The organism is Ancylobacter pratisalsi, assembly GCF_010669125.1.
Lineage (GTDB): Bacteria > Pseudomonadota > Alphaproteobacteria > Rhizobiales > Xanthobacteraceae > Ancylobacter > Ancylobacter pratisalsi.
The window spans coordinates 4,304,252-4,360,693 of sequence record NZ_CP048630.1; the positions used below are offsets into that span (position 1 = coordinate 4,304,252).

53 protein-coding genes (2 of these 53 only partly in view) are annotated in these 56,442 nt (G+C 64.4%); 34 read left to right on the forward strand and 19 right to left on the reverse strand.

The annotated features are described in order from the left end of the window. Positions 1–1,357, reverse strand: partial view of a methanol/ethanol family PQQ-dependent dehydrogenase gene (locus G3A50_RS20050; protein ID WP_163076884.1) — the 5' portion only. Its footprint begins 464 nt before the window's first position; 1,357 of the gene's 1,821 nt are visible here — the first part of the coding sequence; it begins with the start codon at positions 1,355–1,357; its stop codon lies off the left edge, out of view. Positions 1,358–1,582: 225 nt separating this feature from the next. On the opposite strand from G3A50_RS20050, the gene G3A50_RS20055 reads away from it, so the two are divergent. Together G3A50_RS20055 and G3A50_RS20060 are read left to right on the forward strand one after the other, a co-directional pair. Beyond that, positions 1,583–2,092, forward strand: coding sequence for a peroxiredoxin (locus G3A50_RS20055; protein ID WP_246251919.1), 510 nt, complete (start codon positions 1,583–1,585; stop codon positions 2,090–2,092). Further along, entirely contained in the window at positions 2,089–2,619 is a 531-nt protein-coding gene (locus G3A50_RS20060) for a DsbA family protein (RefSeq protein ID WP_163076886.1), read from the forward strand. Before G3A50_RS20055 ends, G3A50_RS20060 begins: the two co-directional genes overlap by 4 nt. Here G3A50_RS20060 and G3A50_RS20065 read toward each other — a convergent pair. Next, positions 2,537–3,484, reverse strand: a complete 948-nt coding sequence (locus tag G3A50_RS20065) for a LysR family transcriptional regulator (protein ID WP_163076887.1) — start codon at positions 3,482–3,484, stop codon at positions 2,537–2,539. The two genes, G3A50_RS20060 and G3A50_RS20065, sit on opposite strands and share 83 nt — an antisense overlap. 124 nt (positions 3,485–3,608) lie before the next feature. Here G3A50_RS20065 and G3A50_RS20070 point away from each other — a divergent pair, with 124 nt between their 5' ends. Both G3A50_RS20070 and G3A50_RS20075 read left to right on the forward strand, forming a co-directional pair. Next, a complete protein-coding gene (locus tag G3A50_RS20070) occupies positions 3,609–4,805 on the forward strand; it encodes an MFS transporter (protein WP_210255179.1) in 1,197 nt (398 codons plus the stop codon). Positions 4,806–4,898: 93 nt separating this feature from the next. Beyond that, complete coding sequence (locus G3A50_RS20075; protein ID WP_163076888.1) at positions 4,899–6,020, forward strand: FAD binding domain-containing protein; 1,122 nt, start codon at positions 4,899–4,901, stop codon at positions 6,018–6,020. A gap of 34 nt (positions 6,021–6,054) precedes the next feature. Here G3A50_RS20075 and G3A50_RS20080 read toward each other — a convergent pair whose 3' ends face one another. After that, a complete protein-coding gene (locus G3A50_RS20080) occupies positions 6,055–6,831 on the reverse strand; it encodes an SDR family NAD(P)-dependent oxidoreductase (RefSeq protein ID WP_163076889.1) in 777 nt (258 codons plus the stop codon). Positions 6,832–7,077: 246 nt separating this feature from the next. Between G3A50_RS20080 and G3A50_RS20085 the strand changes: the two genes are divergently transcribed. The 6 genes from G3A50_RS20085 to arsH all read left to right on the forward strand — a co-directional run bounded on the left by G3A50_RS20085 (position 7,078) and on the right by arsH (position 12,135). After that, on the forward strand, positions 7,078–8,703 hold the full coding sequence (locus G3A50_RS20085) for an alpha-amylase family glycosyl hydrolase (protein WP_163076890.1): 1,626 nt from the start codon (positions 7,078–7,080) through the stop codon (positions 8,701–8,703). Between the two features lie 322 nt (positions 8,704–9,025). Continuing rightward, a complete protein-coding gene (locus G3A50_RS20090; RefSeq protein WP_425483424.1) occupies positions 9,026–9,391 on the forward strand; it encodes an ArsR/SmtB family transcription factor in 366 nt (121 codons plus the stop codon). Next, positions 9,384–9,926: an arsenate reductase ArsC gene (locus G3A50_RS20095; RefSeq protein ID WP_163076891.1), complete on the forward strand. Its 543-nt coding sequence runs from the start codon at positions 9,384–9,386 to the stop codon at positions 9,924–9,926. Before G3A50_RS20090 ends, G3A50_RS20095 begins: the two co-directional genes overlap by 8 nt. A gap of 8 nt (positions 9,927–9,934) precedes the next feature. Beyond that, positions 9,935–10,360 (forward strand): arsenate reductase (glutaredoxin), encoded by a 426-nt coding sequence (gene arsC / locus G3A50_RS20100; RefSeq protein WP_163076892.1) that lies wholly within the window; start codon positions 9,935–9,937, stop codon positions 10,358–10,360. Positions 10,361–10,369: 9 nt separating this feature from the next. After that, the gene (gene arsB / locus G3A50_RS20105) at positions 10,370–11,425 is read left to right on the forward strand and encodes an ACR3 family arsenite efflux transporter (RefSeq protein ID WP_163076893.1); all 1,056 of its coding nucleotides are present in this window, start codon (positions 10,370–10,372) and stop codon (positions 11,423–11,425) included. Beyond that, the gene (gene arsH / locus G3A50_RS20110) at positions 11,425–12,135 is read left to right on the forward strand and encodes an arsenical resistance protein ArsH (RefSeq protein ID WP_163076894.1); all 711 of its coding nucleotides are present in this window, start codon (positions 11,425–11,427) and stop codon (positions 12,133–12,135) included. Before arsB ends, arsH begins: the two co-directional genes overlap by 1 nt. A 12-nt stretch (positions 12,136–12,147) precedes the next feature. On the opposite strand, the gene G3A50_RS20115 is transcribed toward arsH, so the two are convergent. From G3A50_RS20115 to G3A50_RS20125, 3 genes are read right to left on the reverse strand one after another with little or no spacing between them, the layout of a single operon-like run. Then, on the reverse strand, positions 12,148–12,801 hold the full coding sequence (locus tag G3A50_RS20115) for a response regulator transcription factor (RefSeq protein WP_163076895.1): 654 nt from the start codon (positions 12,799–12,801) through the stop codon (positions 12,148–12,150). Further along, positions 12,798–14,231: an ATP-binding protein gene (locus G3A50_RS20120; RefSeq protein ID WP_163076896.1), complete on the reverse strand. Its 1,434-nt coding sequence runs from the start codon at positions 14,229–14,231 to the stop codon at positions 12,798–12,800. Before G3A50_RS20120 ends, G3A50_RS20115 begins: the two co-directional genes overlap by 4 nt. Beyond that, positions 14,228–14,746, reverse strand: a complete 519-nt coding sequence (locus G3A50_RS20125; protein ID WP_163076897.1) for a hypothetical protein — start codon at positions 14,744–14,746, stop codon at positions 14,228–14,230. Before G3A50_RS20125 ends, G3A50_RS20120 begins: the two co-directional genes overlap by 4 nt. A 467-nt stretch (positions 14,747–15,213) precedes the next feature. On the opposite strand from G3A50_RS20125, the gene G3A50_RS20130 reads away from it, so the two are divergent. The 13 genes from G3A50_RS20130 to G3A50_RS20190 all read left to right on the forward strand — a co-directional run bounded on the left by G3A50_RS20130 (position 15,214) and on the right by G3A50_RS20190 (position 26,676). Continuing rightward, a complete protein-coding gene (locus G3A50_RS20130) occupies positions 15,214–17,118 on the forward strand; it encodes a methanol/ethanol family PQQ-dependent dehydrogenase (RefSeq protein WP_163076898.1) in 1,905 nt (634 codons plus the stop codon). Positions 17,119–17,265: 147 nt separating this feature from the next. Continuing rightward, complete coding sequence (gene moxJ, locus G3A50_RS20135) at positions 17,266–18,159, forward strand: methanol oxidation system protein MoxJ (protein ID WP_343037821.1); 894 nt, start codon at positions 17,266–17,268, stop codon at positions 18,157–18,159. A 61-nt stretch (positions 18,160–18,220) separates the two neighbouring features. Next, entirely contained in the window at positions 18,221–18,799 is a 579-nt protein-coding gene (gene moxG / locus G3A50_RS20140; protein ID WP_163076899.1) for a cytochrome c(L), periplasmic, read from the forward strand. Between the two features lie 43 nt (positions 18,800–18,842). After that, a complete protein-coding gene (locus G3A50_RS20145; RefSeq protein WP_163076900.1) occupies positions 18,843–19,160 on the forward strand; it encodes a methanol dehydrogenase [cytochrome c] subunit in 318 nt (105 codons plus the stop codon). Between the two features lie 205 nt (positions 19,161–19,365). Then, positions 19,366–20,397 (forward strand): AAA family ATPase, encoded by a 1,032-nt coding sequence (locus G3A50_RS20150; protein ID WP_163076901.1) that lies wholly within the window; start codon positions 19,366–19,368, stop codon positions 20,395–20,397. Next, positions 20,394–21,260: a DUF58 domain-containing protein gene (locus G3A50_RS20155; RefSeq protein ID WP_246251922.1), complete on the forward strand. Its 867-nt coding sequence runs from the start codon at positions 20,394–20,396 to the stop codon at positions 21,258–21,260. The genes G3A50_RS20150 and G3A50_RS20155 overlap by 4 nt, the downstream gene beginning before the upstream one ends. 4 nt (positions 21,261–21,264) lie before the next feature. Next, positions 21,265–22,173, forward strand: a complete 909-nt coding sequence (locus G3A50_RS20160; RefSeq protein WP_163076902.1) for a nonribosomal peptide synthetase MxaA — start codon at positions 21,265–21,267, stop codon at positions 22,171–22,173. Then, entirely contained in the window at positions 22,170–23,234 is a 1,065-nt protein-coding gene (locus G3A50_RS20165) for a vWA domain-containing protein (RefSeq protein ID WP_163076903.1), read from the forward strand. The genes G3A50_RS20160 and G3A50_RS20165 overlap by 4 nt, the downstream gene beginning before the upstream one ends. Beyond that, positions 23,231–23,806 (forward strand): hypothetical protein, encoded by a 576-nt coding sequence (locus G3A50_RS20170; RefSeq protein ID WP_163076904.1) that lies wholly within the window; start codon positions 23,231–23,233, stop codon positions 23,804–23,806. The genes G3A50_RS20165 and G3A50_RS20170 overlap by 4 nt, the downstream gene beginning before the upstream one ends. Next, entirely contained in the window at positions 23,803–24,825 is a 1,023-nt protein-coding gene (locus G3A50_RS20175) for a vWA domain-containing protein (RefSeq protein ID WP_163076905.1), read from the forward strand. Before G3A50_RS20170 ends, G3A50_RS20175 begins: the two co-directional genes overlap by 4 nt. Then, positions 24,822–25,370, forward strand: coding sequence for an SRPBCC family protein (locus tag G3A50_RS20180; protein ID WP_163076906.1), 549 nt, complete (start codon positions 24,822–24,824; stop codon positions 25,368–25,370). The genes G3A50_RS20175 and G3A50_RS20180 overlap by 4 nt, the downstream gene beginning before the upstream one ends. Then, positions 25,367–26,401: a YncE family protein gene (locus tag G3A50_RS20185; RefSeq protein ID WP_163076907.1), complete on the forward strand. Its 1,035-nt coding sequence runs from the start codon at positions 25,367–25,369 to the stop codon at positions 26,399–26,401. The genes G3A50_RS20180 and G3A50_RS20185 overlap by 4 nt, the downstream gene beginning before the upstream one ends. A gap of 95 nt (positions 26,402–26,496) precedes the next feature. Next, positions 26,497–26,676: a hypothetical protein gene (locus G3A50_RS20190; protein ID WP_163076908.1), complete on the forward strand. Its 180-nt coding sequence runs from the start codon at positions 26,497–26,499 to the stop codon at positions 26,674–26,676. Positions 26,677–26,877: 201 nt separating this feature from the next. Here the strand turns inward: G3A50_RS20190 and G3A50_RS20195 are convergent, their stop codons facing one another. The 5 genes from G3A50_RS20195 to G3A50_RS20215 form a co-directional block, all read right to left on the reverse strand. Further along, entirely contained in the window at positions 26,878–27,891 is a 1,014-nt protein-coding gene (locus G3A50_RS20195) for a proline racemase family protein (RefSeq protein WP_163076909.1), read from the reverse strand. A gap of 19 nt (positions 27,892–27,910) precedes the next feature. Beyond that, positions 27,911–28,702 (reverse strand): ABC transporter permease, encoded by a 792-nt coding sequence (locus tag G3A50_RS20200; RefSeq protein WP_163076910.1) that lies wholly within the window; start codon positions 28,700–28,702, stop codon positions 27,911–27,913. Next, positions 28,699–29,538, reverse strand: coding sequence for an ABC transporter permease (locus tag G3A50_RS20205; RefSeq protein WP_246251925.1), 840 nt, complete (start codon positions 29,536–29,538; stop codon positions 28,699–28,701). The genes G3A50_RS20200 and G3A50_RS20205 overlap by 4 nt, the downstream gene beginning before the upstream one ends. A gap of 5 nt (positions 29,539–29,543) precedes the next feature. Beyond that, positions 29,544–30,587 carry an ABC transporter ATP-binding protein gene (locus G3A50_RS20210; RefSeq protein ID WP_163076912.1) on the reverse strand — a complete coding sequence of 348 codons (1,044 nt, stop codon included), beginning with the start codon at positions 30,585–30,587 and terminating at the stop codon, positions 29,544–29,546. 194 nt (positions 30,588–30,781) lie between these two features. Continuing rightward, on the reverse strand, positions 30,782–31,822 hold the full coding sequence (locus G3A50_RS20215) for an ABC transporter substrate-binding protein (RefSeq protein WP_163076913.1): 1,041 nt from the start codon (positions 31,820–31,822) through the stop codon (positions 30,782–30,784). A gap of 86 nt (positions 31,823–31,908) precedes the next feature. On the opposite strand from G3A50_RS20215, the gene G3A50_RS20220 reads away from it, so the two are divergent. The 3 genes from G3A50_RS20220 to G3A50_RS20230 all read left to right on the forward strand — a co-directional run bounded on the left by G3A50_RS20220 (position 31,909) and on the right by G3A50_RS20230 (position 35,107). Next, positions 31,909–32,988, forward strand: a complete 1,080-nt coding sequence (locus G3A50_RS20220; protein WP_163076914.1) for a GlxA family transcriptional regulator — start codon at positions 31,909–31,911, stop codon at positions 32,986–32,988. A 260-nt stretch (positions 32,989–33,248) separates the two neighbouring features. Beyond that, the gene (locus tag G3A50_RS20225; protein WP_246251928.1) at positions 33,249–34,217 is read left to right on the forward strand and encodes an AraC family transcriptional regulator; all 969 of its coding nucleotides are present in this window, start codon (positions 33,249–33,251) and stop codon (positions 34,215–34,217) included. Positions 34,218–34,357: 140 nt separating this feature from the next. After that, positions 34,358–35,107, forward strand: coding sequence for an SDR family oxidoreductase (locus tag G3A50_RS20230; protein ID WP_163076915.1), 750 nt, complete (start codon positions 34,358–34,360; stop codon positions 35,105–35,107). A gap of 290 nt (positions 35,108–35,397) precedes the next feature. Here the strand turns inward: G3A50_RS20230 and G3A50_RS20235 are convergent, their stop codons facing one another. From G3A50_RS20235 to G3A50_RS20250, 4 genes are all read right to left on the reverse strand, one after another. Next, the gene (locus G3A50_RS20235) at positions 35,398–38,472 is read right to left on the reverse strand and encodes an efflux RND transporter permease subunit (RefSeq protein WP_163076916.1); all 3,075 of its coding nucleotides are present in this window, start codon (positions 38,470–38,472) and stop codon (positions 35,398–35,400) included. Next, positions 38,469–39,575 carry an efflux RND transporter periplasmic adaptor subunit gene (locus G3A50_RS20240; protein ID WP_163076917.1) on the reverse strand — a complete coding sequence of 369 codons (1,107 nt, stop codon included), beginning with the start codon at positions 39,573–39,575 and terminating at the stop codon, positions 38,469–38,471. Before G3A50_RS20240 ends, G3A50_RS20235 begins: the two co-directional genes overlap by 4 nt. 202 nt (positions 39,576–39,777) lie before the next feature. Further along, complete coding sequence (locus G3A50_RS20245) at positions 39,778–41,016, reverse strand: ATP-binding protein (RefSeq protein ID WP_163076918.1); 1,239 nt, start codon at positions 41,014–41,016, stop codon at positions 39,778–39,780. A 2-nt stretch (positions 41,017–41,018) separates the two neighbouring features. Beyond that, positions 41,019–41,741 (reverse strand): response regulator, encoded by a 723-nt coding sequence (locus G3A50_RS20250; protein WP_163076919.1) that lies wholly within the window; start codon positions 41,739–41,741, stop codon positions 41,019–41,021. A 540-nt stretch (positions 41,742–42,281) separates the two neighbouring features. Here G3A50_RS20250 and G3A50_RS20255 point away from each other — a divergent pair. Continuing rightward, a complete protein-coding gene (locus G3A50_RS20255) occupies positions 42,282–43,127 on the forward strand; it encodes a DUF3313 domain-containing protein (RefSeq protein WP_163076920.1) in 846 nt (281 codons plus the stop codon). A gap of 223 nt (positions 43,128–43,350) precedes the next feature. After that, entirely contained in the window at positions 43,351–44,385 is a 1,035-nt protein-coding gene (lpxD, locus tag G3A50_RS20260) for a UDP-3-O-(3-hydroxymyristoyl)glucosamine N-acyltransferase (protein ID WP_163076921.1), read from the forward strand. Positions 44,386–44,886: 501 nt separating this feature from the next. Here the strand turns inward: lpxD and G3A50_RS22465 are convergent. The 4 genes from G3A50_RS22465 to G3A50_RS20280 all read right to left on the reverse strand — a co-directional run bounded on the left by G3A50_RS22465 (position 44,887) and on the right by G3A50_RS20280 (position 48,916). Then, entirely contained in the window at positions 44,887–45,642 is a 756-nt protein-coding gene (locus G3A50_RS22465; protein ID WP_210255181.1) for a hypothetical protein, read from the reverse strand. After that, the gene (locus G3A50_RS20270) at positions 45,639–46,238 is read right to left on the reverse strand and encodes a hypothetical protein (protein WP_163076922.1); all 600 of its coding nucleotides are present in this window, start codon (positions 46,236–46,238) and stop codon (positions 45,639–45,641) included. Before G3A50_RS20270 ends, G3A50_RS22465 begins: the two co-directional genes overlap by 4 nt. A gap of 286 nt (positions 46,239–46,524) precedes the next feature. Continuing rightward, positions 46,525–47,973 (reverse strand): phospholipase effector Tle1 domain-containing protein, encoded by a 1,449-nt coding sequence (locus tag G3A50_RS20275; RefSeq protein WP_163076923.1) that lies wholly within the window; start codon positions 47,971–47,973, stop codon positions 46,525–46,527. 280 nt (positions 47,974–48,253) lie between these two features. Beyond that, the gene (locus tag G3A50_RS20280; RefSeq protein ID WP_163076924.1) at positions 48,254–48,916 is read right to left on the reverse strand and encodes a hypothetical protein; all 663 of its coding nucleotides are present in this window, start codon (positions 48,914–48,916) and stop codon (positions 48,254–48,256) included. A gap of 119 nt (positions 48,917–49,035) precedes the next feature. Between G3A50_RS20280 and G3A50_RS20285 the strand changes: the two genes are divergently transcribed. The 6 genes from G3A50_RS20285 to darT all read left to right on the forward strand — a co-directional run. Further along, the gene (locus tag G3A50_RS20285) at positions 49,036–49,281 is read left to right on the forward strand and encodes a helix-turn-helix transcriptional regulator (protein ID WP_163076925.1); all 246 of its coding nucleotides are present in this window, start codon (positions 49,036–49,038) and stop codon (positions 49,279–49,281) included. 634 nt (positions 49,282–49,915) lie between these two features. Then, on the forward strand, positions 49,916–52,201 hold the full coding sequence (locus tag G3A50_RS20290) for a hypothetical protein (RefSeq protein ID WP_246251931.1): 2,286 nt from the start codon (positions 49,916–49,918) through the stop codon (positions 52,199–52,201). Between the two features lie 380 nt (positions 52,202–52,581). Next, positions 52,582–52,800 (forward strand): type II toxin-antitoxin system prevent-host-death family antitoxin, encoded by a 219-nt coding sequence (locus tag G3A50_RS20295; protein ID WP_163076926.1) that lies wholly within the window; start codon positions 52,582–52,584, stop codon positions 52,798–52,800. Next, a complete protein-coding gene (locus G3A50_RS20300; RefSeq protein ID WP_163076927.1) occupies positions 52,797–54,779 on the forward strand; it encodes a type I restriction-modification system subunit M in 1,983 nt (660 codons plus the stop codon). The genes G3A50_RS20295 and G3A50_RS20300 overlap by 4 nt, the downstream gene beginning before the upstream one ends. Further along, entirely contained in the window at positions 54,776–56,206 is a 1,431-nt protein-coding gene (locus tag G3A50_RS20305) for a restriction endonuclease subunit S (RefSeq protein ID WP_163076928.1), read from the forward strand. The genes G3A50_RS20300 and G3A50_RS20305 overlap by 4 nt, the downstream gene beginning before the upstream one ends. Before the next feature lie 2 nt (positions 56,207–56,208). Further along, a protein-coding gene (gene darT, locus G3A50_RS20310; protein ID WP_163076929.1) for a type II toxin-antitoxin system toxin DNA ADP-ribosyl transferase DarT crosses the window boundary here: on the forward strand, positions 56,209–56,442 show its 5' portion. The gene runs 423 nt beyond the window's last position; only the first 234 of its 657 coding nucleotides appear in the window; its start codon is at positions 56,209–56,211; its stop codon lies beyond the right edge, outside the window.

Genomic DNA, 56,442 nt, shown 5'->3' on the forward strand with positions numbered 1-56,442 from the left:
GGCCGACCGCGTAGTCGACGAAGAACGGCTCGTAATCCATGCACATGTGGCTTGTGGGCACGTAGAACAGGTGGGTCTGCGGCGAATAGGCCGCCGGCTGCTGGTTCTTGGTGCCGAGCGCCGCCGGACAGATGCCGGAATAGGTGACGTCCTCGCCTTCCGCCTCGGTGCCATGGGCGGGATCAAGGATCGGGCGGCCATAGGTCGGGCTGGCCTTGTCCATATCGATCCCGCTCGCCCAGTTCACGCTGGGGTCGAACTTCTCGGCCACCAGCAGTTCCCCGCTCGCGCGGTCGAGCGTGTAGGCAAAGCCGTTGCGGTCGAAATGGGTGAGCAGCGGCCGGGATCGTCCGGCGATGACCTGATCGGTCAGGATCATCTCGTTGACGCCGTCATAGTCCCACTGGTCGTGTGGCGTCATCTGGTAGACCCAGCGGGCAACCCCGGTGTCGGCGTCGCGGGCGAAGATGGTCATCGCCCATTTGTTGTCGCCGGGGCGCTGGGAAGGATTCCACGTGCCCGGATTGGCGCTGCCGTAATAGACGAGGTTCAGCGTGGGATCATAGGCGAACCAGCCCCACGGGGCGCCGCCGCCGATCTTCCACTGCTCGCCTTCCCAACTCTTGAGCGAGGAGTCCCGACCGACCGGCCTGCCCAGCTCGGTGGTCGTTTCCGGGTCGAACAGCATGTCGACGTCCGGGCCGGTCGAGTAGGCGCGCCAGGCCAGGGTGCCGTCCTTGAGGTTGTAGGCGCTGATATGGCCGCGCGCGCCGAACTCAGCGCCGGCGATGCCGACAATGAGCTTGTCCTTCACCGGCATGACGGTGGCGGTGTTGGATTCGCCCTTCTTCGGGTCGCCGTTCCTGGCGGTCCAGCGCACCGCGCCGGTCTTCGCGTCGAGCGCGACGATGGTGGTGTCGGCCTGGTGCAGGAAGATCATGCCCTCGGCATAGGCAAGGCCGCGATAGACCAGATCGCAGCACATGATGGCCGCGACATCCTGATCCTGCTTCGGCTCATATTTCCACAGGATACGCCCGTCATGGTCGAGATCGAGCGCGTAGACGATGTTGGGAAACGGGGTGTGGACATACATCACCCCGTCGACGACGAGGGGGCTGCCCTCATGGCCCCGGAGGACGCCGGTGGAGAAGGTCCAGGCGACCTGGAGCTTGCCGACATTGGCGGCGGTGATCTGGTCGAGCCGGGAATAGCGGGTGTTGGCGTAATCCAGCGTCTGGATGACCTGAACGGCCGGGTTCTTGATGTGGTCCAGCACATCGTCATTGGCCTGCGCCGCGCCTGCCGCGACCAAAAGCGCCGCGCCCGCGATGGCCGCCCGTGCGATCGCCCTCATGTCCCTCTCCCGTCCTTCGGGTCGCGCCGGATTCTCCGCGCCGTTTCCTCGGGCGTCTGGATATCACGCCACCGCAGCGTAAGCGCAACCAAGGGGAATGGAGGAAACAAAGGTATGGTCGGGGCAACCGAACATCCGATTTCGGCGCCCTCCTCCGCTTCGTAGCATCACCATCGACAAGGCGCGGCTGGCGCGCCGGCTGGTCGAACCATGCGGAGACAGATCATGGATGGGATGCATTCGGAAACGGTGCTGAAGCCGGGCGAGAAGGCACCGGACTTCACGCTTCCCGCAACGCCCGACCAGGAGCTTTCGCTGTCGGACCTCAAGGGCGGGCCGGTGATCCTGGCCTTCTACCCGGCGGACTGGAGCCCGGTGTGCGGCGACCAGATGGTGCTCTACAACCAGATTCTGCCGGAATTTCATCGTCTTGGCGCGCAGCTGGTCGGTCTTTCGACCGATGGCGTGTGGTGCCATGCCGCCTTTGCGCAGGCGCGCGGGCTGCATTTTCCCCTGCTCTCGGATTTCGAGCCGAAGGGGGCCGTGGCGCGCAGCTTCGGCGTCTATCGCCCGGCCGAGGGAACCTCCGAGCGGGCGCTGTTCGTGATCGACGCGGACGGCATCATCCGCTGGAGCTACGTCTCGCCGCTTGGCCTCAATCCGGGCGCCGACGGCATTCTCGCCGCGCTGGAAGGGCTGGGCGCGCCGGCGCACCATGAAGGAGCTGTGTCATGAGCCACCTTACCCCCGAAGTCGGCCCCGGCGACCATGTCCTGGGCCCTGCCGACGCACCGGTCACGCTGGTGGAATATGGCGACTACGAATGCCCCTATTGCGGTCAGGAATACCCCATACTGAAGGAAGTGCTGCGGCGCCTCGGCGGGCAGGTGCGCCTTGTATTCCGCAACTTTCCGATCACTGAATCGCATCCCCACGCAGCCCATGCTGCCGCGTTCGCGGAAGCGGTGGCGGCCATCGGCCGGTTCTGGGAGGCGCATGATCTGCTCTATGAGCATCAGGCGACGCTCGACGACGCCAGTCTCGCCGGTTTCGCCCGTGTCATCGGTCTTCCCCGGGCGGATCTCGACGATGCGCTGAATGGCCGGCATGACGCGAAGATCCGGCAGGACTTCATCGGCGGTATTCGCAGCGGGGTGAACGGGACACCGACGCTGTTCATCAACGGCCTGCGCTATGACGGGCCACGCGACCTTGCGAGCCTGCTCGATGTGGTCCAGCAGGTGGCGCTGAGGGCGGCTTGAGGCGTTCTGCGAGCGTCTCGATGAAGAACCGGACCTTGGCCGGCATCAGCCGCCGGCTGGCATAGACGGCCCAGATGTCCAGCCGCTCCGAGGTGGCGTCCTCCAGGACGATCTCCCTCAGCACACCGCGTTGGAGGTCCTCGGCGATGTCCCAGTCGGACAGATTGGCGATGCCGAGACCACCGAGGCAAGCCTCGTGGATGGCGTCGACGGAATTGGCGGTGAAGCGCCCCGCCGCCCGGATGGTGCGGGCCTCCTTCGCCGTTCGGAAGGTCCAGTGCGGGCGTGTCGCGCTGTTGAGGCACTCATGCTGCTTGAGCTCGTCCAGCCGCGCCGGCGCGCCGAAGCGCTCGATATAGGCCGGAGACGCGACCAGGCGGCGGGGATTCTCGGCCAGGCGACGGGCAATCAGGTTGCTGTCGGTCAACTCCGCGATGCGGATGGCGAGATCGATGCCCTCGGTCACCAGATCGACCACGCTGTCCGACAGCAGAAGGTCCACCTGCACCTGCGGATGGGCCTGCATGAAATCAACCACCATCGGCGCCACGACCTTGCGCCCGAAGGCCAGCGAGGCACTGACGCGCAGGAGGCCGGTGGGACCGGCCATCGCGCCCTGCACGCTTGAGAGTGCCGCCGCGCGCTCTTCCACCAATGTCCGGGCGTGGGGAAGGAACACCATTCCCTCATCGGTGAGCGAGAGCGCGCGCGTGGTGCGGTGAAGCAGGCGAACGCCGAGTTCGTCCTCCAGCGCCGCGATCAGGCGGGTGGCCTTCATTGGCGGCAGGCGCAGGCGGCGCGCGGCCTCGGCGAAGCTGCCGGCGGACGAGGTTTCGATCAGCAGCGCGAGTGCGGTGAAGTCCATTGTAACAAAACCTGAGATGATCGTGCATCAGAATAAGACACTATATCGTTTCTGATGATGGTCTATCTCTCACCCAACAGAATTCATGCGGCCCTGCCTCGCTGGCGGGGCGGGAGATAGGCACATGTCTGTACAGGAAACGATTGCTGACGCCCCGGCGTCGCAGGCGGCTCTCGGGCCGGTCTCGACCTTCGCCATGGCGGTGGGGGCGGGCGTCGCGGTCGCCAACATCTACTACAACCAGCCCATGCTCGCGATCATCGAGCAGGATCTGCCGGGAAGGGTCGCCGCCGCCATACCGACCGCGACCCAGCTCGGCTATGCGTTCGGTCTGTTTCTGCTGGTGCCGCTCGGCGATCTGGTGGAGCGGCGGAGGCTTATCATCCTCCAGTTCACCCTGCTTGCCGCCGCGCTTGCGTTTGCTGCGGTGTCGCCGAGCGCGGCGATGATCGTCATTGCCTCGCTGCTGATCGGGCTGCTGGCCACGGTGGCCCAGCAGATCGTGCCGCTCGCCGCCCATCTTGCTGCGCCTGAGCGGCGGGGAGCGACGGTCGGCACGGTGATGGCCGGGCTGCTGACCGGCATCTTGCTCAGCCGCACGCTGGCTGGCTTCGTGGCGACCCATGGCGGATGGCGCGAGATGTTCTGGCTCGCCGTGCCGATGGCACTGGGCGCCGCCGGGATGATGGCGCTGGTGCTTCCGCGCAGCGCGCCGGACGAGAAGCTGAGCTATGGACGGCTGCTGCGCACCATCGGCCATCTGTGGGTGGAGTTCCCGGCGCTGCGCCTTGCCGCGCTGACGCAAGCGGCCCTATTCGCGGCCTTCACCGTGTTCTGGACCATCCTCGCCTTCCGTCTGGAACAGCCGGAATTCGGCTTCGGTGCCGAGGTGGCGGGCCTGTTCGGCCTGGTCGGGGCGGTCGGCATTCTTGCAGCGCCGCTCGCCGGGCGCTTCGCCGACCGGCACGGCGCGACGCAGGCGGTGATCATGGGCGCGGTGGTGACGCTGGCGTCGTGGCTCGTGTTCGGCCTGTGGGGCTCGCTCGCCGGGCTGGTGGCGGGCGTGATCCTGCTCGATTTCGGGGTGCAGAGCGCCCTCATCTCCAACCAGCATATCGTCTTCGCCCTGCGTCCCGCGGCACGGGCCCGGCTCAACACGGTGTTGATGGGCGGAATGTTCCTTGGCGGCGCGCTGGGTTCGGCACTGGTGATGCCGGTCTGGGACGCGGCGGGTTGGACCGGAGTGAGCCTGCTCGGGGGCGGCTTCGCGGCCATCGGCGCCGGCCTCCAGCTCCACGCGGCCCTTCGCCGGAGAGGCTGACCACGGGCGGCCCGAAGTCGGGCCGCTCCTCCACGCCATGCGCCCGCCGGCACGGGCGGGCGCCGATATGCCCAGCAAATGGAAGACATCGCCATGAAGGCCAAGCGCATCGTCATTGTCGGAGGTTCCATCGGCGGGCTTTTCGCCGCCGTGCTTCTGCATCGGGCCGGCTTCGACGTGCAGGTTTATGAGCGCTCGGTGCATGGGCTTGAAGGGCGCGGCGCCGGCCTGGTGGCGCAGCGCGAGGTGTTCGAGATCATGCGAGAGGTCGGGATCGAGCATATCGCCCGGATCGGGGTGGTTGCCCGGCAGCGCATCTATCTCGACCGCGAGGGCGAGGTGATCCACAGCCAGGAGACGCCGCAGGAGCAGCTCTCATGGGACGTTCTGTTCCGCAGCTTCCGGGAACGGCTGCCGCCGGAACGCTATTTCGGCGGCCGCGCGATCACTGGGGTGACGCAGGACGGGGAAGAGGCGGTGGTGCATTTCGCCGATGGCGGCACGGTGCGGGCGGACATGGTCATCGGCGCCGACGGCATCGGGTCGGTGGTGAGGCGCGCGGTCGCGGGGGTGGATTCGCGTCCTTCCTATGTCGGCTATGCAACCTGGCGCGGGCTGGTGGCGGAGGGCGATGTCCCCGCCCCCGCCGCCCGGCAGCTTTTCGAGCGGTTCGCCTTCTATGAAATGCCGGGCTCGCACATACTCGGCTATCTCGTCGCCGGTCCGGATGGCGCGATCGCGAAGGGACGGCGGCGCTACAACTGGGTCTGGTACCGGCGCTACGACGATACGGCTCTCAATGACGTGCTGACGGGAGCCGACGGTGTCCGGCGTCCGTTCTCGCTGGCGCCGGGGCAGGTGCGGCCCGAGATCGTCGCCGGGCTGCGCGAGGATGCCGCGCGGCTGCTTCCGCCCTCGTTCCGCGCGGCTGTCGAGGCTGAAACACGCCCGTTCGTGCACGCCATCTTCGACTATGCGACGCCGCGCATGACCTCGGGCCGGATCGCGCTGATGGGGGATGCGGCTTTCGTCGCCCGGCCGCACACGGCCATGGGTGTCGCCAAGGCGGCAGGGGATGCCTTCGCGCTGCGCAAGGCATTGGTCGAGCACGAGGATCTCGCCGTCGCGCTCGCGGCCTATGCGGCCGACCGCGCGCCGAGGGATGAGGCCATCGTCGCTTATGGCAGGAGGCTCGGCCGCTCGCTCGTGGCCTGAGGCGGGTCGCGCCCGCCTCATCTTCCGCCATTGATCAGACGATGAACTCGACCACCCCACCATCGACGCGCAGCGCCGCGCCGGTGGTGGCGGAAGAGAGCGGCGAGGCGATGTAGACCGCCATGTTGGCGACCTCCTCCACCGTCGCCGGCCGGCCGATGATGGAGCTGGGACGGTGGGCCTTGACGAAATCGATGCCGGCCTGTTCCAGCGTCTTGCCGCCGGCGATCTCGTCCTTGAGCATCTCCTTTACGCCTTCCGAAAGCGTGGGGCCGGGCAGGATGGAATTTACCGTCACGCCGGTGCCGGCCATGCGCTTGGCGAGGCCGCGGGCCAGCGCCACATCGGCGGTCTTGCTGACGCCATAGTGGATCATGTCGGCCGGGATGTTGTAGCCGGATTCCGAACCGAGGAAGAGGAAGCGACCCCACCCCCTGTCCTTCATGGGCGGCAGATAGGCCCGGGCGAGGCGGACGCCCGCCATGACGTTGATCTGCCAGTGGCGTTCCCACAGCGCGTCGTCGGCCTCGAAGAAGTCGGCGGGCTGGAAGATACCGAGGTTGCTCACCACGATGTCGAAGGCCGGCTCGGCCGCGACAAGTTCGGCGACGCCTTCCGGCGTCGACAGGTCAATGTCGCGTCCGCTGGCGCTGCCTCCCAGCCGGGACACGGCGGTGGCGACCGAGTCCGCCGTGCGGCCGTTCACCACAACCCGCGCACCCGCTTCATGCAGCCCCTTGGCAATGGCGAATCCGATGCCCGCCGCCGAGCCCGTGACGAGAGCACTTTTCCCCGAAAGATCGATTTTCATGACCTGCTCCTGAGTTCTCTATCGGTAACGGGACCGACGCCGCGCCGGCGACGCGAGGCGGGTTGCCGTGCAGTCTGAGAGATAGGACCAATCTGGTGGATGTCCTTGCAATTTGCACCTGCGGATTGCTCAGCGGCGGGCTTCTGGGGCCGGGGCCTGGGAAGGCGGCAGTTTGGGAAGGTGGTGCCGGAAATCGGGCCGTGCGTGGGTTGCCACCGGGATAGGGAACACTAGACTTCCTTAGCCATGACACATCGACATCCCTGGTGGCACGGCGCGGTCATCTATCAGATCTATCCTCGCTCCTTCAAAGACACGTCGGCCGACGGTGTCGGCGACCTCAAGGGCATCACCGAAGAACTCGACTATGTCGCGCAGCTCGGTGTGGACGCCATCTGGATATCGCCGTTCCAGAAGTCGCCGATGAAGGACTACGGTTACGATGTCGAAGACTATGTGGCCGTCGATCCGCTGTTCGGCACGCTGGACGATGTCGTCCGCCTGATCGGGGAAGCGCACCGGCGCGGCCTGAAGGTGCTGATGGACCAGGTACTGAGCCACACCTCGGACCAGCACGCCTGGTTCAGGGAAAGCCGGGCCTCGCGTACCAATGCCAGAGCCGACTGGTATGTCTGGGCAGATCCGCGCCCCGATGGAACGCCGCCCAACAACTGGCTGTCGGTTTTCGGCGGCCCGTCCTGGCAGTGGGAGCCACGCCGGAACCAGTATTACCTGCACAATTTCCTGACCACGCAGCCGGACCTGAACTACCACAATCGCGCGGTTCAGGATGCGGTGCTCGAAGCCTGCCGGTTCTGGCTGGACCTCGGGGTCGACGGTTTCCGGCTCGACGTGTGCGCGTTCTATTTTCATGACGCGCAGCTGCGCGACAACCCGCCGGCCGACACCGCGCCGCGCGGCAGTGCCTTCAACTTCAACCCCTACTCCTTCCAGAAACACGTTCGCGACATTGGACAGCCGGAAAATCTGGGGTTTCTGGAGCGCCTGCGTGCGCTGGCCGATGCCTATGGCGACCGCGTCCTGCTCGGCGAACTCAATGAGAGTGAGGGCGTGCAGCTGCACAAGCAGTACACCGCCCCTGCCCGTCTGCACCTTGCCTATGGCTACTGGCTGCTGGGCGCCGAACAGGTGAACGGGACCATGATCCGCGAGCTGGTGGAACAACTGGGATGCCGGCCCACGGACGGCCTGCCCTGCTGGGCGCTCGACAATCACGACTTCATGCGCGCGCCGACACGCCTGAGGCAAGGGCGCGACCATCCCGATTTCACGCTCACCGTGCTGGCGGCGCTGTCCTGCCTGAGGGGCGCGCTCTGCCTCTATCAGGGAAGCGAACTGGGGTTGCCGGAGGCCGACATTCCCTTCGAGCAGCTTCTCGATCCCTATGGGCGCGAGTTCTATCCCTCGTTCAAGGGGCGCGATGGCGCGCGTACGCCCATGCCCTGGCGCGAAGACGAGGACCATTGCGGATTCAGCACGGTCGAGCCCTGGTTGCCGATTCCGCCCGAGCATCACCACCGGTCCGTCGACACGCAGAAGCGCGAGCCCGGATCCGCGCTCAACCGGATGCGGCGCTTTCTGAACTGGCGCCGCCAGCAGCCCACCCTTCTGGGCAACGACATCACCTTTCATCCGGCGCCGGACGATCTACTGGTTTTTCAACGCGGCGGAGACGCGGACGGGGTCGTGTGCGTGTTCAACCTGAGCGATGCGGTATGCGAGGTGGCACTGTCCGCGATACCGCTCGGCGACGACCTGACCGGCCATGGTTTCGGGGCGACGCGGCGCGGCGACGCGCTGCGCCTTGAGCCATGGGCCGCGCATTTCGGCAGGGTCAGCGTGCGCCATTGACGAACAGGCTGATGCACTGGCGGACATGGCCGCGGCGACGCCATCGCTGACCGCGAATGGGTGGCGGCGGGACAACCTTCCCGTGTTTCAGGCGGACCATCGACGGACCCTGCACCAAGCAGTCTTCCGGCATCGGCCTGTGTTCTTGCCGGATCGCGGCCGTACTCGCGCGCGCGCGCGTTCTGCTAGTCCGGCTCCAGCGCCTTCCTCGACGTGCTCGATGCCGAGCGCGCGTTTTTTCTTCCTCGCATGAGATCTGGAAGGCTGGCGTTCGCCCGGATCTTCATGTATTTAATAATTCAATGAAGCTTGATATATTGAGATGATTGATGAAGCGCAGGCGCTTGGCGCCTTTGCCGCCCTTTCGCAGGAAACCCGGCTGCGGATCGTGCGTCTTCTGGTGACCGCCGGCCCCGAGGGGTTGGCGGCCGGGATGATCGGCGAGGCGATGGACGGAGCGTCATCCTCGCGCATGTCGTTCCATCTGAACCAGCTGGAACAGGCGGGGCTCGTGGCGTCCCGCCGCGAGGGGCGCTCCATCATCTACAGCGCGGCCTATCCGGCGCTGTCCAGCCTGGTCGAATTCCTGATGCGCGATTGCTGCCAGGGCCATCCGGAGGTGTGCACGCCGGCGCTGGAAGCGCTGTCCTGCAACTGTCCGCCCACCGAGGAGAAAACCCATGCCTGAGACGCTTCAAACCGGACGTGTCTTCAACGTCCTGTTCCTCTGCACCGGCAATTCGGCCCGCTCGATTCTGGCCGAGAGTATTCTCGCCAAGGACGGCGCCGGCCGCTTCCGGGCGTTCTCGGCCGGCAGCCAGCCGAAGGGTACGGTCAATCCCTTCGCGCTGAAGATCCTGCGCAGCTTCGACTATCCCGTCGATGGCCTGCGCTCCAAGAGCTGGGCCGAGTTCACGGGGCCCGACGCCCCGGTCATGGATTTCGTCTTCACCGTCTGCGACAACGCCGCGGGTGAGGTCTGCCCGGTCTGGCCGGGCCAGCCGATGACCGCGCATTGGGGCATCGAGGATCCCGCCGCGGTCGAAGGTCTGGACATCCATAAGGAAGCCGCCTTCGTCGCCGCGCTCCGCTATCTGAAGAACCGCATAGCGGCCTTCACCGCGCTGCCCGTGACGAGCCTCGACAGGGTGTCGCTCCGCGCCAGGCTGGCGGAAATCGGCCAGGGGGAAGGCTCCTCCGCCCCTCGAAACAGCGCGGCGTGAGACAAGCCATGGATGTCATCATCTACCACAACCCGGATTGCGGCACCTCGCGCAACACGCTGGCGATGATCCGCAATGCGGGCATCGAGCCGCATGTGATTGAGTATCTGAAGACGCCGCCCACGCGGGCGATGCTGGTGCAGCTCATAGATCGCATGGGCGTCAGCGTACGTGCCGTGCTGCGGGAAAAGGGTACGCCCTATGCCGCGCTCGGCCTCGACGATCCCGGCCTGACCGACGATCAGCTCATCGACGCCATGATGGCCCATCCGATCCTCATCAACCGGCCGATCGTGGTCAGCCCCATGGGAGTAAAACTCTGTCGCCCTTCGGAAGCGGTGCTGGACCTGCTGCCGCCACCGCGCGGGGCCTTCGTCAAGGAAGATGGCGAGCGTGTGCTGGACGCGTCCGGCCAGCGTGTAGCCAAGGCGTGAGGGGCATCCATGTCGACCTTTGAACGTTACCTCACCCTTTGGGTCGCTCTCTGCATCGCGGTCGGCGTCGGCCTCGGCCATCTGTTGCCGGGCGTCTTCCAGGCGATTGGCGGGGCGGAGATCGCGCGGGTGAACCTGCCCGTCGCGGTGCTGATCTGGCTCATGGTCATTCCCATGCTGCTGAAGATCGATTTCGCGGCGCTGGGCGAAGTCGGCCGGCACTGGCGCGGCATCGGTGTCACGCTGTTCGTGAACTGGGCGATCAAACCGTTCTCGATGGCGCTGCTGGGGTGGCTGTTCATCGGCTGGCTGTTCCGGCCGTTTCTGCCGGAAGACCAGATCGACAGCTATATCGCCGGGCTCATCATCCTTGCCGCCGCGCCCTGCACCGCCATGGTGTTTGTATGGTCGAACCTGACCAAGGGGGAACCGCATTTCACGCTGAGCCAGGTCGCGCTGAATGATGCGATCATGGTGGTGGCCTTCGCGCCGATCGTCGGCCTGCTGCTCGGCCTCTCCGCCATCACCGTGCCGTGGAACACGCTGGTCCTCTCCGTCGTGCTCTACATCGTCGTGCCGTTCGTCGTCGCGCAGTTTCTCCGTCGCCGGGTGCTGGCGGCGGGTGGGCAGGCGGCGCTCGACAGGCTGCTCGCCCGGCTGGGGCCGGTGTCGCTGACCGCGCTGCTGGCGACGCTGGTGCTGCTGTTCGGGTTTCAGGGCGAACAGATCATCGCCCAGCCGATGGTGATCGGGCTCCTGGCGGTGCCGATACTCATCCAGGTGTATTTCAACTCCGGCCTCGCCTACCTGCTCAACCGGTTCGCGGGCGAGCCGCATTGCGTGGCGGGTCCGTCGGCTCTGATCGGGGCCTCCAACTTCTTCGAGCTGGCGGTCGCGGCCGCCATCAGCCTGTTCGGCTTCCATTCCGGCGCCGCGCTGGCCACCGTTGTCGGTGTGTTGATCGAGGTGCCGGTGATGCTCTCCGTGGTGTGGATCGTGAACCGCTCCAAGGGCTGGTACGAGCGCGGAGAAAAACGCGCCATAGCGGCGCAGGCGCCGCGCTGATGCCGCAGGACCTGCCGAATGTCGCCGCCGGTTGCCTCGACGTGCCAAGCACCGACCGCCTGCACGTCGCGCCCTCGGCGCATCCACCGCGTATCCTGCTGCTCTACGGCTCGCTGCGCGAGCGTTCCTACAGCCGCTTTCTGACGCTGGAAGCCGAACGCCTGCTGCGGCATTTCGGGGCGGAGACACGGATCTTCGACCCGCACGGCCTGCCCCTTCCGGACGGTGCCGACATCGACCACCCCAAGGTCCGCGAACTACGTGAGTTGTCGCTCTGGTCCGAGGGTCAGGTGTGGACCAGCCCGGAGCGGCATGGCGCGATGAGCGCGGTGATGAAGGCGCAGATCGACTGGATTCCGCTCTCGGTCGGCGCGCTCCGCCCGACGCAGGGGCGCACATTGGCGGTGATGCAGGTTTCCGGCGGCTCGCAGAGCTTCAACGCCGTCAACCAGATGCGCGTGCTCGGCCGCTGGATGCGGATGGTGACCATTCCCAACCAGTCGTCGGTGGCTAAGGCCTATCAGGAATTCGACGAGGCCGGCCGGATGAAGCCCTCCTCCTATTATGACCGTGTGGTCGACGTGATGGAGGAACTGGTCAAGTTCACGCGGCTGACGCGTGATGTCTCGACCTACCTCACGGACCGCTATAGCGAACGCAAGGAAGCCGCCGAGGCGCTGGCGGCGCGTGTCGGGCTCGAGTCCATCTGAACGGGCGCGCCCTCACTGCCGGCCGGTTCGTCCCGTCGGGGCCGTGGCGACGTACTGGATCGCGCGGCGTACCAGCTCGGGCAGCGTGCTCGCGCCGAGCTTCGTTCTCAGCTGCGAGCAGGTGTTGGCGACGGTCTTGTAGCTGATGCCGAGTTCCGCGGCGATCTGGGTGTAGTCGCGCCCATCCGCCAGCAGGGACAGCGTCTGCAATTCACGCAGCGTGATGTCGGCGAGTGGCGCGGTCTTCGACGTCCCGAGCATGGCGACCTGCATGGCGAGGTCGTGGCTCATATAGGGCTGGCCGCGACGCACCCGCTCGAAGGCCTCGATCAGTGCGCCCGAGGTTGTATCTTTCAGCACATAGCCATTGGCGCCGGCTTCCAGCGCGCGGCTGGCGATGATCGGATCACCGTGCATAGAAAAGACGAGGATCGGCGTGCGTGCGCTCTGTCGCCTCAGCCGGCGCACCAGAGGCAGGCCGCTCAGTCCGTTGCCCTGAAGCGCAAGGTCGACGATGACAACATCGGGCTTCTCGCGTCGGAACAGGCGGTAGCCTGAAAGCGCGGTGCCCGCCTCAAGGATGCGCTCAACGCCCGCGTCCTCCAGCAGCCGCCGGCACCCCTGCAGGACGATGGGATGATCATCGATCACCAGAACGCTGGTCATTGGCTCACCGTTGTCTCGGCCGTGACGATGTTGTGCATCGCCGGATGAAGCGGGATGGTGATCTCGATCCGCGTCCCGTGCGGCTCGCCTGGGACGATACGCCAGCACCCGCCCAGCGCCCCGATGCGCTCCTCGATACCGATCAGCCCGAATCCGGGCGAGGTATCGGCGCGCATGCCGGTGCCGTCATCCTCCACCACCAATTCGAGCAGGCCCTCGCGGCTGTCGTGGCGCAGCGTGATGCCGATCTGCATGGCGTCGCCGTGGCGCAGCGCGTTGGTGACGGCTTCCTGGAGGCAGCGGAACACGGTGATGTCGATACTGTCGCCATAGCGGTCGGCGAGGCCGGTGCTGACGAGCCGGAAGGTGCGATCGGGCGCGTGCCCCCGGAAGTCGGCGACCAGATCGGCGATCACCGCCGACAACGGGACGTGGCCGAGAGCCATGGGACGAATGCGGCGCAGGAGCTGGCGGTTCAGCCCCTGTATCCGGTCGAGGATCTCGACCATCGTCTCCACCCGCTCGGCCATCCGGCCGGCAAGATCGGTCTCGGTGCGCGCGGAAAGCCGTGCGAGCGACTCGAGATTGGCGCGCAGGCCGAACAGGCAGGGGCCAAGCTCGTCATGCAGGTCCGAAGCGATCTGGCGTCGCTCGTCGTCCTGTACCTGGATCAGGCGCTCGTTGAGGCGGGAATTGTCATCGCGGGCACGGCGCAGCGCCAGACCGAGCGCATTGAAGCGATCGGCGATGACGGCGAGTTCGCTGACCGAGGGAGGTGGCAGGCGATGCTCGAAATGCCCCTCCTCAAGCTCCTGCAGGCCGGCCGACAGCGTGTTGAGCGGCTTGAGCAACCGGCCAAGCGCGAGATAGAGCGCGGCGAGGATGGCCACATTGACGACGATCGCGAGCCAGGCGAGCGACGACATGTCTTCCCACACCTCGGCGATTTCGTCCGAGGCCTCGCCCGTGACCCTTACATGGCCGACAAGCGCGCCGTTCTCAAACACCGACACATCACGCTCCGCCGGGGGCACGCTTATCAGCGCGGTGAACCAGCCCGGCACTTCCTCCTTCTCGTCATCCTCGACGTCACGCGTCGGTGGCGCCACGTCGACGCCGTTTCCCTGGGCGTCTTCGATCCGGATCCGCACATGGCGCAACCCGTTGATATGTAGCGGAAGCTGGGCGAGAGACCCGGTGCTGTCAGGCGCGTCGGCGAGGCGCAGGGCGGTTTCCTCGACGAACCGCACGGCGACCGCGAGAGACGACAATATCTCCGTCTCGGTCGCGCGCCGGGCGTTGGCGATAACCACCACCATGGCCGCCAGCGCGGCGCATAGATTGATGGCGATCACGGCGGCCATCACCTGACGGCGCAGGGAGCGTGGCTTTAGGACAGCCTGAGAGGACTGCGGCGCAAACGCGCTCATTCAGCGTCTCCCCGGTGGGTAGGCTCAGCGTGCAGCGCGGCTAGCGCGTCGCGGCGCGACATGCCTTGCGAGCGCAGATTGAAATAATGCTGGCAGATGTCGCTGAAGCCGCTGCGCGAGCCTTTCGCCGCCAGCGACGCAAAGTCCGTCAGCAGTTGCCGTGCGGTCTCGCGAACATTGATCTCGGCCAGCATCGCTTCCAGCTGCGCAGCCCGGTTGGCGATCATCCGGTCGGTCTCGCCAAAGCGCTGGTCGGCGTCATCCAGTAACTCGCGCCAGCCGGCAACCGCGGGCGCGTCGGCGGCAAGATCGGCGCCCGCCTCCCGGCTGGCCAGCCAGCGCGCGGGCGGCGTGGCGTCCGTGGGTTGAAGCCAGCTTTTGCGCACCAGCGCGTCCCCGGCCGCCTCCGTCACGCGCTCGCCCCGCTCAGGCTCGCCCGCATCGGGGCAACCGGCCAGCACCAGGGCGGTGGTGACCAGAGACAGGTGGCGAACGATGGGCGGAGCGAGCTTCATGAATACTTATGATAATCTTATCAGTAAATCGTTGCAGCGTGCCTTGTGGGGCGATTTGATTCGAGGCCGGCCCGTGACATTAGCCGGCTCATGTCATGGGTCGCTTCGGCCGTAGGATCGCAAGCCACTGTCATGGAAGCGACTTTTTCGCAGTAAGGCAAGCCCGAACGCCGCGACGGGAACTTTTCCCTGTCCGAGGAAGGAAAAATACCCTGCCAGAACTTCCTAACGTCCTACAGACAAGGAAGCTGCATCTGGAGAACACTCCAAGTGAAGAACAGCGAATTCCAATAGAAACATAAGAACGCGTCTTCATCTCGGACAATGTCTCTGCGGTACCGCCAAGTTCCGCAGTCCGGTTTCCCGGCAGGTCTCAGATGAGGAAGCAAATAAATCCGCAGTATCGGGCCCGAGGCCACAGGTGCATGCGGAGCGGTCTGGGAATAGGAAACGCGAGGGAAAGTCCCATGAGTCGACTGCACTCTTCGGTGTCAGCACTCACCGTCGCCACCGCACTGGTGGCTACGGTCGGCTTGGCAGGCATGGTGCCGGCGGTGGCCAACGACAAGCTGGTCGAGCTGTCGGAAGGCACCGACAACTGGCCGATGACCGGCAAGAATTACAGCGCCAACAACTACAGCGAGGCGAAGGAGATCAACAAGGACAACGTCAAGCAGCTCAAGGCTGCCTGGTCGTTCTCCACCGGCGTCCTGAGCGGCCATGAGGGCACGCCCCTGGTTGTGGACGGCGTGATGTTCATCCATTCGCCCTTCCCCAACACCACCTTCGCCGTCTCGCTCGACGAGCCCGGCAGGATCTTGTGGCAGCACAAGCCCAAACAGAACCCGACAGCCCGCGCGGTGGCCTGCTGCGACGTCGTCAATCGCGGCCTCGCCTACTGGCCCGGCAATGGCGATGTCGCCCCGCTCATCATCAAGACTCAGCTCGACGGCCATGTCGTCGCCCTCAACGCCAAGACCGGCGAAGAGTACTGGAAGCTTGAGAACTCCGACATCAAGGTCGGCTCCACGCTGACCATCGCGCCCTATGTCATCAAGGATACCGTGCTGGTCGGCTCCTCCGGTGCGGAACTGGGCGTGCGCGGCTATGTGACCGCCTACGACATCCCCACCGGCGTGCAGAAGTGGCGGGCCTATGCGACCGGCCCGGATTCCGAGGTGATGCTCGGCGACGACTTCAACGACGCCAACCCGCATTACGGCCAGAAGGGCCTCGGTCAGGCGACGTGGGAAGGCGAGGCCTGGAAGATCGGCGGTGGCACCAACTGGGGCTGGTACGCCTTCGATCCGGACACCAACCTGTTCTATTACGGCTCGGGAAATCCCGCGCCCTGGAACGAGACCATGCGTCCGGGCGACAACAAGTGGACCATGACCATCTGGGGCCGGGACATCGACACCGGCGAGGCCAAGTTCGGCTACCAGAAGACCCCGCATGACGAATGGGACTATGCCGGCGTCAACGTGATGATGCTCTCCGAGCAGCAGGACAAGGAGGGCAAGATGCGCAAGCTTCTCACCCATCCGGACCGCAACGGCATCGTCTACACGCTGGACCGCACCAATGGCGACCTGATCTCCGCCGACAAGATCGACGACACCGTCAACTGGGTGAAGCAGGTCGACCTCAAGACCGGCCTGCCCCAGCGCGATCCCGAATATGCCACGCGCATGGACCACAAGGGCCGCGACATCTGCCCCTCCGCCATGGGCTACCACAATCAGGGACACGACTCCTACGATCCGGAGCGCAAGTCCTTCTTCATGGGCATCAACCACATCTGCATGGATTGGGAGCCCTTCATGCTGCCCTATCGTGCCGGCCAGTTCTTCGTCGGCGCGACGCTGAACATGTATCCGGGCCCGAAGGGCGATCGGCAGAAGTATGAGGGTCTGGGCCAGGTGAAGGCCTATGACGCCATCAACAACACCTACAAGTGGGAAGTGATGGAGCGTTTCGCGGCCTGGGGCGGCACGCTCGCCACGGCTGGCGGCGTGATGTTCTACGGAACGCTGGACGGCTTCATCAAGGCCCGTGACAGCGATACCGGCGAGCTGCTGTGGAAGTTCAAGCTGCCGTCCGGCGTCATCGGCCACCCCATGACCTACACCCATAACGGCACGCAGTATGTCGCCATCTATTACGGCGTCGGCGGCTGGCCGGGCGTGGGCCTGGTGTTCGACCTGAACGACCCGACCGCCGGTCTCGGCTCGGTGGGCGCGTTCAAGCAGCTCCAGCACTACACCCAGATGGGCGGCGGCGTGATGGTGTTCTCGCTCGACGGCAAGAACCCCTACGACGACCCGAACCTCGGCGAGTACTCCACCGAGATCATCCGTACCGGCGGCTGACGACGCCCCGAGGAATGGCCGCCCGGCGCCTTGCTTTGCGGGTGCCAATTCGCCCCAGGCACGTCACAGCGTGCGCACCGGGCGGCCGCCTTTCGAACATTCCCAGCAAACCGGACCGCGAGGCCGGTGCGTGCCAGGAGATCCCCGATGTTCCGAACACCGATGTCCCTCAGCAAAGCTGTAAGTCCGCTCGCTCTCATCGCCGCCGGCATCGTCACCGCCGGTGTCTCGTTCTCCGGGTTGGCCGGCGCCGCGACCGACGCCGTGGATAAGGAGGGCGCCGCCAAGGAGCTGCGCATCTGCGCTTCCAATGCCGAGGCGCCGTTCTCCGAGAAGGATTCCACCGGCTTCGAGGACCGCATCGCCACCGTGCTGGCGGACGCCATGGGACGCAAGCCCGTGTTCGTGCGCACCGATCGGCCCGGCATCTATCTGGTGCGCGACCAGCTCGACAAGAAGAACTGCGACGTGGTCATGGGGGTGGATGCCGGAGACGAGCGGGTGCTCACCTCCCGGCCCTATTACCGCACGGGCTACGTGCTGGTGACCAAGCAGGACCGCGGCATCACCGCGAGCCGGTGGGACGACGAGCAGGTGAAGGACCAGAGCCGTTTCGCGGTGCGCTTCTACTCGCCGGCCGAGACGCTGCTGAAGCGCATCGGCCGCTTCGAGGACAACGCCGCGTATATGTACTCGCTGGTCGACTTCAAATCCCGGCGCAACCAGTGGATCCAGGTACCCGGTGACCGGCTGGTGGGCGAGGTCGCCCGCGGCGATGCCGATGTCGCGGTGGCCTTCGCTCCCGAGGTCGCACGCTATGTGAAGGAATCGCGCACCCCGCTTCGCATGACGCTGATCAGCAACGACATCGATCAGCCGGACGGTACGCCAATTCCGATGCAGTACGACCAGGCCATCGGTGTGCGCCGGGAAGATGCCGCGCTGCGCGCCGAACTCGACCGGGCGCTGGAGACGTCGCGGACGGAGATCGAGAAGATCCTGACCGAGGAAGGCATTCCGCTGCTCAAGCCGAACAGTTGAGCTTCCCCTCTGCCCGGCGCGAGCGCCGCCGGGCCTCCTTCCCGCGATGCGAAAAGGTCCGATGCGTACAAGAACCCTTGTGAAGACGGCTGCGGCGATTGCTACCGTCGGTTCCCTGGTCTGGGGAGCCCACGCCGCCATCATGCTGACCCACACGGTCACCGGGCAGCCTCTCGACCTGTCTGAGGCGCCCGAGGAGGGGCGCGACACCGAGGCGGTGAAGACCTTCCTGCAGACCGGGGTGAACATCTACGTCGAGGACCCGATCTGTCTGCCCAAGGCACACGAGCTGTACCTGTCCATGTGCTCGGGCTGTCATGGCCACTACGCCGAGGGGAAGATCGGGCCAGGGCTTAACGACTCCTACTGGACCTATCCCAAGAACGAGACCGACCAGGGACTGTTCGAAACCGTCTTCGGCGGCGCGCAGGGACAGATGGGCCCGATGTATGGCGCCCTCAACCTGAACGAGATGCTGCTCGTCATGGCCTGGGTACGCCACCTCTACAAGGAAGACCCCAAGGGGGCGGTGTGGCTGACGCCCGAACAGCGCAGCACATTCAGGCCCTTCGACGAGAACGCCAAGCACATTGAACCATCTGAGGACCTGCTTCCTCAGTGCGGTGGACCGGCGGGCTGAACCGGCGGCCAATCATCAGGTGGAAACGACGAGGAGACTGAGCATGAGCATCATCGACCGCAGCGTGAGACTTAGCTTCATTGTGGCCGGCGCCTCCGCGCTCGGACTCGCCATGGTGGTCGGCGCGAGCGCCTATGACGGCACCAACTGCAAGGCACCGGGCAATTGCTGGGAGCCCAAGCCCGGCTATCCGGAGCAGGTCGCGGGCTCGAAATACGACCCCAAGCACAACCCGAAGGAACTGAACAAGCAGCAGGAATCCATCAAGGGCATGGAAGAGCGCAACGCCCAGCGCGTGCAGTATTTCAAGCAGAGCGGGCAGTTCGTCTACGACACCAAGAAGATCCCCAGCGCGAACTGACAGTGCCCGTCACACGGCTTTCGAGAACCCACTTGCGGGCGGACATCAATCTCCAGTCCGCCCCGCGATCCTCCGGGCAAACCCGTCCGGCATGTGGGCGACTGGCGCGGTCGGCGCGGAGCGGATCAAACCGTTCGGCGTCGACCGCGCCTCTTTCCGGCGCGGCATGAGACATCCGCCGCCCGCTCCCCAGAAAGGCTTCGCGATGGGGCTCGTTCGCGAGATGGACACCCTTCTTTCCGACTGGCGCGGGCGTGCGTTGCGCTTCGAGAGCGAGATCGCCCGCGCGGTGCTCGGGCAGGAACGCATTATCAGGCTGCTGACCATCGCGACCTTCGCGCGCGGACATGTGCTGCTTGAGGGCGATGTCGGCGTCGGCAAGACCACGCTGCTTCGCGCCATGGCGCGCGCCATTGGCGGGGCCTTCGAGCGCATCGAGGGCACGATCGACCTGATGCCGACCGATCTCATCTATCACGCCCATCTGGGCGAGGACGGCAAGCCGCGCATCGAGGCCGGACCTCTGCTGAAACAGGGTGAGGATCTTTCCGTCTTCTTCTTCAACGAAATCAACCGCGCCCGTCCGCAGGTGCATTCGCTGCTGCTGCGACTGATGGCGGAGCGCTCCGTTACCGCCTTCAATCGTGACTTTCACTTCCCCCACGTCCAGGTTTTCGCCGACCGCAACCGTGTGGAGCGGGAGGAGACCTTCGAGCTTCCCGCCGCCGCCCGCGACCGCTTCCTGATGGAAGTGCAGGTCGCGATGCCGACCGACCCGCAGGTGCGGCGCCAACTCGTCTTCGACCCGCGCTTTCACGACGTCGACACCCTTGTGATGAGCGTTGAGAGCGGCGTGCTCGATCCCGATGCGCTGGAGACCGTCGCCCGCGCCATTCAGCTGGGCGTGAGCGCGAGCCCGACGCTTGAAGCCTATGTGCTGTCCCTGTGGGCGGCGATACGCGATCCGTCCGACTATGGCATCGAGGTGGCGGGTGTGGACATGGAGCGCCTCGTGCTCGGCGGCGCCAGCCCGCGCGGCATGTCCTATCTCATTCGTGCGGCGCGGGTGCGGGCCTGGCTCGCCGAGCGCAGCATGGTCGTGCCGGAAGATGTGCGCGCGGTGTTCCACGAGGTCATGGCGCACCGTATCTTCGTCGATCCAGCCTATGAGATCGATCGCGAGCGCATCGTCGCGGCGCTCATCTCCGGCCTGTTCGCGCGGGTGGCCGCGCCATGATGTCGGCTCAGCCCGCACGAAAGACGCGCCTGCAGCCGATCCCCTATCGGTTGCGCTGGAGACCGGAGGGCCTTCTGCCCGGCGCGCATCCCGGTCATGGCGAGGGGGTGGAGGGGGAGTTTCGGCGCCATGTCTCGCTGCTGCGTCGGCCCGACCCCCGCCGGATCGATCTGCGGGCCTCGCTGCGCGACCCCTTCGGGGACCTGAAGATCCGCGAATTCGCGCCGCGTCGATCCGTGCCGGTGGCGATGTTGGTCGACCTGTCAGCATCGATGGCGTTCGGCGGCGCGTTGCAGCGACAGGTCGCGGAACTCGGTGCCCTGCTTGCCCTGTCCGCGCGGCGCAGCGGCGACAGTTTCGCGCTGCTGGGCTGCGATGCGCGTCTGCGCGCGGATGTATTCCTGCCCTTTACCCGGCGCACCGGCGTGGAGGATGAGGTGCGTGGGCTCCTGGAGCACGCGGTCGCCGAGGGAGCCGGAACGGAGGGACTGCTCGAGGCCGCGAACCGGCTGCCGAACCGCCGCGCGCTGGTGTTCCTGGTGTCGGATTATCTCATCCCCGAACAGCGTCTGGCGGCATTGCTCGACCGTCTGTGGCGGCACGATGTGATCCCGGTCGTCATGCGCGACACGTCGCTTGAGACCAGCCTGCCGCATTGGGGGCTGATCGAGCTGAGCGACCCGGAAACCGGCACGCGGCGGCTGGTGTTCATGCGCCCGTCGCTGCGCCAGCGCTGGCTGGACGCGGCGCGCACGCGCCGGCAGTCCATTGAGACCTTGTTCGCCCGGCGCGGCCTGCGCGCGTTTGATCTCGTTGACGAACTTGACCACGAGGCGCTCGCGCGCCGGCTGATGGCGGGCTGAAGCGATGGCGGCGCGGGCAAGATGGGTGCTCATCGGCGTCGGCCTTCTCGCCGCCATGGGCGCGGCGCGTGCCGATGATGTGACGCTCTATGCCCCCCGCCCCTTCGGCTACGTCATCGGCGACACCATCACGCTGAGCGCCGATGTGGCGCTCGATCCCTCCCTGAAGATCGACCCGGCCTCCCTGCCCCAGCCGCGCCCGGTCGACTACTGGCTCGACCTGAAGGCCGTCCGGCTGACCGATCGTGGAACGCGCGAGGGGGCCCGGCGCTACAGGCTCGATCTCGTCTACCAGACCTTTTACGCCCCGCTCGAACCCAAGCGGCTGGTCATTCCCGCCCTCGCTCTCGCGGCCGTCAGCGACGATCGGCGGGTGGAACTTGCGATCCCGCCGTGGAGCTTCGTGATGTCCCCGCTGCGGGAGATCGCAGGAGGCTCCGGCGAGGCGATGACGCCGCGTCCCGACATCATGCCCCGCCCCATAGCGACGCGCCGCGCGCTCATGCTGTCCTTCATCGGCTTGGCGCTCGCGGCACTCGGCGCGGCGCTGATCGGCTGGCAGCGGGGGTGGTGGCCGTTCCATCGCCGCCGCGACCGTCCTTTCTTGAGGGCGGCGCGCTCCGTGCGCGCCGCCGTGGGATTGTCGCCGCCGGATTACGATACCGCCCTGCTGGCGCTGCACCGCGCCTTCGACGCCACGGCCGGCGAACGGGTGTTTGCCGAGGATCTGGACGCCTTTCTCGCCGCGCATCCCGGCTTCGAGCCGGCCCGACACGACATCGCCCGGCTGTTCACCGCCTCTCGAGACGTTTTCTTTGCGGCCGAAGCGGGCGCAGCGCAGCAGGAGCTACCGGCGGAGCGCCTCGCCGAACTGGCGGCTCGTCTGCGCGCCATCGAGCGGATGGCGGCATGACGGCGCTTGGCTTCGACCTTCCGGGCGGCTTCGGTGTCGATCACCCGCTCGTTCTTCTGGCGCTGCCGCTGGCGCTCTTGCCGCTTCTGGTGGGCTTGCTGACAGGTGGGGTCGTGCCATCAATGGCGCTGGTGCCGGTGGACCTGCCGTCCCGGCTGGTCTCCGCGAGCCTGCGGCTGGCTGGCGCGCTCGCTATTGCCGCCATCGTGCTCGGCATCGCCGGGCTGCACCGGAGCGAGCAGTTCGTGACGAGAGAGGGCACGGGCGCGCATCTGGTGCTTCTGCTCGACCGATCCTCCAGCATGGACAACAGCTTCGCCGATCAGGCGCCCAGCGGGGACCAGGAATCAAAATCGGCGGCGGCCAAGCGGCTGCTCACCGGCTTCGTCCAGCGTCGCCCCCACGACCGAATCGGCGTCGCCGCCTTCTCCACCTCGCCGATGCCGGTGCTACCGCTGACCGATCATCATGAATCCGTCGAAGCGGCCATCGCCGCCATCGACCGGCCCGGCCTCGCCTTCACCGATGTCGGGCGCGGGCTGGCACTAGCGCTCTCGTCCTTCGCCGATGACACCAGCGAACCCTCCCGTGCCATCGTGCTGGTATCGGACGGCGCGGCATTGATTGACCGGCGCGTGCAGGAGACGCTGCGCGACGCGGTGGTGCGCACGCCGGTGCATCTGTACTGGCTCTTCCTGCGCTCGCGCGGTTCCGCCGGCATCTTCGAGACGCCGCCGCCCGGCGAGGACACTCCGCAGGCCAATCCGGAGCGCCACCTTCATCTCTTCCTTCAGAGCCTGGGGGTGCCCTATCGGGCCTTCGAGGCCGGCAATCCGCAGGCCGTCGAACAGGCCATCAGCGAGATCGACCGGCAGGAGACGCGGCCCATCCGCTACCGCGAGGCCGTGCCACGGCGGGATCTGGGCCGTACAGCCTTCGCCCTGGCCGGTGCGTGTGCGGCCTGCCTGCTCGCCGCCAAGCTGGCGGAACGTCGCCTTGGCCGGTCGGTCCCGCTCGCGCGGGCGCAGCACCGCGCCACCGGCAGCAGGGGGACAATATGAGCGGCTTCCGCCAGTGGCTCCGTCAGATTTTCCCGGCAGCCTGCCTGACGGCGCTGGTGGTGGCGCTTCTCCTCGCCGGCTGGCAAGGCACGCGGGCCGCGCTCGACCACCGCACCAACGCCGCGATCGCCCAGCTGGTCGCCGGGCGCGACGTCCCTGTTAATGACAATGCACCCGGCGCGCTCCAGCTGGCCCGCCTGCACTTCCTGACCATCCGCGACCGCCTGGACGAGGCGCAGCCCATCGCCAACCGGCTCGCGATAGGCGATGACGCCCAGCTTGCCGTCGCCGCGCTCATCGACCTCGCCAATGCAAGGCTGCGCGCCGCGCTGGACGAGCTGGCATCCAACAATATCGACCCAGCGATACCGTTGGTGCGGCTCGCCAAGGAGGGGTATCGCCGGGCGCTCGCGATCGATCCCGGTCTGTGGGATGCGAAGTACAACCTCGACATCACCATGCGTCTGGTGCGGGATTTCCCGCAGATCGAGGTCTCGGGTGAAGAGCTTCCGCCCGAGGTCACCAAGCGGCTTTGGACCGACCTTCCCGGCCTGCCGAGGGGGTTGCCATGAGCGGGGCAATCATCTCTGCGATGCGCGAGCGGGGCGCGCGTCACTGGCGCGTGCTGCTGATCGGGTTTGCGCTGGCGGCGCTGGTCGTGGCGCTCGTGGCGCCGCGTATCGAACGGCTGCGTCCCGCGCGCGACATCCTCACCGTCATCGACGTGACCGGCAGCATGAATGTGCGGGACGGCGTGCTGGAAGGACGTCCGGCATCGCGGTTGGACGTCAGCAAGCGCAGCGTGCGCGCGCTGCTGGCGGCGCTGCCCTGCGGCTCGCGGTTCGGCCTTGGCATCTTCACCGAACGGCGCAGCTTCCTGCTGTTCGAGCCCACGGAGGTCTGCGCGAATTTCGCCGCGCTGGACGGGGCGGTGTCCGCTCTCGACTGGCGCATGGCGTGGGAGGGCGACAGCTATGTCGCGCGGGGCGTGCATGCGGGAATCGCGCTGGCGGAAGGGGTCGGTGCCGATCTGGTGTTCCTCACCGACGGGCATGAGGCGCCCCCGCTGGCCGGCGGCGCCCTGCCCGCCTTTGACGGGCGGCCGGGCGAGGTGCGCGGGCTGATTGTCGGGGTCGGCGGTTCCGATCCGGTTCCCATCCCGAAATACAACGAGGATGGTCGCGAGGTCGGCTTCTACGGCGAATTGGACGTGCCGCAGGAGAACCGCAGCGGTCCGCCGCCGGCGGACGCGCATCTGCGTGAGGGCTGGAACCCCCGGAACGCTCCCTGGGGCGGCGAGGCTGCCCGTGGCACGGAGCATCTGAGCGCGCTGCGCGAGGACCATTTGCGGGCGTTGGCCGCCCAGACAGGGCTCGCCTATGCCCGGCTCGAAGCCCCCGGCTCGCTGGCAGGCGACGTTATCGCGGCCACACGCGCGCGCGCCGTCACCACAAGGGTCGACACCGCGCCCATCGCCGGAGCGCTTGCTCTGGTGGCCCTCTTGGCGCTTTACAGCGCGTCGCTCTTCCTCCGGCTGGCGCGCGGACGGCGCCGGCGCCTCACCGCCCTTCACAATGGAAGCCTGCCATGAACTCTCGCGGATACCCGACCTCGCGCCGATCCCTGCTCGCCGCCGCGCTGCTGCTGGCGAGCGCCGTCCCCCTCGCGGCGCACGGCCCCACGCCGCAGAAAGCGGATGAGACCATCATCATCGCCGCCCCGCCCGACAAGGTGTGGGCGTTGGTGAGCGCCTTTGGCCGCATCGGCGACTGGCATCCGATGGTGAAGAAGGTGGAGGCCACAGGCGGTGACGAGGCGGGAGCCGAACGCACGCTGGTGCTTGAAGGCGGTCGCGTCACCGAGGGGCTCGATGAAAGTGACGCCGCCGGGCGGCGGCTTTCCTGGCGCCTGCTCGCCGAGAATGTCGAGGCGATACCCGTCAGCTTCTACACGGCCACCATCGAGGTCACTCCCTCCGGCGAAGGGAGCCAGGTGGCATGGAGCGCCCGGTTCTATCGCGGGGATACCGGCAACTATCCTCCGGAGGAGCTGAACGACGACGCAGCCATTGCTGCGATGGCCGCCTTCGTCACCCAAGGGCTCGGGGGATTGAAGGCGAAGCTCGAAACGCCATGATCGGCTCCGCCCGGCGCGCCGGCATCACGGTGCTGGCCTTGAGCCTCCTGGGTACCCTTGCGCCAGCCGGAGCGGAAGACGCGTCCGCCCACACGCGGCGATCCGGTCTGGCGGCCGTGGTCTCGCAACAGGCGGGTGTCGTCTCATTGGTCGATGTCGGGCAAGGACGGGTGGTCCGCACCCTCCCCGTCCCCCGTGTGCCCGCGTCGCTGGCCGCGAGCCCGGACGGCCGAGGCCTGTACGTGTCCCATCCCGACCTCGGGCTGGTGTCGCATGTCGATCTCGGCACGGGTCGGGTGAAGAGCTTCGGCGTCGGGCGCGAACCGTTCGGCCTCGCCGTTGCCCAGGGCGGGGCGGCGGTACTGGTGACCGACTGGGACGGACAGGTGCTGATCCGCGTCGATACGGCGAGCGGCCGCGAGACCGGACGCGTGGACGTCGGGCGCGCGCCGGCGCATGTCGTCGTCGACGAGGCGCGCGGGCTCGCCTATGTCGCGGCCCGCGAGAGCAACGCGGTCAGCATTGTCGATATCGCGGCCATGACACGGACCGCCTCGGTACCCGTCGGCACCGCGCCCTTCGCGCTGGCGCTGTCGCCGGACGGCAGACGGCTCTATGTCGCGAATGTACGCAGCAACGATCTCTCGGTGGTGGACACGGTCACTCACCGCGAAACCGCCCGTGTGAAGGTGGGGCTCATGCCCTATGGCGTCGCCGTCACGCCGGATGGTGCGCGCATCCTTGTCACCAGCCAGCAGAGCGGCACGCTGATCGTGGTGGATGCCGCCTCGCTGGAGGTTGCCGACCGCATTCGCATTGGCTCGTTCCCCGAAGGACTGGCGGTTCGCATGGCCAGTTCCGTGCTTGCGGTCGACTGGGCAGGCGACGAGGTGTCCGAGGTCGATCTTGAGACGGGGACCGTCAAGGCGCGGATCAAGGTCGGCGCCGGGCCGCGTACCGTCATCCTCCTGCCGGATGTGAGGGGGCGGGACACGTCGCCCCTGCCCACCGTTGCGAGGCCGGGTGGCTGATTGATCCGGTTGACGTTGAGCGCACTTAGATGGATCAGGAAGGGCCGCGACCGAGGTCGTCGGCTGACGGCTTCCCGCCAGACTAGGAGCAGATCATGGCCGAGCGATTTGAACGGCACCGCCAGCCCTGGACCCATGACGAGCTCGAAAAGCTCAAAGTGCTCGCCAAGAAGGGCATGGCACTCAAGGCGATTTCGAAAGCCATGACGCGGAGCGAAGAGTCCATCAAAGACCGCGCCAAATTGGACGGCATCGGCATCGCCAGGCTCCGTTAGGGCGGGCCGCCCTCCTCACACCATCTCAATTTACCTGAGACCCGCTTTTCGACGGCTCGCGCGGGAAATGGCCCGGCAGCGGAAGGACTTGGTTCCTCTCCGCAAACGGCGGCTTAAGTGGAGATCGGCGCCCGCGGAGGCGCCGATCGCCGGTGTCATGCGCTGCCAGGCCGAGCAGGCCGGGCGCGCGGTTTGCCTCGTTCAGGCGACGAGGAACCCGGCGCCAACCGGGTCCTTGCGATCGATCATCCACCGCGCCGTGCCGAGCAGACCCGCCGTTCCCTTCACCGTCGGACGCACCGCACGCACGTCGTTCAGCTTCGTCTCGCCGATCAGGCAGCCCTCGAATGTGCCGGTGCCGAGCAGACCTTCGGACTTGATCGGCTGATTGAGGCCCATCACGCCGCGCGCTTCGAACATCGCCATCATGGCACTGGTGCCCGTGCCGCCGGGCGAGCGATCGAGCTGGCCGGCGCTGAAGACATGCACGTTCTTGTAGAGCGCCCCTTCGATCGTCGGCTCGTGCCAGAAGGTGACGTAGTTGAAGTTGTTGATGTGCCCCGCCGTCGGATGCTGGATCTTCACCTTTTCGCGGATCGCCTCACGGGCCATGATGCCGAGGCGCGAGAGCTCGGAGCCGTTCTCCGGACTGATGCGGAGCGCGGTGCCGCGCAGGTCGATGATGCCGAAATAGTTGCCGCCCCACACGATATCGGCCTTCAGCGCGCCAACGCCGGGAAGGTCGAACGCGATGTCCTGCGCCGCCACATAGGCCGGCACGTTCTCGAAGCGCGTCCACAGCACCTCGTCGCCCTCGGTGGCGACTTCGGCCTGCACGAGGCCTGCCGTGGTCTCGAAACGGATCCTGGTGATGCCGTCATCCGAGCGCCGCACGAACCCTTGGGCCACCATCGCCATCGCAACCGCGATCGTGCCGTGGCCGCACATGTGGGAATACTGCGTGCCGTCGATATAGATCAGGCCGGCATCGTAGTCGGGCGAGGAAGGCGGGGTCAGGAACACGCCGAACATGTCGCGATGCCCGCGCGGCTCGCGCATGAGCGAGGTGCGCACCCAGTCGTAATTGGCTTCGAGGAAGGCACGCTTCTCGATGATCGAGGAGCCCGCCGGATAGGGAATGCCACTGTGGATGATGCAGAGCGGCTCGCCCTCGGTATGCGTGTAAATGACGTCGAAACTATCCAGCTTGCGCATGGCGAAGGCTCCGTTGGTATTACCGATGACGCTCGGACAACATGTCGAGCCCCATCAGCAGATCGAGAAGGATGATGACCAGCGCAGCCGCGACGATGGTGATCGCGGAAACGGCCGCGATCGTCGGATCGATCGTGTACTGCACGTAGTTGAACATCTTCACCGGGATGGTGTTGAGCGCGGCGGTCGTGTTGAAGATCGACAGCTCGACGTTGATCCAGGAGGAGATGAAGGCGAGAAGGCCGCCCGAGACGATGCCGCCGCGGATCTGCGGCAGGACGACCAGAAAGAAGGTGGCCAGGGGCGTGGCGCCGAGGTCCATGGAGGCCTCTTCCAGCGCGCGCTGCTCCGGGGTGAGCAGCGGGAGCACCGAGCGCAGCACGAAGGGCGTGACAATGATCACATGGCCGACGAGCAGCGCCTCGAAGGAGCGCACCAGCCCGATGGTCGTGCCGAACTGCATCAGCGCAGCGCCAAGCACGACATAGGGAAGCAGAAGCGGCGACATCAGCAGCGAGGAAACCGCCGCACGCCCGGCAAAGACGTAACGCGCCAGCGCGAGGCTCGCCGGGACCGCGAGCAGGACCGCGACGATTGTCGCGGCCAGCGCCAGCAAGGTCGACGTAATGAAGGCCGACACATAGGACGGATCGTTGAACAGCACGCCGAACCATTTCAGCGTGAACCCCTGCGGCGGGAACGCCAGATAGCTGGTTTCGGTCAGCGAGGTGCCGATGATCACGACGAGGGGCAGCACCAGATAGACGAGTGCGGCAAGCGCAATGAGGCGGACGAGCAGGCGCGCGATCATGCCGCTTTCCTCCCCCCGTCACCGATACGTCCGGCGATGGTGACCAGGATCAGGGTGAGCACCAGCAACGTGACGCTGAGGGCGGCTCCGTAGTGGAAGTCGAACACCGAGGAGTATTGCTGGAAGATCAGCATGGAAAAGACGGTGATCTGTCCGCCGGAAAGCAGGGCCGGCGTCACATAGGCGCTCACCGCCAGCGCGAACACGATGATGGCGCCGGAAACCGCGCCCGGAAGGCAAAGCGGCAGGGTGACGAACCAGAAGGTGCGCGCCGGCCCGACGCCGAGATCGGCGGAGGCCTCTTCATACGCCGTGTCGATCTTGGCCAGCGCGTTGCCGACCGAGAGCACGACGAAGGGCATCAGAATATAGACCATGCCGATGAGAATGCCGGTCTCCGTACCCAGCAGGCGGATCGGGCGTTCCGTGAGGCCGAGGCCCAGCAGCCCCTGATTGATCAGGCCCGTCCGCCCCAAAAGCACCATCCAGCCGAAGGAGCGCACGATGTTCGAGGTGAACAACGGCACGATGATGAGGATGACGCAGGTACGGCGCCAGGCCCGCCAGCGCACGATGCGCACCAGATACCAGGCGAGCGGAAAGCCGATCAGCATGCAGATCGCCGTGGTCGCCAGCGCAATGCGGAACGTCACCCACAGCACGTCCCAATGATACTGGTCGAGCAGGATTCGCGCGTAATGGGCCGCGGTAAGGCTGCCATCGTCAGCGGTGACGCTGGAGACCGCGACCACCACCATCGGCGTCAGGAAGAACGCGACAAAAAAGGCGAGCGGCGCGAACAGCAGCAGGGCCAATCGGGTGCGGGGGGCGATCACCGTCCTCACTCCGCGATCAGATGCAGCGCGGCCGGGCGCAGGCCGAGGGTAACGGGGCTGCCGGCGGGAAATTCGGTTCCCGACATGCCCAGACGCGCCACTTTCAGCTGAAGATCACCGCAGCGCACGAGCAGCGTCGTCATCGGGCCAATGGCAAGCACCTCCTCCACCACGCCCGGAGCCGTGGCGATGCCATCCGGCGCCGTGCCCTCGATGAGGGAAATGTCCTCCGGGCGGACCATCGCGCACCGCATGCCATCGGCCGCCGGCAGTTCCAGCCCGGCAATGGCCAGGCGCACCCGCCCCGGCCCTGCCTGCTGCACGGGGATAAGGTTCGGCTCGCCGACGAACTCGGCCACGAAGCGGGAGACGGGCGCCCGGTAGATCTGCGATGGCGTGCCGATCTGTTCCACGCGGCCGGCATTCATCACCACGATCCGGTCGGCCATGGCCATGGCCTCCTCCTGATCGTGAGTGACGAAGATGAAGGCAATGCCCAGCTTTTCCTGGATATGCTTGAGCTCGACCTGCATGCGGCGGCGCAGCTTGAGATCAAGCGCGCTCAGCGGCTCGTCCAGCAACAGCAATTTGGGTCGGTTCACGATGGCGCGCGCCAGCGCCACACGCTGCTGCTGGCCACCTGACAGTTCACGCGGCAGGCGCGGGCCCATTTCGCCAAGGCCCACCAGATCCAGCGCGTCGCAGGCACGGGCATGGGCTTCAGCCCTGCCGACGCCGGCGCGGCGGGGGCCATAGGCGACATTGTCCAGCACGCTCATATGGGGAAACAGAGCATAGCTCTGGAAAACGGTGTTCAGCGGCCGGCGATGGGGCGGTGCGCTGGTGATGTTCTCGCCGTCGATCACGATGCGGCCGCTGTCGGGCATCAGGAAGCCGGCGATGCAGCGCAGCAGCGTGGTCTTTCCGCAGCCGCTGGGTCCAAGCAGGGCGATGAACTCGCCCGCATCGACGCTCAGGTCGATGTCCCGCAACGCCTGATGCGCCGCGAAGCGCTTCGAAACGGATTCGATGGAGAGAAGTGGCTGCACGAGTCATGTCCTGGCGGGAGAGGCGGACGGTCGCCTGAAAGGAGGCCGTCCCGTATCAGCGAAGCCAGATTACGCCAGAGAGCCTGCGCGGATGGCTCGCAATGCCGGATTCAAACAGGCGTCTCTGGGGCCAATAAAGTCGCGTGCGGCGCTCCTGCCGGGCCTTCCCGGCCCGGAAGGAGCGTGCACGGGGCCTATTTGCGGGCGATCTCGCGGTTCCAGGTGTCAACGAGTTCGGCGCGTTTGGCGTTCACTTCGGTCCAGTTCAGCAGGTAGAGGTTCGCCACCGAACCATTCTCGCCCCATGGCAGCTTGCGTGCCGTCTCGGGAGAAACGGTGACGCCCTTCACCGAGGGGCCGAGGAACAGCTTCTCGGCGAGGCACTGCGAGGCACTGGGCGTCAGGGCGGTGTTGATGAACGCCTGCGCCATTTCCTTGTGCGGGGCGTTCTTCACCAGATGGAGGCGCGCATCGGTCGCCCATACGCCTTCCTTGGGTACGGCGAAGCCGATCGGCAGGCCCTTGGCGATGAGATCAAAGGCACCGACATTGAAATGCGCGCCGATGATCGCCTCGCCGCTCTGGAACGCGTTGGAGGCCGCGCCCGAGCTGTCGAAGAACAGCGCCGGCTTCAATTCCTTGATCTTGGCGAAGACCGGAGCGAAATCGCCGGCGGGCGCATTCCAGATCTTGTGCAGGAAAAACAGGAACGGTACGCCCGAGGAGTTGGCCGGAGAGGGTATCGTCACCGCGTCGGCATATTCGGGCTTCCACAGATCGTTCCAGGACGTCGGCGCCTGCTTGATTTCCTTGGTGTTGTAGGTGAGGCCCAGCGAATAATAGCCTGTACCGACACTATAAATTCCGCTGTCGTTCTTATAGACGGCCTCCGGCAGAGTGCCGGCGAGGTTCGGCACGCCCGCCTCGGTGATCGGCTCCAGCACGCCCGCGGCTTCCGCCAGCTCGCTTACGCCGCCGTCCATCCACGCGACGTCGATGGTGGGAGCCTCCTTCTGCTGCTGGAGCTTGGCAAGCGTGACGGTGGAGGTGCCGACCTCCGGAATGACGGTGACACCGGTCGCCTTGGTGAAAGGATCGGCGACGCAGGCTTTGAAGGCGTCGCCCCAGTTGCCGCCGTACCAGGCGACATGCAGAGCGTCCTGCGCCGATGCCGGCGCAATGGCGGCGGCCAGCGCGAACGCCGATGCCGTAACAAGACCATGGAAGCGTGCCATGTTGTTTTCTCCCCTCATGTGCAGGCGGCGTCATAATCGCCATCTGACGCAGCGACGGCTTGCAGGATCGGGCCAGAAACTTTGATATGGGCGACATGCTGCATACGCCATCCTCACCTGCCGATCGTGCGGAAACGGGAGGCACTCCCGCCGCGTCGGCCCGTACCTCGCCGCTACGCATCGGCTTCGTGCTGCTCGACCAGTTCACTCTCGCGGCCTTCGGCGGGCTCATCGACGCCCTGCGCCTCGCGGCGGACCATGGCGGACGGAGCCGGCAGATTCATGCGTCATGGGTGGTGATGAGCCTGGATGGCACGCCCCGCCGCGCGAGCTGCGGTGTGGTCATTTCCGACAGCTCCCCGCTGCTCGACCCGGCGCAGTTTGACTACATCGCCGTGTGCGGCGGGAACGACTATCTCAACGAACATCACCCCCCGGCCCTGCTGGACTATCTTCGCCGGGCGGCCGAGGGGCGTGTGCGGCTTATCGGCGTGTGCACCGGCACCTTCGCCATCGCGCAGGCGGGGCTCGGGGAAAGTCGGACCGTCTGCATCCACTGGAACGTGCTGGAAGCGTTCCAGTCGCAGTTCCCGACACTGAAGGCGGTAACCGACAAGCTGTTCGTGGATGAGGGCGACCTGCTCTCCTGCGCGGGTTCCACCGCCGCCATCGACCTCGGCCTCTATCTGGTCACCCGTCATTGCGGAGCAGCCAAGGCGAACCAGGCCGTGCGTCACATGATGTTGCAGGGCATGCGTCCGTCTTCGCTGCCGCAGCCGCACTTCTTCGCCGATCTCGCAAAGGTCGCCGATGCGCGCGTGCATCAGGCGGTTCATTTCATGGAGCAGCGGCTGGACGATCCGCCCTCGATAGACGCCATCGCCCGCTATGTCGGCTGTTCGAGCCGCCAGCTGGAGCGGGCCTTCAGTTCGGCGCTCGGCATCGCGCCCGCCGCCTTCCAGCGACAGCTGCGCAAGGATTACGCCTGCTGGATGCTGGAAAACAGCCCGCGCTCGATCACCGAGATCGCCTTTGACTGCGGTTTCTCGGACGCGGCCCATTTCTCGCGCGAGTTCCGCAATGCCTACGGTGTCTCGCCCCGGCAGTATCGTGCGGATCGCCTCACATCGCGCAAAGCCACGGCAGTCGTGTCAGGCAGTGCGTAGCGCGCCGGGTGGCGAAGCCGGCTCCGACAACAAGGGGGCGGCACCGTTGCCGTGCAGGACACCGGTGGATCACTTCCGGCCGGATCCTTTCGGGCGCTTCCTGCCGGCCATACGATCCGCTCGAATGGCGGCCTGCTCGGCGTCGAAAGCCCGACCCTAGACGCGCGCACTTTGGAACTGGAATGGCGGCCACGCCTGACCAAGATGAGCACCGTGTCGACGCTGTCGCCCTCTAGCGCCGCCGACGGCGGATGGACAAATTGGGCGAGACGGATAAACATATTCCTGCTGGAAATTATTTCGGACCGTCCAAATTGGATCCTCTGAGCGATATTATAGCCCTGCTGCGGCCGAACACCGCCATCTCCAAGCCCATCACCGGGCGGGGCGAATGGGGTGTTCGCTACGCGCCCCACGATGCCCCCGGCTTCACGATCATTCTGAGGGGTTCGTGCTGGATCGCGTTTGAAGGAGAGGAACCCTGGAAGTTGGAAAAGGGTAGCTTTCTTCTCCTTCCATCCACGCCGTCCTTCACCTTGAGCAGTCATCCGGGCATCGCCTGCGAGCAGCGCGATCCGATGGATGTGCCGGTCCGCCATGGTGAACAGCATGGCGCGCCCGAGTTCGAGGCGCTCGGCGGGACATTCCGCATTGAGGCGATCAATGCCCCGCTCGTGCTCGCGCTGCTGCCGCGTATGATCCACATCCCGCACTCGGCCGGGCGATCGGTGCGGCTTGGCCGGGTGATCGACCTCATCATGGAGGAATGCAGCGGCGATGAGCCGGGCAAGGATATGATCCTCCAGCGCATGCTCGAGGTGCTGCTCGTCGAAGCGCTACGCTGGCCGGGTGTCACGCCCGATGACGCGCGCGTCGGCCTTCTCACCGGTCTGCGCGATCCAGCCCTGGCGCGTGTCCTGCGTGCCATTCACGCCGACGTGCGCGCTGATTGGACGGTCGCAGGCCTCGCTCAAATCGCCGCGCAGTCTCGCTCGACCTTCGCCGCGCGCTTTGGCGCCGTCCTTGGTTGCGGGCCGATCGAATATCTCACCCGGTGGCGGATGGCGCTGGCGAAAGACGCCTTGCTGCGCGGCGCAAAGACGCTCGACCGGATTGCCGAGGACATCGGCTATGAATCCGCGAGCGCCTTCAGCACGGCGTTTCGCAAGCGGCTGGGTTGTCCGCCGGGACGGTTCGCCCGAACCAGCGGGCTCGAGGATACCGCATAGGGTCGATCAGACGGAATTGCGTCGGCATCCACCGCCAGCCTCGATCTGGACGACAGCGAACAATAACTGGATTATAAATTATATATCGTCTTGCCATGTGAGCCTATCAGGGGGCCATTCGAAAGCGAATGGAGAGGCCCATGCAGACGATCATGATCACCGGCACATCCTCGGGCTACGGCCTGGAGATGGCGCGTCATTTCCTCGACAAGGGCTGGAATGTCGTCGCGACCATGCGCCGCCCCGACGACACGATTCTACCGGCATCGCGCGACCTGCGTATCCTGCCGCTGGACGTGACGAAGGAGGACAGTATCGCCGCAGCCGTCGCGGCTGCGGGACCGATTGACGTGCTTGTCAACAATGCCGGCATTGGCGTGGTCGGAGCGTTTGAAGCGACGCCGATGGCACAGATCCGCAGAGTGTTCGACACCAACACTTTCGGAGTCATGGCAATGTGCCAAGCCGTCATTCCGCAGATGCGCGAACGCCGCTCCGGCATCATCGTCAATGTAACATCGAGCGTCACGCTCGCCGCCATGCCGCTTGCGGCGGCATATACCGCCAGCAAGCAGGCTATTGAGGGCTTCACCGGCTCGCTCGACCACGAACTCGCCCATTTCGATGTCCGCGCCAGGCTGGTGGAGCCGGGATACGCCCCAACGACGCGCTTCGCGCAAAACGCGGATTTGAACGTCGAAGATCTTATCCCTCCGGCCTATGCCGGTTTCGCGGCACCGATTTTCGAAGGCTTTGCAAAGCCGGCGCTGACGACGAAGGAGACGGATGTCGCAGAGGCGGTCTGGGCCGCCGTTCACGACACGTCCGGCCGGCTGCAATTTCCGGCTGGGGCCGATGCTGTGTCTCTCTTTGCAGCACGCCGTTGCTGAGATCGGATCAGGTTCGATTTCACAGTTTGGAATGAACAACCGGCGGCGCCTCGTCCAGTCAGCGTCGCCGGAAACCCATATGTCCGAGAGGAAAAACGGCAGCATTTTGTAGGAAAATGTTCGCCAAGTGCTTCATCTGAGGGAGTTGCCGGGCCGCGAGCGACCAAGATGAGAACTGCGTCTACGCTATAGCGCTATGATGCTTGCTGGTACGGGTCATCTCTTGGGATAGCCGAGAACTTTTTGAAAGCTTGCGGTCAGGGCAACTGTCCCAGCTTCGGCAACTTCTCCTAGTGCCTCTGGAGCAGCGACCCAAAGCTCCTTCGCGTCCAGCGGTCGAGATCGTCCATGACGGTAAAGACCGCAGGAACATAGATGAGGCTCAGTGCGGTCGAGCTAAGCAGTCCACCGATGACGGAGATTGCCATCGACGACCGGAACTCGGCGTCGGCGCCGATGCCGAGAGCGAGGGGCAGCATGCCTGCCCCCATTGCGACCGTGGTCATGACGATGGGCCGAGCACGCTTGCGTGCTGCGTCGACGAGCGCCGCATGTCGGTCGAGCCTGTGCTCGGACCGTGCGGCGATGGCGTATTCGACGAGCAGGATCGAGTTCTTGGCGGCGATGCCCATCAGCATAAGAATGCCGATGAGGGCCGGCATGGAGAGGGAGGTGCCCGTTACGGCCATCAGCCCGAAGGCACCGCCGAGCGAGAGCGGAAGCGCGGTCAGGATCGTCACCGGCTGCAGGAAATTGTTGAACAGAAGAGCGATGACGAACAGCAGCAGCACGATCCCCGAGCCTATGGCGAGCACGAAGCCGCTGAACAACTGCTCCATGTGCTCCCCATCGCCCGCGGCCTCGCGAGTGACTCCAGCGGCGAGATGCCGGATCGACGGCAGATCGGCGACGAGCGCCTCGGCCTGGCCCGTGGTCACACCCACGAGCTCGGCCTCGATGGTCGCGCTGCGGCTGCGGTTGAGGCGGTCGATCTGGTTGGGGCCGGCGCCGAGCGCGATGTCGGCGACCGAGGACAGTGGGACGGTCCCGGTCAGCGTGGGCACCCGCAAGCTGAGGATCCGCGAGAGGTCGGCCCTCGCATCCTCGTCGAGCATGACGCGGATCGGTATCTGGCGGTCCTCAAGGTTGAATTTCGGCAGGTTCTGATCGGCCTCGCCGACGGTCGCGATGTTGACCGTTCGAGCGATCGTCTCGGTTGAGACGCCAAGCGTCGCCGCCTTGTCGGGGTGAGGTATGAGCTGCAATTCGGGACGCGCCAGGCTGGCCGTCGAGCCGGCGTTCTGGAACCCCGGCGTCGCCTGCATCTCGCGTGTAACCGAGGCCACCGTGCGCGACAGCATATCGGCATCGTCGCTTCTGAGCGTGACCTGAACCTTGGCGCCCGACTCGCCATCGGCACCGAAGCGCACCCGCGCGCCCGGCAACTCGGCAAGCCGGGGGGCTACCGATGCTTCAAACTGCTGTTGCGTGAGCGCCCGGTCGCCGCGCGGCTGGAGATTCACGGTCAGGATTGCCTTGCGCACTTCGCCCGAGGAACTCTCGCCGTCGAAAGTTCCCGCCGAGGTTTGCGTTCCCAAGGCCGCGTAGACGGACAGGACCTCCGACCGCTCCGTCAGGATATCGATGGCCCTCCTCACAGCGGCATCGGTGTCCGCAAGACTGGCACCGGGCGCAAGCTCGATAGCGAGAGACGAGCGTCCCCGGTCGGAAGCGGGAATGAAATCAGTCGGCAGCTGCTGGGCCAGGGTCATGGATCCGGCGAAGAAGACGATGCCGGCAAAGACGGTGAGCCACCGCCATCGCAGCGTCCAGCCGAGAAAGCGAAGATAGGCCGGAATCCAGAACGCTTCGTCTTCCTGCGCGTCGTGCGGCTTCATCAGATAAGCGCACATCAGCGGCGTCAGCATGCGCGCGACGACGAGCGAGAAGAAGACGGACGTGCAGACGGCGATGGCGAATGCCTTGAAGATCTCGCCCGCCATGCCCGGCATGAAGCCGACCGGCATGAACACGGCGATGATCGAAAATGTCGTGGCCACCACGGCAAGTCCGATCTCGTCCGCGGCCTCAAGCGCCGCCTCATAGGCATTCTTGCCCGATTGGCGCATGTGGCGGACGATGTTCTCGATCTCGACGATGGCATCGTCGACCAGAATGCCGACCACGAGCGCGATGCCGAGCAGGGTGATGTTGTTGAGCGACTGGTTCAGCAGGTACATCACGCCAAAGGTGGGCAGTAGCGAAAGCGGCAGGGCGACGCTGCTGATCAGGGTGGCCCGTATGTCGCGCAGGAAGAACCAGACCACGATGACGGCGAGGGCCGCGCCGATGGCGAGAGCCTCGATGGCGGCGGCATATCCTTCCAGGACGTCATCAGTCGAGGAGGTCACCTCGCGGGTCGTCACTTCCGGGTGCTCGGCGGCAAACGCCGCCACTTTCTCTCTCACCGCCCTGGCCACGCCGACCTCGCCGGTGCCTAGCGAGCGATAGACGCTGAAGCCGATCACCTCCCGGTCGTCAAGGCGGGCACGTTGGCGGGGCTCCGCCCACGATCTCTCGATCGCGCCCAACTCCGACAGCAGCGCCGTGCGTCCGCCTCTCAGGATCAGGCGCCGTTGCGCGAGCGTCTCGAGGTCCACAGCACTGCCCAGCGTCCGGATCGTCTGCTCGCCGTCGCCGAGCGTCATGCGTCCGGCGGGCTGGTTGACGTTCTGCGTCTTCAATTGTTCGGAGACTTCGGAGGCCGTGATGCCGAGGGCCATCAGCCGATCCGGATCGAGCCGCACGCGGATTTCCTGATCGACGCCGCCGGCCCGCTCGATCCTGGAGACACTCCCGGCTGACAGAATGGCCTTGGCCACATCGTTGTCGACGAACCAGCTCAACTCATCGGGCGTCATCTGCGGCGCGTCGACGACGAACGTCAGAATGGGCTGGCCGGTATCTTCGATCCGCTGCACCGTGGGCTCCAGAATGTCCGCAGGCAGGTTCGGGCGGATGGAGGCCACGGCATTGCGAACGTCGTCGGTCGCGCGGTCGACATCAGTCCCGAGGGCAAATTCGATCGTGGTCGCGGAAAGGCTTTCGTTAATCGTGGAGCGAATGTGCTCCACGTTGCCGAGGCCGGCGACGCTGTCCTCGACAAGGCGCGTGACCTGCGTCTCCAGTTCGGTGGGCGCGGCGCCGCTCCGGCTGACACTGACGGTGATGGTCGGAATATCGATGTCGGGCATGTCGTTGATGCGCAGCTTCGAAAAGCCAACGAAGCCCGAGAGCGAGAGGATCAGAAACAGAACGATGGTGGGCACCGGATGGCGGATGGCCCAGGCGGAGATCTGGTTCACGGCATCCTCACGAGCGGCCGGACGGACGCGACCTCGGCGCGGACCCTCTCGCCATCGTTCAGGAGCCCCGCGCCCTCCACCACGATGCGCTCGCCCGTCTCCAGGCCTTGCACGACCTCGACGGAGGAACCGGTCTGGCGACCGGCCGTGACAGCCTTGAGGACCGCGGTTCCCTCGTCGCTCACCGTGAACACTGCGGCTCGTCCCTCGCGCCAGACGAGGGCCCTTAGCGGGATCGTCAGCGCCGGCGCGCTGCCGGCGTCGATCTCGACGCGGACGAACATGCCGGGCTTCAATTGCGTCTTCGCCGGCAGCGCCACGCGCACCGTGCCGAGGCGGGTCTGCTCATCGACCACGGGCGCCACGAGCCGCACGGCGGCGTGCGTGACGTGGCCCGTCGGATCGATGATGCGGGCGGACTGCTGCGGGAGAACTTTGAACACGTCTGCTTCGGCTACCAGCGCATTCACCTCGATGCGCTCGTCCTGGATCAGGCGGAACAGCTCGGTTCCCATCTGCACCACCTGCCCAAGGACGGCACTGCGGCTCGCCACGATGGCGTTTTCGGGTGCCACGATTTCCGTCTGGGCCAATCTGGCCTTCGTCTCCTCCAGTATCGCCCGCGCGGAGGCAAGCTTCGCCGTGCTCGTCTTGACCAGCGTGTCACGAAGCTCGATCGTTTGCTGGCTTATGACGCCGCTGGTAACGGCGTGAGCGCGCTGCTGGTCGGACAGCGCATTGGCAAGCTGCGCCTCGGCCTCGGTGACGGCCGCCCTGTTCTGGTCGAGCTGCGCGGCGAGCAGACTCTGATTGAGGCGCGCAAGGATCTGGCCCTTCCTGACCCTGTCTCCCTCGTCGGCGCGGATCTCGACGATCGCGAGACCGTTGGCTTCGGAGCTGATCGGCATTTCGCGCCATGCGGCGACCGTGCCCATGCCGACAACCGTGCTGGCGATCCGAGTCTCTCGCACGGTGTCGACGGTAACGGTGAATAGAAGCCGGTGCCCAACGCCGCCATCCGCCGGGAAGGCGGTGGGGGACCAGACCATGATCAGCGGGAGGGAGCACGACAGAAATGTCGCGACGCGTGCAAGTGCCAGCATGGCGAAGCACTCAATCCTGCGTCGGAATTGCAAGGTGAGACAGATCTGACCGCATGTTTAGGTTCTCCTGAATGTGGAGACCTCAACCTGCGGGTCGATCTTCACGCTTTTGCGTTCAACTGTGTCCGAATATGACTAGCCGACAGGATTTCATGTTGAATTATTGCCTTGATCGGCGGCGTCGCCATTGCCTGTTCATCGGTCAGTGTATGCCGGTGCCGGGAGCGACGGCGGGTAGCTCGACGACCTGAACCAGGCCGCCGCCCGGCCGGTTGGCTATCGCGATCTCTCCGTCGGCCTTGCGGATGATTTCGCGGGAGATCGTCAGGCCCAACCCGGCACCGGGGATTTTCTGGCTGCGCGCCCTGTCGGCACGGAAGAACGGCTCGAACACCTGATCCAGTATATCCGCCGCGATGCCCGGCCCCTGATCGGAAATCGTGACCTGCGCCATCGCACCACCCGTTACAGTTACGGTGCCACGCACGCCGTGAGTTGCCGCGTTTATGAAGAGATTGCGCAGTGCGCGGCTCAAGGTCAGGCGACTGGCCTTGACATGGACCTCGCAGCTGCTGGCCACCTCGATCTCGAAATCCTGTTCCTGCAACTCCGCAGCGACGCTCCTGACCAGTTCATCCAGCTGAATGATCTCGGGCGGCGTCTTCGTGGTTTCTTCGTGGACAAGCTGGATGGCGCTGTGGGCAATCCGCTGCAGCTCATCGATATCCTTGAGCCATAGCGCCCGCTCCTCGTCATCGGAGACGAACTCGGCACGCAGCCTCATGCGGGTCAGGGGAGTGCGCAGGTCATGACCGGCTGCCGCGACAAGCCGCATCCGGCTTTCGATGGCATGCTTCAAGCGAGCGGAAAGAGAATTGATGGCGGCCGCGGTCGCGCGCACCTCAGCCGGCCCTCGTTCGGCAAGCGCCGGGAGAATCCCGTCCGGGCTGACCTGCTCCACCGCGCTTTCAAGCAGCGCCAGTGGCTTGCTCATGCGATTGGCCGCAAACACCGCGATCGACCCAACGCCGAGCGTGATAAGTGCCAACCATACCCACAATTCGGGGTCCGAAGGTGGATCGATATCCACCAGAATCCAGCTGCTGGGCCCGACGCGCAGCGAGACAGTGCGGAAACGGTCATCGTCCGTCTTATGTGTCACGGTCAGGTCGAGGGGAACCCCAAGCGCCTCGGTTGCGGCGCGCATCAGTTCCGTCTGTTCTGCGTCAGGTGCGCCTTCAGCAGGCTGTCGCGACAGAACTTCTGTCTCGGGGTTTTGCTTCGCGAGCCGCTCCATCGTTATAAACTGCCTGGCGAGCAGATAGACTTCGGTATCCTTAGGCGTCGCAAAGACATACATCACCGCGAGCGTGATCAACGCGACCACGGCGACGATCGAGGCCACGAGCAGCAAGGCGAATTTGGCGCGAAGCGTTTGCATTTCTACTTGTCCAAGGCGCTGACCCTGGCGGCGAGTTGGTACCCGCCGTTGCGAATCGCCTTAAAGATCTGGGCAGCACCATCAGGCGACAACTTGCGCCGCAAACGGCTGACCAGAACGTCAATCGACCGGTCCAGCACACCGCCATCTCCTCGACGCGTGAGATCGAGGAGTTGCTCGCGCGAGAGCACGCGGCCCGGCCGGTCCAGAAATATGATCAGGAGGTCGAATTCGGCGCCGGTAAGCGGAACGATTCCACCATTGGCGTCCGTCACCGTACGGACGGACGGATCGACGACAAAGCCTTCGAACCGGTAGCCTCCCGTTCCGTCGGGTTCAGGGCGTGAATTCACCCCCCGACGGAGGACGGCGCGAATTCGCGCCGCAAGCTCGCGCGGATTGAAGGGCTTGCCGAGATAGTCGTCGGCCCCGATTTCAAGGCCGATGATCCGATCGACATCCTCCTGCAGCGCGGTGAGCAGTATGATCGGGATGTTCGATCGCGCCGCTCGCAGATCGCGGCAAAGGTCGAGCCCCGACCCGTCGGGCAGCATTACGTCAAGAACGATGAGATCGACCTGATGGGTCGCGATCCTCTCGCCGACTTCTGCGCAGCTTGACGCGAGCAGGACCTGGAAACCCTGCTCCCGCATGTAGCGGGCGAGGAGTTTTCGGATTTCGCCGTCGTCATCGGCAACGAGAATCTGGTGCGCTTGCGTGCTCATGATCAGCCGTGAACGACGTGTGTTTCCCAAGGCTAGGTGAAGCGCCGCCGTAGCGGGCGGTGGCAGCTTTTGTGTGTCGAACGTTGTCCGGAACGCTGCGAGACATCTTTCGACATCAAAATAAGTCGGGCAGACGCATTCAGACATTTAAGGCCAGATTTTACTCCACAACGCTCTCTACTGGTATCGAAGTGCAATACAAATCCGCACGGGTCAATACCGGGAGGCGCCGGATGAGCGTTGTTTCTAATTCAAATTCTGCCAATTCGCGTCCTGGGAGACGAGTTAACTGGCTGGATGCTCATTCGAACTACGTTTCGATGAGAGTTATTTCTATCCATGCAAGCCTCTCGTCATGGTGGTGGAAATATTCGGGCGATGGGACCGGCTTCATTGCTGCCGCGGCGGTCCTGACGTCAACCGCCGCTTGTGGCGTCGCCGGATTACTTTTGAAGAGCGACGCGCACTCATATGCGCCGCTCTGTCGGAGGTCCCGGCGGGCGGTCAACCGGGCCGGCTCAAGCGTGCAAGGGGCGTCCGATGCGACCGCTTCGTAGCGCCGGATACGCTGGCCTGCTGGCCATGGCCGGCTCCATGTGCGGCTGCGCGCCGGCGCCGCTGGTGCAGGGCGTCGGACTTTCGTCCTACGACGCAATGGTGCCCTCCAACGGCGTTCTCACAAAATCGCGCATCAACGTGAACAAGGAGCATGTTCTAGCCGCCAGGACGGTCAAGATCTTTCCGACCACCTTCCCCTCCAATATCGCGCCGAAGCTGACCAACCCGCAGAGGGAGCTTGTCGCGAACAGCGTCGATCGCGGGCTGTGCGTCAGCCTCAGCGATCGCTTCAAGGTGGTGGCGCCTGACGAGCCCGCGGACCTGATCGTGCGGGCATCCGTCACCCAGGCGACGGAAACCGACGAACTCGCGGCAGGCATTTCGGCGGCAACGTCGATCGGCATGAACTTCGTGGACATGGCCATCCCGGTTCCGACCCCGCGCATTCCGATCGGGATGGGCAATCTCTCCATGGAGGCCGAGGCCGTCGACCCCATGGGTCAGCAGCAGGCGTCGATGCTCTGGGCCAGGGGCGCGAACGCGTTCTTCAGCTCGCCGAGAGTATCGAAGGCGAGCGACGCCTATGAGCTCGCGGATGCCTTCGGCGAGGATTTCGGCTATCTGCTGGTCAAGGGCGAGAGCCCCTTCAGTAGTTCGGGTATCGACCTCCCGTCCGCGCAGAAGATCAATTCGGCGATGGGCCTCTCTCCCAAATACGCGACGTGCGAACGCTACGGCCGCTATCCGGGCCTTGCCGGCGTGGTCGGGAGCCAGCTTGGATTGCCGCCCGAATGGACCGATAGCGGCGCCAAGCAGGCGGCACGGTAGAGCCGGCACATATCCTTCGGCAGCTCTGCGCTGCGTGGTGGTCGCGCAATCTTCATGGGCGCCTGCGCCTCCCCATCAAACGAGAATCCAACTTCACGAACTGCGTGGTCCGCATGCGGACACGCGGTGAGTCGGCCGGCCTGCAACCGCCCCCCGCAGGTCGGCCGACTTTCATGAACGCGATATCAAACTGCCCCACTCCCGGTGTGAAGCGAGCCTGACCATGATCCAAGCGCCTGAACCGAGTGGAATAGCCTTGGCCGAGCTGGCGAAAGAGGTGGGATCGTCGCTTCCGGCATCCGCCGATCCCAGCGCCCGCCTGCGTGGTGGAGCAAGCCTGGAGACGGCCGAGCCCTGGCACCTAGCTTACATGGATCATGCGCGCTACGCGGAATCCTTGCGCGCCACGCTGGCCGGCGCCTGCATCGTCACTGAGCGCTTCGCCCACATGGTCCCGTCCGGCACGGTCGCCATCGTTGTCAGGAATCCTCACTTGGCTTACGCAAAGCTGCTCACCCGGCTGCACCCCGAGGCACTGCGGCCCGAGCCTGTCCTGGGCCAGGCCGGCAGCACTTCCGGATGTTTCGTGCATCCCACAGCTCAGATCGGCGCCGGCGTCGTGCTCGACCCCGGCGTCGTCATCGGAGAGCGGGTCCTCATCGGAGCCGGCACGACGCTCGGTGCCTATGTGGTGCTGGGCTCGGACGTTGTGATCGGCCGGAATTGCTCGATCGGCGCCAGCGTCACCATCATGCAATGCAACATGGGCGATCGGACGATCGTCCATCCGGGGGTTCGCATCGGCCAGGATGGCTTCGGGTTCGCGATGAGCGCATCAGGCCATGTGAAGGTGCCACAGCTTGGCCGTGTCGTGATCGGAAACGATGTGGAGATCGGCGCGAACACCACGGTCGATCGCGGCAGCGGGCGCGATACCGTCATCGGAGACGGGACGAAGGTCGATAACCTCGTTCAGGTTGCCCACAATGTGCGGATTGGACGCCATTGCGTGATCACCGCCCAGGTCGGGATTGCAGGTTCGACAGTCCTGGAGGATGGCGTGGCGGTGGGAGGCCAGAGCGCCATTGCGGGGCATCTGCGCATCGGCCGGGGTGCTCAGCTTGCCGCAGCCTCCCGGCTCATGAGGGACGTTCCGGCAGGCGAACGCTGGGGTGGAATGCCGGCTAAGCCGCTACGCGAGTGGTTCCGCGAACAGACGACCCTCAAGAAATTGGCGAAGCACCGTACCGACGCTTGAGCTGCGTTGGCACAGCGGCAACCCTGATGAGGAGAACTCCACTTTCCGACATCGCGCGAATTAAAGCCCGGACGAACGGCGACGAATGCTTGCCGCCTTCGCGCAAACTGGTCGGCGGCCGTTTCATGGACACCGAGATAAGGTGCGACGGGACTGGAAAGCGGAAATACAACGACGGAAATAAACCCTGTAGGTACTTTGCCGTACTCGGTAACGAATAGCACCCTGCCTCGCAGAATATCGGGAAATCGGTGGGTTTGGCGGGCCGCGAGCGACCAAGAAGAGAACTATGTGTTCGCTATAGCCCTATGACGTGTGTTGACCACAGCGACCACTTCACGCCGCCAAGTCGGTCTTATGCGCCTGGGTCGGTAATCCCGAAAACCGCCATTCACTCATCCTGCTTGGCGAGTTCCACGAATTTCCTTCAGGCGGCCTCGAAGCTGTTGCTTTTATTCTATTTCATCGCGGCACCCGTCCATGCGGCAAGACGCTCGTACGCTAGACTGGGAATTTCAGGATGACGTTATCGACGAGGTCCTCGATAAAATCGATCACCTTCGACTTGTTGACGGTAACACCGGAAGGGTGCGCGCACGAGTTCCGCGTGCCCAGTTTCTGATCGAGAATCTTTCGCACGTCATTTGAGACGATGCCCGCCGCTCGGCACAGCTCGATGAACTTGGTTTCCTTGATTTCGGTGAAATCGTCGCGCTGCGACACCGATGTGATCTTTACGCCCTTGTCTTTGGATAAGGCTGCGTTGAAGTCCGTTAGCTTGTGTACGAGGATGTAGGCGAACAGGTGGTCCATCGCCAGTATCCAGGTCATGATGATCGCTGCGCGATTTGCACCGATCTCGAAGCAGTCGATTGCCTCCTTCAAGAATTCTTTGTCAGCGCCGGCTGGCAGCTTGTGTTCGAGACCCCGAAGCGTGGCACTGGTCTGAGCCGTCACGGTCTCGGCACCGAGCTTCTTCGACAATGCTTCTCGCATATGGCGTTGGAGCTTATATGCGCCCTTGGTCTTGATGTACTTGGGTGGTTTAATTTTGAGCCCCTCGGCTAGCCGTGCACTGACGTTCGCGGGCACCGCCAGGTCACACGCCTCAAAGCAGCCGGTGATTTGCTTGGGCGTGGCAGCTTCCTGCCCTAGCTCCACCGTCAAGAAATAGACGAAAAGCTCGACCAAGCCGCTCTGGCTCTGGCCGGCCGCACCTTCGATGGAATTGTAGAAGCGATTGACTGCGTCGTTCACTCAGCAGCTTTCCGCTTCATGGTGTGGTTAAAGTGATTGTCACCCGCGATGGTGATTGGGAGGTCGGTGGACGACCTAAAATCGATGTACCCGAGTTTGCTGCTGGTATCGTAGAACGCCTGTGCGAACGCCTTCGGTATCTTGTCGCCGGTGGCCTTGAAGCAGGTATAGACCTGATCCGTATTTGGGCTTTCGATATGCAGCGACTCGGTCATAAACTTTAGGAAGATAAGAATCTTCTCGGCGTTATTCTTCGGCGCGAACCTCCCATAGAAGGTGCCGAGGCCAGACGTGTTCAAATTCTTGTCGAGCTTGGGTGAGTCTGCGACCACACCGCTGCTGCTCTCGTCGCCGTTGGTCTTCTTCTTCGCAGCGAGACGACGCTTCGCTTTCGACTTAGGTGCGGGCGGGGTCTGTTCGTCGGTGTCAGCCCCGACAGCCGCGACCGGCGGGGCAGGAGGCGCGGGCTGAGCGAGCCTCACTCCTGACAAGAGGTGGGTCTTGAAGTCGGCATATATTTCGCGGACCAGTTCGGCGTCGCCCTCAATGTCGATAAGACCTTGGGAAACGTCGATGCGCAACTTCGTGGTCGTCATAGGTTCTTCCCCCGCTGGACGATCGTGCCGCTTGCCCCGGTCAGCGCCTCTTCAAGCCAAGATATCAACCCAAGCGGGATCTTCAAGGAAAGCGCCCAAAAATGGTTACGATGGGCCATATAGAATTCGCTACATGACCCCCGGTGCTATCGTGCTTCCCGAGCCTTAAATCATATGATGTTGAAACACCATTTCGTGTCGCCGGTTTCGACGGTTTCACGGTAACGGAATGGGGCGATTGACCTTGTCGGACGTGCCGGCATGGCCTTCCGGCTCCGACGGAAATCTAAGGTGCATAAAAGTGCTTAACCTCCGAATGTGTCTGCAGATTTGAGGGGCGATACGGCTTCACCTCTCCCATTTGGGGCACGTGGTCAGCCGCACACCTCGTGATCACAGACCGATGCAGCTGTGCGTCATCTGGAATGTCGCGAACCTTGTGCGTCCAGGTCAGTTTGCTGCCAGTCAGGCGGCGCAACCACGCAGGCTGACCGTTCAAAGCCTCCTCGCACTCGTCATGTTGAAGGCCGAGGGGATCTGGGGAGGTAATGATAACATCCTGCCTAATCCGAACTTCTGGAACAGCCTGCTGGAACTCAGTTAACATCCAATCCAGGGCAATATCCGAAAGGCGAGATTCTTCTTCAGCGTAGCTGCCGCCGATATCGGAATGGTTCCCGGCAAACCAGATCTGCCGAAGCCAATCGGGATTGCCACGTTCGTTGTTCCACTTAACGTCGATTGCTCTTCCCCAAAGTACGCGCGGGAATTTAGCGCGCGCCTCATCAATCGCGAGCGCGTGGCGCAGATATGGAACTTCGCGGTCGATATAACGGTCGTAGTGCTTGCCCGACCACCAAGCGATATGGCCATGACGTACGAGCGCAAACCAATCCAACGGGTTCCAGAAGCGAATCTTTCGGTCGGGGTCTTTGAGAAAGTACTTTACTTGCCCCGAGATGATATCGACCATCCAGTACGCCGCCGCCGCCGGTAGGGCTGCAATAAGGGTGGTGAGCCACCAAGGTGCATAGGCCGCAATCCAGCAGGTCGCCGCCACCAATGCCGCAAATCCGCCAACGGCAAGGAGCGTGGCCTGACGACTGCCCAATGCCGCAACTGTATCGAACACCCCGACAAAGGTCGGTTGAATATTACCCTGCCCCTCGCTGTCGGCGCCGACTCCTTCGGAACCATATTTTACGCGAAAACGGCTGGCTTTCGCCTCCCGTTCATCCTCATAACGGTCGCGCTGTGATCCCGCCCCGTGATTGTAGACGTATCTGACGGCGTCAGTCGCAATCGCACGCAGTTTTGGACCATAACGTGGCACCGGACCACCGTCCGCTGCCTTCGTCGGTACGCCGCAGAGATTAAGCACATTGGCCAGAGAGCGGACTGTGTAGGCTCCTCGACTAAAGCCAAACAGACAGATCCGATCACCAGGCTGCCAGTTGGCAATTATCGCCGAATAACAGTCGATAACATTCTCATCGATGCCGGTGCCAACAGCCGCCGAAAGGATATTTCGGAGCCGGCGGAACGTGAAACCGCCGGTCTCGCCAGCGCCCAGACCCGCATCGTAGAACGCCACCTGATCCTGTGGTCGGATCGGCGAATCCGGGCCGGGCCGCATCGCGCGATACATCTTGTAGACGTTTGAGAGTCTCTGATCCGGCCTTATTCCGCCAACCTGGCCGGTGCCATCCGAGAAAATCAGAATGAGCTTAGCCAAATTTCTCTCCACGTAGGCAAGGGCGAATCGTTTCTGCCGGCGCGAGGCTGAAGGGATTACCTTACGGTATATTCGCAAGTGAGGCGTCATGATTCTGAGTTTCGGCCGGAACAGATGGGAGCGGATGGTGACCATAATCAGATTGGCTTATTCGAGGGCCAGGCCGATCCGCTGTGCTTAGGCTATAGCTTTTCCGACGTGAGCGGACGCGTCGTCCGCCCGTAACGGGCGCTCGAGTGTCCGCATCCGCACTTCCTGCGCTGGCATCGCAAGCACTGCTTCAAATAGTGAGGCCGAAAGCATCGTGACGCTGCAACTGAACCAAGCGCGCGACGTCCCTGCGGATGCGCCGCAGCTCAGGCCACGGGAAATGCCGCCCCTCGGCGCCATCGGCTCCGATAGCAATCAGCACGTCGAGCTTCGCGGAGAGGCCACGCAGAGACGTGGTGTCGGCCGCAAAGAGCCTCGCAATCAGTCGCTCTTCATAGGCGGATGCCGCCGCCTCTTCCTGCCGGGTGACGGAGTAGCCGATAGCGCAATCCGCGTCGTCCCAGCGCTGCTGATGAGCGCGCAACGCTGCAGTGACCTCGTCACGGCGGGTGAAAAGCGAGGGCACATCCGCCGCAAGCTCATCGAACTCTCGCAGTGAGCTGATCCGCCTCGCAGACTGCAGCTCGGCTGCAACAAGGACTGCCTGTGGAAATCCGATCGTCCGCGCGAGTTCGGCTTCCAGACGCTGCTGCTTCCGACACAGGGCGAGCGTGCGCCGATGAGCGGCGCGCCACGCTTTCCATGCAAGGAAAGCAGCGTCCGCTGCGCCATGATCCTGCGATTCGGCCGCAGCCGAACTGAAGGAAGTGCCGCCGATCGTCATCAGGGCGGCGGAGAGAACGTCCCTCCGGGATGGCCGGGACAGACTCGTGGTAATCTCAGAATCAGCCATGATCCGAGCTCCAAGCAGCTAGGGTTGTGGTCAGGCTGGGTGAGTGTGACAGCACTCGCTCAGCCGCTTCTCATTATGGGCATATCTGCGCATTTTGCGCAAACGAGACATATCAACTGATGAAGGTTACGCCAGCTCAAATCCGTGCCGCGCGTGCATTGCTTGATATTTCGCAGCAGGAGTTGGCTGACTTATCGAAGGTCGGATTGCGCACGATTGTGCAGTTTGAGCGCGGCTCAACATCGATATCTGCATCGATCATCCAGGCGCTCGTACTGTCGCTCGAAGCCACTGGAATCGAGTTCATTCCCGAGAACGGAGGCGGTGCTGGGCTGCGCTTCCGCAAGCCCGCAGCATCCGATTAAGGCCGCGATGGTTGCAGACGACTCGCCAACGAATTTTGAGCTCGGTGCAACTCGACGGCAGTTTCGTTGCAAGGTTTCTGCGCGAGAGCGGACACCCATTCGCATCCTAAATGTAAGTTCGAAGGCAGCCCGGCTGCGGCCCAAGCGGCTTTTGACCGCGAACCCGCGACATAGACGATTGCAGCTCTCCAGCCGGCTGTAGCGGATGCGGCGGCTATAGCGCGTTGTCGGCTGCCCTAGGTAGCAGGTGACATTGTTTAATTGCTGCTGCGTAGTATATTCGGCATCTCTGATCAGCTTAAGTGCTTCGGTGGAGAAGAAGTAGAAATTGATGGCAGGATAAAAGCGCGCACATTGCGCGGCGGTCGGGTCGTTGATTTCGTAGAATATTTTCTAGATCTCGGCACATTTCGCCGCTCGACAGCAATGTGCGGGCTTCACGAGAATCTTGTTGTTCAAACGCTTAGCCGCACGTTGTTGCCGTCTGATGCCAGCCTGAGGGCCATCACCCCTCGGTTTTGGATCGCGCGGCCTACCACTTCTGGATCGTGGCCGAGAGGAGGGCTTCTCGGCAGAAACGCCGCCCCTGATCGAGGCGAGTCGCCTCTCCATAACGTGCCTGCACTGACCGCCGATGCCCCGTACGAGCTTCGCGCGCATGTTGGTGAAGTTCTGCCAGCAGCGTGCACCGACCGTCCTGTTGCCCCGCGACGCCGACCTGTTCCAGAACTGGCTGCTCGATCTCCTCGCCGCGCGCGTGCCACCGCCCCTGACGGAGCGCGATTATGACTGGCACGCGATTGCTCACGCCTGTGATGTGGATCACGCCGATCTGACACGTGCCGGCCCCGTTCTTGCGCCCGGCCTTGATGCACTGCGCCGTGAACTGGCGCGCCGCGGCCACGTCACGGTGAAGCGTGCCGCGGCGCGCCGGGCACCGCCGAGCTCGGAGCGGGGCACACCCCATCGTGGCGCTGACCAGCCGGAAGCTATACCGCGCCGACGCGGTCCACGGGCGAAGCCCATTATCGAGTTCCCCGAGAGCGACGGCCGGCCTTGGACCGACCCGCCATCATTCGCCGATGCGCTCGATCTTCACATGCGCCGGCATGGCGACACCGCGAAGCATCTCGCCCGTGTCCTTGAGGCGAGCGCGACCCAGGTCGATGCTACGGCACTCAACCTGTGGCGCCGCGGCGTGAAGGTGCCGCGCGCCTCCCGAAGTCTCGCGGCGCTGGAGCTCATCGAGCGGCGCTACCGCCTGCCGCCGGGCTACTTCCGCTCGAAGCTGCCGAACGGAGACCGCTGCACATCAGCGGGGACCATTGCCGGCATCAGCCGTGCGGAGAGACGACGCCTCGCCTGGCACCTGCCGCATGATTTTGATCGGCGCCCGTTGAGGGAGAGGGAGGAGATCCTTGAGTGGGTAAAGCGCGTGGTGATCACGGGGACGACCGACTATCGGCGCTTCCAGGCTGCCGCCATGAAGCAGCGCTACTCGATCCGCTTTCCCGGCCTGCTCGACCAGTCCTCCCAGCCGCGCGGGCTTTACAGGTTTTGCCGGGAAGAGGATGGATCGCTGCCGGATCCGGACCTCGCGAGCGCGGCGCTCGATGCGCCGCCCCAGCTGGCCGAGGAGATGGCCGATCTCGTCCAGTTCAAGACGGCGACGCTGACGGCCTTCGGTTATCAGCGCAGCGGCGTCTGGGGCGAGGAGACGGCATCCCAGAAGGTCGAGCATCTCGGTCTGATGTTCGGTGCGCTGGCAGCGTCACCCAGTGGCGCGGTCCACGGCTTCGGCGTGCCGCTGGAGAATCTGAGCTTCGGCCTTCTGGTCTTCCCGATCGTGTGGGACTGGTACATTCAATGGCGGGAGCGTCGGCGCGGCTTCTACACCGCGTGGGAAGTCGACATGCTGCGGATCGCTGCCGCGCTCACCCGTGCCGAGACAGGCTGGCTGCGGCAGAACCCGCAACTGGCGGAACGCATCCGCCCCATTCCCAATCTGATCACCGAGCGCGACGTTGCCGCTGCCCGCGCTGACTGGGACGCGGCCTGCGAGCAGATGCATCGCCATGGCCTCGCCCGCGCGCGGGAGGTCCAGCGCGTGGCCCGTATCCATCGTGATCCCTTCGAGCCGATCATGGTGGTGCTGGAGGCGGACAGCCCGGTCGCCGAGTATCGCAAGATCACCGAGGAGATCCTCCGGCTGATGCCGGACGAAAAGCGCTACCCGCGTGCGGCGGCTGAGGCAGTGCGGGCCTTCCTGATGCTACGGCTCGGCCTGCATCTCGGCGTTCGGCAGAAGAACCTGCGTCAGCTCCTCGTCTGTCCGCGTGGCCGGCTGCCGACCTCGGAGCGCCGCCTCGCGGAGATGAAGCGCGGCGAGTTGCGCTGGAGCGAGCGCGATCAGGGATGGGAGGTGCTCATCCCCTCTGTCGCCTTCAAGAACGCGAACTCGTCCTTCTTTGGCAGCAAGCCGTTCCGGCTGATCCTGCCGGACCTCGGCGGCCTCTATCACTATCTCGAGGCCTATATCGACCGGCACCGCCGGGTGCTGCTCAAACATGCCGCCGATCCGGGCACGCTGTTCGTGAAGACGGTGAAGCTCACCAGCAAGGATTCCGCGTACTGCCAGAACACCTTCTACGAGGCCTGGCGTCTGGCGATCCAGCGCTATGGCATCCACAATCCCTACACTGGCCGCGGCGCCATCAAGGGCCTGCTGCCTCACGGGCCGCACAATGTCCGCGACGTGCTCGCGACCCACATCCTGAAGAAGACTGGCTCCTATGAGCAGGCGAGCTACGCCATCCAGGACACCCCCGAGATGGTCGCCAAGCACTATGGGCGCTTCCTGCCCCAGGACAAAGCCGCCCTTGCGGCGCAGATTCTCAACAAGGTGTGGGAAGCGGCGTGAAGGTAGAACGCCTGATGCGGAATCCCCCACCGCCACCGCTAGGCGATGGCGTGTTCCCAAGTTGGCAATCCGCTTCAGCGGCAGGGCTGGGCCCGCCGTAGGGCCAGATTGACGAACCGTTCACCCAGCAGAGGAACAGGGCCGGTAGCGGACTGGCCGCTATTGGAGACTTCGAGCGAACAGCGGACATGTCGCCGATGAGAGTCATTGGCAGGAACGACCCATTCCCGCCCTTGAAAAGGGCCGCTCCGGGGAATCCTGCAGCTGGAGCGCGCCCGGCGAGTGTCCAAGAAACGCCTCTCAGCCGCGACGGGGCGGAGCTTGCCTAAAAGAGCTATTTCGCCTGAAATGGCTCCGAATCAATCATTGAGCTCCAACAAATGAAAACCATGTCTGCGCGCGAGGCGAAGAACGGCTTCGGTCTGATGATCGACACCGCGCGCGCGGAGCCGGTGCTGATCGAGAAGCACGGACGCGGTGTGGTGGTGGTGGTCTCGGTGGAGGAATACGAGCGGCTGAACGGTGACGAAAGCCCAGTGCGTTCGGACGCCGGGCCGGCGCACCGCACCGTGCGCCGTGGAGGTAAGGAACACGCATGAGTAATGGTGACCTGAACTGGATCACGAATTTCATTTGGGGTATCGCCGATGACGTGCTTCGGGATCTCTACACGCGCGGAAAATACCGCGACGTGATCCTGCCAATGACGGTACTTCGCCGTCTCGACACCGTGCTCGAACCCACCAAGCAAGCCGTCATGTCGATGAAAGCGAACCTCGACAAGGCAGGCATCGCCAACCAGGACGCCGCCCTTCGACAGGCCGCAGGACAGGCGTTCTACAACACTTCGCCATTCACACTACGCGACCTGCGCAACCGCGCGAGCCAAGCGCAACTGAAGGCGGATTTCGAGGCCTATCTCGACGGCTTTTCGCCCAACGTGCAGGATATTCTGGACAATTTCGAGTTCCGCAATCAGATCCCCAAACTGTCCAAGGCTGACGTGCTCGGCACCCTGATTGAGAAGTTCCTCGACAGCTCGATCAATCTCGGCCCGAACCCGGTGCTCAACGGTAGCGGTTCGGTGAAACATCCCGGCCTCGACAACCACGCGATGGGGACAATCTTCGAAGAACTGGTCCGCCGCTTCAACGAAGCCAATAACGAGGAGGCCGGCGAGCACTGGACGCCGCGCGACGCCGTGAAGCTCATGGCGAAGCTGATGTTCGTGCCGATTGCCGATCAGATCCAATCTGGTACCTACCTGCTGTATGACGGCGCCTGCGGTACTGGCGGCATGCTGACGGTCGCTGAGGAAGCGCTGAACGAACTCGCGCAGCAGCACGGCAAACAAGTTTCCACGCACCTTTTTGGGCAGGAGATCAACGCCGAGACTTACGCCATCGCCAAGGCCGATCTGCTCCTCAAGGGCGAAGGCGAAGAGGCCGATAACATCGTCGGCGGGCCGCAATGGTCAACGCTGGCCAACGACGCATTCCCGTCCAAGGAATTCGACTTCATGCTGTCGAATCCGCCCTACGGCAAGAGCTGGAAATCCGATCAGGAGCGCATGGGCGGCAAGGTCGGTATCCGCGATCCGCGCTTCGTGATCGAGCACGCGGGCGATCCGGAATACAGCCTCGTCACACGCTCCAGCGACGGGCAGATGCTGTTCCTGGCGAACATGCTGTCCAAGATGAAGCACAACACGCCGCTTGGGAGCCGCATTGCCGAGGTTCACAACGGCTCGTCGCTGTTCACCGGCGATGCGGGCTCCGGCGAAAGCAATGTTCGGCGGTGGGTCATTGAGAACGACTGGCTGGAAGCCATCGTCGCTCTGCCGCTCAATATGTTCTACAACACCGGCATCGCCACCTATGTCTGGGTGCTGTCGAACCGCAAAGCGGGCCACCGGCGCGGCAAAGTGCAATTAATCGACGCGACCGCCTGGTCCCGGCCCCTGCGCAAGAACCTCGGCAAGAAAAATTGCGAGCTCTCCGACACGGATATCGAACGCATTCTGCGAACCTTCATGGGGTTCGAGGAGACAGAGCAATCCCGCATCTTCGACAATGCTGAATTCGGTTATTGGAAGGTCACGGTCGAGCGGCCTTTGCGCGCGCGCGGCATCGACGCCACCCGCGCCTATGCGCCGAAGGAGATCAAGGCGCTAAAGGATGAAGGCCGGATCGCCGAGGATGGTGCGCCGGTCATTCGCCGCATTCACAAGCCGGGCAAGGTTAAGGCTGATCCCCTGCGCGGGCTGTTCCCGCTGACAATCGAAGGCAAGCGCTGCGTGGTCGAATACGAGCCCGACAGCGCGTTGCGCGACACCGAGACGGTGCCGTTGAAGGAGCCGGGCGGCATCGAGGCCTTCATCCGCCGCGAGGTGCTGCCGCACGCGCCCGACGCCTGGATCGACGAAGCCAAGACCACGATGGGCTACGAGATCAGCTTCACCCGTTATTTCTACAAGCCGCAGCCGCTGCGCCCATTGGAGGAGATCCGCGCCGACATTCTTGCGCTGGAATGGGAGACGGAAGGCCTGATGGCTGAGATCATCGGGGCGGCGCGATGATCGACGGCTTGCGCCCATATGTCGAAATGAGGCCGAGCGGCCTGCCATGGCTCGGTGATGTGCCCGCCCATTGGGATATTCTGCGCGCCAAGCGGCTTCTGATCCCAACGCAGGAGCCCGCTCGCTCCGACGACGAAATCGTCACCTGTTTCCGCGATGGACAAGTCACGCTCCGCAAGAACCGGCGTTCTAGCGGGTTCATGATCGCCCTTCTTGAGCAGGGCTATCAAGGAGTTCGAGTAGGACAACTTGTCGTTCACTCGATGGATGCATTTGCAGGCGCCATCGGAGTATCAGATAGCGACGGAAAATGTACACCAGAGTATATCGTTTGTGCGCCTCGGGCAGACCGAGCCATACCTGAATATTATTCTTGGGTGCTGAGGCAGGCGGCGCGAACAGGTTACATTTTGGCGTCATGCCCGGCAGTGCGCGAACGAGCACCGCGTCTACGATATCCCGACCTCGGGGAGTTGCGGGTCCCTGTCCCGCCTCCCGATGAGCAGCGGCTGATCGTGCGGTTTCTGGATTGGCACGGAGCGCAAACGGCGAAGCTGATTCGCGCGAGGAAGAAGATCATCGCGCTACTGAAAGAGCAGAAACAGGCGATCATTCACCGCGCCGTCACCCGCGGCCTCGATCCCAACGTCCGCTTCAAACCCTCCGGCATCCCCTGGCTCGGCGATGTGCCGGAGAGGTGGGAGGTGAAGCGGCTTCGGCGCCTAGCGACCAAGTTTGGCAGCGGAGTGACCCCCAAGGGCGGCGCGACCAGCTATACGGCCGATGGTGTCATATTCCTGAGAAGTCAGAACGTCCACTTTGATGGCCTGCGGTTACAAGATGTTGCCCGAATTCCACCTTCTACGCATGACGCCATGAAGGGAACTCACGTCCGAGCGTGCGACGTGCTTCTCAACATAACTGGTGCCTCCATCGGCAGAGCGTGCGCTGTCCCGTACGCCTTTGTGGACGACGCAAACGTCAATCAACACGTTTGCATCATCCGTGTGAAGAGTGACGAGTTGGTTCCAGAGTTTCTGGCAGCCGTTATCTCCACCCCAATCATGCAGAGGGAAATACGATTCGAGCAGAACGGCGCGTCGCGCGAAGGTTTGACGCTTGATGCGATCAAGTCTTTTGCGATTCCCCTACCTCCGCTCGCTGAGCAGCGGCGGATTTTGGAGTCGATCAAACTGGACGGACTGGAATGGGATAGGGCTGCCTTGCGGTACGAACGCGAAATAGCCCTCATCCAGGAATTCCGCACACGTCTGATTGCCGATGTCGTCACCGGTAAGCTCGATGTCCGCGCCGCTGCCGCCAGTCTGCCCGAAACCGTTGAGATCGAGGCCACCGATGAGATGGTCGAGGATGATGACCTCGACGAAGCAATTGATAATGCAGAGAACGAGGAGGTTGCCGCCTGACCATGCCCGTTCCCGCCCAGCCTAAAATCTACCACATCGTCCATGTCGACCGCCTCGCATCGATCATCGCGGACCGCTTCCTGTGGTCGGATGCGGAAATGGTTCAGCGTCAGGGCGTCGGCACGACAATCGGGATGAGCAACATCAAGGCGCGCAGGTTGAACGAGCTCAGCCTGAGCTGCCACCCGGGTCTGCGCGTTGGTCATTGCGCTCCGTTCTATTTTTGTTCTAGATCG

What these genes read in the sequence shown, in the direction of transcription:
- G3A50_RS20055 (WP_246251919.1), top strand. Translation starts at nt 1,583, where the DNA reads ATGGATGGGATGCATTCGGAAACGGTGCTGAAGCCGGGCGAGAAGGCA.
- G3A50_RS20060 (WP_163076886.1), top strand. Translation starts at nt 2,089, where the DNA reads ATGAGCCACCTTACCCCCGAAGTCGGCCCCGGCGACCATGTCCTGGGC.
- G3A50_RS20065 (WP_163076887.1), bottom strand. Translation starts at nt 3,484, where the DNA reads ATGGACTTCACCGCACTCGCGCTGCTGATCGAAACCTCGTCCGCCGGC.
- G3A50_RS20070 (WP_210255179.1), top strand. Translation starts at nt 3,609, where the DNA reads ATGTCTGTACAGGAAACGATTGCTGACGCCCCGGCGTCGCAGGCGGCT.
- G3A50_RS20075 (WP_163076888.1), top strand. Translation starts at nt 4,899, where the DNA reads ATGAAGGCCAAGCGCATCGTCATTGTCGGAGGTTCCATCGGCGGGCTT.
- G3A50_RS20080 (WP_163076889.1), bottom strand. Translation starts at nt 6,831, where the DNA reads ATGAAAATCGATCTTTCGGGGAAAAGTGCTCTCGTCACGGGCTCGGCG.
- G3A50_RS20085 (WP_163076890.1), top strand. Translation starts at nt 7,078, where the DNA reads ATGACACATCGACATCCCTGGTGGCACGGCGCGGTCATCTATCAGATC.
- G3A50_RS20090 (WP_425483424.1), top strand. Translation starts at nt 9,026, where the DNA reads ATGATTGATGAAGCGCAGGCGCTTGGCGCCTTTGCCGCCCTTTCGCAG.
- G3A50_RS20095 (WP_163076891.1), top strand. Translation starts at nt 9,384, where the DNA reads ATGCCTGAGACGCTTCAAACCGGACGTGTCTTCAACGTCCTGTTCCTC.
- arsC (WP_163076892.1), top strand. Translation starts at nt 9,935, where the DNA reads ATGGATGTCATCATCTACCACAACCCGGATTGCGGCACCTCGCGCAAC.
- arsB (WP_163076893.1), top strand. Translation starts at nt 10,370, where the DNA reads ATGTCGACCTTTGAACGTTACCTCACCCTTTGGGTCGCTCTCTGCATC.
- arsH (WP_163076894.1), top strand. Translation starts at nt 11,425, where the DNA reads ATGCCGCAGGACCTGCCGAATGTCGCCGCCGGTTGCCTCGACGTGCCA.
- G3A50_RS20115 (WP_163076895.1), bottom strand. Translation starts at nt 12,801, where the DNA reads ATGACCAGCGTTCTGGTGATCGATGATCATCCCATCGTCCTGCAGGGG.
- G3A50_RS20120 (WP_163076896.1), bottom strand. Translation starts at nt 14,231, where the DNA reads ATGAGCGCGTTTGCGCCGCAGTCCTCTCAGGCTGTCCTAAAGCCACGC.
- G3A50_RS20125 (WP_163076897.1), bottom strand. Translation starts at nt 14,746, where the DNA reads ATGAAGCTCGCTCCGCCCATCGTTCGCCACCTGTCTCTGGTCACCACC.
- G3A50_RS20130 (WP_163076898.1), top strand. Translation starts at nt 15,214, where the DNA reads ATGAGTCGACTGCACTCTTCGGTGTCAGCACTCACCGTCGCCACCGCA.
- moxJ (WP_343037821.1), top strand. Translation starts at nt 17,266, where the DNA reads ATGTTCCGAACACCGATGTCCCTCAGCAAAGCTGTAAGTCCGCTCGCT.
- moxG (WP_163076899.1), top strand. Translation starts at nt 18,221, where the DNA reads ATGCGTACAAGAACCCTTGTGAAGACGGCTGCGGCGATTGCTACCGTC.
- G3A50_RS20145 (WP_163076900.1), top strand. Translation starts at nt 18,843, where the DNA reads ATGAGCATCATCGACCGCAGCGTGAGACTTAGCTTCATTGTGGCCGGC.
- G3A50_RS20150 (WP_163076901.1), top strand. Translation starts at nt 19,366, where the DNA reads ATGGGGCTCGTTCGCGAGATGGACACCCTTCTTTCCGACTGGCGCGGG.
- G3A50_RS20155 (WP_246251922.1), top strand. Translation starts at nt 20,394, where the DNA reads ATGATGTCGGCTCAGCCCGCACGAAAGACGCGCCTGCAGCCGATCCCC.
- G3A50_RS20160 (WP_163076902.1), top strand. Translation starts at nt 21,265, where the DNA reads ATGGCGGCGCGGGCAAGATGGGTGCTCATCGGCGTCGGCCTTCTCGCC.
- G3A50_RS20165 (WP_163076903.1), top strand. Translation starts at nt 22,170, where the DNA reads ATGACGGCGCTTGGCTTCGACCTTCCGGGCGGCTTCGGTGTCGATCAC.
- G3A50_RS20170 (WP_163076904.1), top strand. Translation starts at nt 23,231, where the DNA reads ATGAGCGGCTTCCGCCAGTGGCTCCGTCAGATTTTCCCGGCAGCCTGC.
- G3A50_RS20175 (WP_163076905.1), top strand. Translation starts at nt 23,803, where the DNA reads ATGAGCGGGGCAATCATCTCTGCGATGCGCGAGCGGGGCGCGCGTCAC.
- G3A50_RS20180 (WP_163076906.1), top strand. Translation starts at nt 24,822, where the DNA reads ATGAACTCTCGCGGATACCCGACCTCGCGCCGATCCCTGCTCGCCGCC.
- G3A50_RS20185 (WP_163076907.1), top strand. Translation starts at nt 25,367, where the DNA reads ATGATCGGCTCCGCCCGGCGCGCCGGCATCACGGTGCTGGCCTTGAGC.
- G3A50_RS20190 (WP_163076908.1), top strand. Translation starts at nt 26,497, where the DNA reads ATGGCCGAGCGATTTGAACGGCACCGCCAGCCCTGGACCCATGACGAG.
- G3A50_RS20195 (WP_163076909.1), bottom strand. Translation starts at nt 27,891, where the DNA reads ATGCGCAAGCTGGATAGTTTCGACGTCATTTACACGCATACCGAGGGC.
- G3A50_RS20200 (WP_163076910.1), bottom strand. Translation starts at nt 28,702, where the DNA reads ATGATCGCGCGCCTGCTCGTCCGCCTCATTGCGCTTGCCGCACTCGTC.
- G3A50_RS20215 (WP_163076913.1), bottom strand. Translation starts at nt 31,822, where the DNA reads ATGGCACGCTTCCATGGTCTTGTTACGGCATCGGCGTTCGCGCTGGCC.
- G3A50_RS20220 (WP_163076914.1), top strand. Translation starts at nt 31,909, where the DNA reads ATGGGCGACATGCTGCATACGCCATCCTCACCTGCCGATCGTGCGGAA.
- G3A50_RS20230 (WP_163076915.1), top strand. Translation starts at nt 34,358, where the DNA reads ATGCAGACGATCATGATCACCGGCACATCCTCGGGCTACGGCCTGGAG.
- G3A50_RS20240 (WP_163076917.1), bottom strand. Translation starts at nt 39,575, where the DNA reads ATGCTGGCACTTGCACGCGTCGCGACATTTCTGTCGTGCTCCCTCCCG.
- G3A50_RS20245 (WP_163076918.1), bottom strand. Translation starts at nt 41,016, where the DNA reads ATGCAAACGCTTCGCGCCAAATTCGCCTTGCTGCTCGTGGCCTCGATC.
- G3A50_RS20250 (WP_163076919.1), bottom strand. Translation starts at nt 41,741, where the DNA reads ATGAGCACGCAAGCGCACCAGATTCTCGTTGCCGATGACGACGGCGAA.
- G3A50_RS20255 (WP_163076920.1), top strand. Translation starts at nt 42,282, where the DNA reads ATGCGACCGCTTCGTAGCGCCGGATACGCTGGCCTGCTGGCCATGGCC.
- lpxD (WP_163076921.1), top strand. Translation starts at nt 43,351, where the DNA reads ATGATCCAAGCGCCTGAACCGAGTGGAATAGCCTTGGCCGAGCTGGCG.
- G3A50_RS20270 (WP_163076922.1), bottom strand. Translation starts at nt 46,238, where the DNA reads ATGACGACCACGAAGTTGCGCATCGACGTTTCCCAAGGTCTTATCGAC.
- G3A50_RS20280 (WP_163076924.1), bottom strand. Translation starts at nt 48,916, where the DNA reads ATGGCTGATTCTGAGATTACCACGAGTCTGTCCCGGCCATCCCGGAGG.
- G3A50_RS20285 (WP_163076925.1), top strand. Translation starts at nt 49,036, where the DNA reads ATGAAGGTTACGCCAGCTCAAATCCGTGCCGCGCGTGCATTGCTTGAT.
- G3A50_RS20290 (WP_246251931.1), top strand. Translation starts at nt 49,916, where the DNA reads ATGCCCCGTACGAGCTTCGCGCGCATGTTGGTGAAGTTCTGCCAGCAG.
- G3A50_RS20295 (WP_163076926.1), top strand. Translation starts at nt 52,582, where the DNA reads ATGAAAACCATGTCTGCGCGCGAGGCGAAGAACGGCTTCGGTCTGATG.
- G3A50_RS20300 (WP_163076927.1), top strand. Translation starts at nt 52,797, where the DNA reads ATGAGTAATGGTGACCTGAACTGGATCACGAATTTCATTTGGGGTATC.
- G3A50_RS20305 (WP_163076928.1), top strand. Translation starts at nt 54,776, where the DNA reads ATGATCGACGGCTTGCGCCCATATGTCGAAATGAGGCCGAGCGGCCTG.